Here is a 48,703-nt window from a genome sequence, read left to right as displayed (position 1 = left end):
GAAGAAAAGGGCAAAAAATATTGACTGAAAGTTGCCACTTGATGTAAGAACAATTAACAGGTTGAATGATGCCTATGAAGTGGCAACTTTCGTCCGGAACAGGTGGCAACTTTCACCGGAATGCGCATCAGTCTGCATGAGGAATTTCAGCTTATGCAGGAATCAGGGTTAACACCATTTCAGGTATTGTTGACAACGACAGTAAAACCCGCAGAAATGCTTGGAATAGAAGAGCATGCTGGAACAATAGAAGTCGGCAAGAATGCAGACTTGGTGCTGTTAAATAAGAATCCTTTAATTGATATTCAGAATACCAGATACATAGAAGGTGTCATGACAAAAGGTATCTGGTTATCAAAGATGAAAATTCAGGAAATGCTAGATGAAGTTGAATCTGCGTATAGGGTGAGTGAATGATTTTTTTAAAATTGATATTCAATATAAATACTTAACACTCCTCCCAAAAACCACTGCCGATAACCGGCCTTCTGTCTACTGACACTTAAGAAGTTTTACTCGATCTTCAATATCTTTAATATTCTCTTCTTTTGTAAATGTTTCATCTATACACCAGGAATATCTTTGACATGGAAGTTCTGAGCAAGGTGAACATGTTCTCTCTTTAAATTTTGTCATAGCACATTTGTAGATTGGACACATACCTTCTTCAAAAGAAGTGGGAGGTGAAGGTCTATGAGTATAGCAGCCTCCACAATCTACTTTATATGTTTTACATAAAATACAATCTCTGCCACAAGCATTTATCATTTTTCCATAATAGCAATATAAGTCTGAGAGAACAATAAATATATTCAGATGATCATTATTTGTTCTTATGTTACGATACTGCTGATAAACCAATTTCTGTCGACCAATAGCAATAATAAAGGACTTACAATGAATATATGGGCATCAAATATCTGGTGGATACTATTGATAATAGCAATCTTCGGGGAATTTGTTATTTCTTACTTCTTAGGTTTCTTTTATCCAGGGTACAACCATAAACAAGATGTTATGAGTCTTCTAGGAAATCCAAATAGCCCTGTATCATTTCTTTATAATATCTGGTTGGTTATTTTAGGAATTATCATATGCTCATCATCAATAAAAATATATTTTGAGTATTTTGTAGTCTCAAAATCTCTCGCTATCACAACACTAACGATAATGATGGTTTTTGGAATAGGTGCAGGAATTCTATCGGGAATTTTTAGTGTCTCTGAAACCAAAGATATTGAAAATTTAGCATCAAAGATACATGGAATTGGAGCTGGAGTAGGATTTATTCTTTTCACTTTTGTTCCTCTCCTCATTGGACTACTATCTTTGAAAATCGACAATTACATGATTGGAATAGTTTCTATTATCCTTTTTTTCATAAGCATTATATTTTTTATATTATTTATCCTCTCAGAGAAAGAGAGGTTTCAATATTCAGTAATCGGATTAAGTGGTCTTTGGCAAAGACTATTATTAGGAACAATGTACCTACCGTTGCTTTTAGTAGCGTTTAAGCAAATATCTGTAGCTAAAAGCAGCTGATAATTCCCCATCGACTTGCACAGAATCTTAATGAATTATTCACATTCATCAGTTATTATGAAATTATCTAAACATGAGTATAATTGAGTTAGATGTAATCTTGTATATTGATAGGATGGGCGAAAACTAAGTGTACAATAATGAAAAAAATGAAAGACTATCCGTCAAAAAATTCGTTGATTTGACAAACGGTCGATTCCATATGCAGAATGAAACCACTTAACACCCATACTGAAATCTACCGATAAACCAATTTCTGTCTATTAAGCTGATTTCCCCTGGAGATTTTGATAAATTATTCACAGATCCAATCTATAATTTCAGTCCCAGGTACAGTATTGCATCTTCTCAGGGCTGGGTATAACATAATCACTCGATTTAATATAAGCCTGTATACTATTTAACATCAAAGAGGTAATGTATGAGGGATTGGTTTACAATAGATAGAATTGATCAAGATAGTTTTATTATTAGTGAATATCGTCATTGGGAAGAAACACATTGTTACTTACTTAATGGCTCTGAGCAAAGCCTGCTAATCGATACAGGGCTTGGAATATGCAATATTTATGATGAAGTTGTCAAATTAACAGATAAGCCAATTACTGCAGTGGCAACGCATATTCATTGGGATCATATCGGCGGGCATGAACACTTCTCTGATTTTTATGCCCATAAAGATGAATTGAATTGGCTCAATGGTGAATTCCCTCTGACGATGAGCCAAATCAAAGAGATGGTTATTGATCGTTGCGATCTTCCAGAAAATTATAATGTAAATGAATATAACTTCTTTCAGGGCAATCCTACACGTATCTTGAATGATAATGACATAATAGATATTGGAGACCGATGTATTCAGGTCCTTCATACCCCTGGCCATTCACCCGGACATATGTGTTTCTGGGAAGAATCCAGGGGACATCTTTTTACTGGAGATTTAGTATATAAGGACACTCTGTTTGCTTATTATCCTTCTACAGACCCGGTCGCATACCTTAAATCTTTGGAGCGGATATCAGAACTACCTGTGAAAAAAGTATTCCCAGCCCATCATTCTCTGGACATTCATCCTGAGATATTAGTCCGGATGCGAGAAGCGTTTCGTCAATTAAAGTGCGATGGAAAACTGCATCATGGTAGTGGAACATTTGATTTTGGTGATTGGTCTGTCTGGTTGTAATTGGAGTTAGCTGTGATCGCGCAGCTAACAGAGTATCTGCGCGTTGTATGGGAGGTGAACCCGGATAAACTCCTGGTAGCCCCTGAGATATCATTCCTGGTCTAACCCGTTAGACTATGAGAATCTCCACATCATCCTCTACGATCTGTATAAAGAATGACTACTTAACACGGCAGTGGAAAACCACTGCCGATAACACACTATTCCGTCTACAGCAATACAAAAGCATACTTAACATTGAACTCAAAACAAGGTTAATAGAACTATAAATAGAAAACACTCAGATGTAATTGATAATCACATCCTTGAAATAAACCTTCTTCAGAGTCTCCGCTATATTCTTAATGAGATTCCTTCGAATCTCCAGTTCAACAGGCATATTGGGGTCCTGATGAGCCTCGTTGATTCTGGTTCCCACAAGAAACTGGATGATATCGGAGTCCAGCATATCTTCCATAATTCTCTCTGCCGGGTCCAGACCGGTGGCAGGAATATGGTGATCCGTCTTCAGATATTCAGAGATCTTACTCATGGTGATAATACCTTCCGAGACAAAATCAATTCCCTTCATTCTGGATGAGGGAGGAATATTATTACTTTGGCTGCTCAGATCAACCTCAATATCCACCGCCAGTTCCCTGGCAACAATATTGGCTGTAGTTCCTCCGGAGACAATGGTTTTTCCATCAAAGCCCTTGAGCATACCGACAAGACTCTTATCCCTCTCTTTATCATAGGGAGGTCCGGTTGCGATCATCAGTTTTCTGGGTTTTCTGAAATACAGAGAGCCGCAGGTTATATCATCCCTGGGAGAATAGGCATCATGCCGAAGACTCTCACGGACAAGGGCACTGGCAAGCTGTGTTGAGGACTGTTCGGGATTCTTATCAAGGGTCTTCAGAATAAAGGCTCTGGCCCCTTCATCCCCCCATCCAAGGGGAGTGGTTTTCATCCCCAATCCTGACTGGGTTACACCATCAGAAAAGAAAACCAGCCTGTCTCCGCTCTGTGCCTGAAAGCGTGAGGAGTGGATTATATTTCTTTTGGTATTAACCGTCTTAAAACTGAACTTTTCATACTCGGGCTCTTCGATCCGTCCGTCACGAACAAGTACAAAACGGGGATTATCATATTCGGCTATCTGCACCATTCCCCTCTCATCCACATCTACGATGGTGAAGGTTGAGTAACTGATTTTACGGATACTGCAGACAGGGAGTGTTCTTGAGATAAGTTCGGCTGTTTTACGGGGAGAAAGATTATTCTCTATAGAGCGGATGGCCATTGTGGCTGTGAGTGAAGAGAGCACATTGGCCCGGATTCCGCTTCCCAGGCCGTCCGAAAGTACCGAAATGACCCGCTGTCTTCCCTCCGCCTTCCTGGTCAGAAAAGCATCCCCCGGGGCGGACTCACCCTTCTTCATGACCTGGTAATATCCAACATCAAAAAATGAATTATTCATCGTGTTCGGCTTCCCTTTCAGGATCAAAGGAGGTAACTATGGAGTTAAGCATTATTTCACTCTGAGCCGCATTCTCCCCAAGAAGAAAGGCAATTTGCTGCACCGTGGAAATACTGTTCTCCATAACCTTCTGAGCCTGTTTGATAACCTGGTCTTTCTGAACCCAGGGAAGGGTTACATCCTGAAAGATTCCCCCGGCAGCCTGATTCTTCTCGATAGTAAAAATAGAACCGGTAAACACCTTATTCTCCAGATGGAAGGTCTGATCGGTGAGTACAGCTTCTTCGGAAAGGACACCCTGAAAAACAGATGCAAAGGGAATTATCTTTTCAAGAGAGGCACCTTTCAGTCCGGGTTTTACTTCATAAGCCGCTTTAGCTTCATCATTGATGAGAGTGGCAAAGGCCCTGTTGCACTCTATGATCTTCATATCGGAATCTACAATCACAACTCCCGAAGGCATGGCCTTGATCAGAGCATCTGCTTTCTTCTCCGAAAGGGTCTTGAGATAACTTACACACATATCCGGCTCGGCACGATTATTCAGACATGCTTCTGCATACTCACGACAGGTTGAATAGCCACAGGCTCCGCAGTTCTTTTCATCGGCACTCTCATATTTTCCAATTCGGCGGAGAGCATTCCCTATCTCATTTTCATCAAAGGAAACCGAGACTGATTCCTCAATGTTCCGTATAAAGTCAATATTGATGCAGGGCTTATATTCAGGGATTACAAGTTTTCTGCTGTCCGCATAATCGGCTAGCTGTTTTTTCTTGACCGCCGTACCGGCTTTACTGATGCAGGAAGGTCCGTTGATACAACCCCCTTCACAGGCAAGTAATTCAAGAAAGACCGGAGAGTCCTGACCCAGAAGTTCAAGATCACCCAAGACTGAATCCATGTTATGAATATTGGAAAAGCTCAGCATCTGTCTGTCTTCTATGGGAACCTGCTGCTTCCTCAGGCTTTGAAGCATTCCACCCTCTATGGGATAGCTGGCACCATCATAGGAAGAGTGGGGAACAAAGCTGTCATCAACATCAGGAGTAAGGGATTCAAGATCTATCCCCTCCTGTTTAAACCAGATCCTTAAATCGTCAAAACTGATTGCTGTATGGAGAAGATCCTCCCTCAGGTCGGCTTCCCGTTTTTTCGAGATACAGGGCCCGGCAAAAATGATGGAACAGTCTTCACCGTACAGATCCTTGAGCATACTGCAGTGAGTCAGTAAAGGAGATAGATGATCATTCACATGATGAGAGTATTCAGCCTTATACTTCCGTATATACTCAACCATAGTGGGACAGGCGGATGAGATAAAAATTCCCTTATCTGCAGATCCAAGAACCTGGGTTGTATGCCTGGTTACTTCCTGTGCTCCAAGCGCTGTTTCAGAAACAGCGCTGAATCCCAGCATCTTTGCAGCATGTATCATTTTTTGAGGGGTAATTCCAGGCATCTCACCCACAAAAGAGGGCGCTATGGAGAGAATAACATTATCACTCTCCTTAACAGCTTTCTGAGCTCTGGGCAGATCGTTACGGATCTTCTTGGCACCTACGGGACAGGCCAGGTAACAGCTTCCACAGAGAATACAGTCCTCTTCCATGATTTTTGCATGTCCGTCTTCAACTTTAATTGATTTAACAGGACAGTGGCGGATGCATTTATAACAATCCTGACATTCGGTTATTTCGGTATATATGGGATTGAGCTTCATCAGGTTTCAGCCCCCTCACAATTATTGATATAGCTGTTCAGCAGATCCGGCAGATGATCCGGGTCAACAGAGCTGTGTAGAGTGTCACCAAGATAGAGGACCGGTCCCTGACTGCATTTTTCCTGACAGAGAGCACCTTTAAGGAGAACATCTACTGAGTCGTTCTCCTTAAGATAGTCCTGAATAATTTTAAGATTGTCCTTATTACCCCTTGAGAAACAGGAGCTGCCCATGCAGATAGTGATTTTCTTTTTTTCCATAGTCGGCCTCTTATTTGAAATCAAATTTATATTAGCAAAATAAGAGGGTTTTGTCTATAATCTTTTATCGATATATAATTATCCTTTAGACATATCTATATGTTTTACTTCAATATTATGGTTCCCCCTCTGAATAGTAACGACAGTTCCACCCTGAAGGTCTTTATCACTATAACTGGCAGGACCTGTTTTCAGGGCATAGGTCATCCTGATTCCTTCCCAGTCAACAGAGAGGCTATTAACATGATCATGTCCGTTAAAGATGTGGGTAGTGCTTCCAAGCTCCTTCATTGAGTCAAAAAGTCCGGAATTTACGGGGGGACAGAAGACTCCCTCACGAACTCCTCCAAAGCTTCCCTCATCAAGACTCCCCTCGTTAAAGGCTTCTACAGCTAGACCGAATTCGGGCAGGGGGATATGAAAGAAGGCTATACAGGGAACGGGATTTCCCTGTGATTTCTCAACACCATTTACCATCCATTCATACCACTGGATCTGATCAAAATAGATAAAATCATAATCTTTCCCATCAGGATATTCCCTATAGCGGTTTGAATCCATCATAAGGAGTGAATAGATAATATCTCCATCAGGACTTTTAATATTTACACCGTAATTACCAACTCCATGGATATTGGATGGTCCTGATTTAAAAAGAGAGTTATCAGCTTCTTCATAGCGGTTTCCATGCCATGCTCTGTCGCCACGTCCTTCTCCATCATGATTTCCAAGAACAACACCCCAGGGGATACCAAAACTGCTGAGAGTCTTAATAACCAATTTAGCTCTGTTATCACTGAAGATTGATGTTGTGTTATCCCCTACAGTCATGATGAAATCCGGTTCAGTTTTTTCAACCATATCCCTTATCAGCTTCAGGGCCTGTCTGTCTTTTACAGGATTTGACTCCAGCTGAATATCCGCCATCACAAGGATCTTGAAATCCTCACCCTCTTCCATGGAAAGAGATGCTATATCACCGGGATTATAGGCTTCCTTATGATTCCAAAGCTCCGTAGATGTGACTCCCTTACGGGGAATAATGAGATAGATTCCAAGTGCCAGAGCAATGACAAGAAGCCCACCAAGAAAATAGGCTATACCTTTCAAAAATTTATGCATTATTTTATCTCCCGACTCAGACCGTAACTAAAGCAGGTAAGAGTTCTTCATCCAGATACTGATCAACTCTATCCTGCTGATACCCTCTAAAAGCAAAATAACCCAGGAGTGTAAAAACAAAGGCGATTACAGCTGTGAGACGAACTCCCAGGGGATTATCAATACTTCTTCCCAGAAGAAGAATAGAGGGAAAGATCAGATTGGTAACAGACATTGCCAGTTTGATGGCAAAGCTGTTGGCCCCAAAAAAGATTGCCTCATTGTGACTCCCCGTTCGATTTCCATCAGATTTAGCGATATCAGCTAATAATGCCGTAGGAACAATACCGAATATGGCCACAGGAATACTCTCAAGGAGAATAATGGTCCATCCCCATACAGCAGAGGAAACACCCGGTACCAGGCCTGAAAAGGGGATCAGGGCAAACACAAGCGCATGTACAGCAAAGCCGAAATTCAGGAGCTTCTTCTTACCGATCCTGCCTGTGGTCTTAACAACCATTGGATAGTAGGCAAAGCTCAGAATAAACATCGCAGCCATAAGGGTAAAAGCCTGCTCTTCGGGAAGTTTCATCAGTATGGTCACATAGTAAATAATCCCGATCTCCAGAAAGACATTACCAAGCTGATAGAAAAACTGACAGCCCAGAAGTGATCTGAAATCAATATTTTGTAATGAGGTTAAGAGAGCTTTCACAGCACCATCGTTGGATCTGTTTTTCCTGCAGTAGCGATCCTCATCAATAAAGATGATGGGCATCAGCATGGCAATGAATCCTATAACAGAGAACATGGCAACAACAATCCTGAAAGATGTTACAGGAGAATAACCCATCCCTTCAAAGACACCTTTCAATACATAAACAGAATTCCCGATAAAGAATCCCATGGCCCAGGCCACCGAGGTGATTGTACTGAGGAGCATCCGCTCCTTTGATGTATGGCCGATTTCAGGAATCAATGCACCATAGGGGATTACATACATAGTCATAAACAGATAAAAAAGAATAATTACTGTAAAAACCCAAACTGAATTCAGAGCTGATTCATGAGGAACCGGCGGAGTGAATACCAGATACGACAGGAAGGATAGAGGGAGAATAGCAATAGCCATAAAGGTTCTCCGTCTACCGAATTTGAAGCGGGAACGATCCGACATATTGGCAATAAGAGGGTCTGTTACAGCATCAAAAATTCTTCCTGCAAAATTAGATAAACCGATAACTGTAAGAAAAAGGATAACCGCACCCTGATTGATAAGGGCAGGAAAAACATCACCCCCTGTTTCCGGGGGCATATAAAAATAGTTGATGAGGGCTCCTACAGAGAAGCCTCCAAGGGACCAGCCCATCTGGCCCATACCGAACATGATCATCTTCCATGTGGGCAGCTTTTCAATTGTCTGACTCATAGTCTTTTTTCTCCAGGGGCCTGCAATCCGTCCTCTGCGTTCTGACAGGCAATGATTTTGTTTTCATTTTGAAAATTGAGTATGAAACGGTAGAGGCTGTCCTCTTCATACCACATGGGAAAATTAGTTCCCCATACATTGTTATGCAAATTAAAATGGACTCCCTTTGCCGGGTCTGGAATTCTGTTATGAAAATCCAGCAGCGAGGGTTTGTCAAAGGCTGTCAATGCGGCATCAAGAGTCTCCAGATTCAGAGAGTATTCTTTCCCTCTGAACTCCACTCCACGGCAAACCCCGTGAAGCCCCCGTCCTCCTCGTGACACAACATCAAGAGGAGAGAGAGAAGAACCCATTTTGTCCATCAGCCAGCCCAGGGCTTCTGTATTATCAAAGGAAAATGAGAACCATGAAGCCTCGGGAAGGCGGCAGGCTCTCTTATCAAGGCAATGAAGAGTAATCCCGATGGAAGGATCTGCTTTCAAAAAGTCATACCTGAGCCAGAGCTCTTTCGGGGCTCCATAGCCGAGAACAGCCGCATCAGACATGGAAAGCTGCAGCAGAAATGAATCTTCCCTTCTCAGGATTCTCTGAAGGCGGGGATGTTCTTTAATCTTCTTTGGCCCTGCCAAAAACATGCCGGGTTTAGTAAAATCCGGAATAGCCCAGATCCAGTGTTTTTTCAGATTTTTCAGGTACTGTCTTAAAAAGCGGCGGTAATCCGAAGAGTTGAAAGTTTCATAACAGAAAAGCCCCAGTCTTTTCTCCTTACTGCAATATACCCGCCCGGTTTCTTTATCCTTTAGAAATGAGATTGCGCCGCTTTGTTTGTCAAAATCCAGATCAAAAAGCTCTGTACTCAGGGATTGATGCTTACAGTCCAGGTATCCTTCGAGATTTGGACGTTCAGGTTTGAGAGCATTCAGATCCTGAGTGAGTAATTCTGCAAGGGCCGGAGTAGCAGCATTCACTGCATTTTCCAGATAGGAGCGCTGTTCCTTCCAGGAATTCTCAAGGCGACGGCACTTTGAACTGCGTCTTAAGGAGATCAGCGCTTTCGGACTGTAGTGAAAGTAGTCTGCAAGAGCAGCTTTCTCATCAAGCCCCCAGGTATGTTCAGGGATACAGAGAAGCTCATCCATCACAGTATCAGGTACAACTCTCTTATCCACCATCTTCCCCACAGTTCTTGAGAATGCCCTGAAGGCCGAGAGTTTATATGGATCGCTTCCAGCACCATGAATCCAGCTGTCACCGATCTCCTGTTCAACCACCGGCAGCTCATCCTTCAGCAGAAGAGCTGCAGAAGCCATATTATTAAGATCCGCGGCCTTCACATCACAGCCATATATTGAGGCAGCTCTACGCCACGCTCTCTGAACGCCCCTGAAGGAACTGGGACCAAGGTTATCATGGGTATGAATAAACTTGAAAAGCTGATCACCCAGCAATATATCACCACCGTAATCATCCTTGTCATAAAGAACAATGATTTCAGAACCATCTCTATGACGCCAGATAAAGCGGGATGGGACATCCGGTGGGGAGGATGCGGCATTCACTCCGACATGGAGCATCCTGATCCCTGACTCGGCGAGGAGCGGGACCATTGCGATGCTGTGACCCGGGACATCTGTCATCTTGGCGGCAATGGTTTTTCTACCGAAGCGCCTATCAAGGTCTCTGCTGATACTGAGTCCGTAGCGGAACAGATTCTCATCCATCAGTTCTGAGTGTGTTGTAAAAGGCAGAGCATGCCAGGAGATATCTCCCTCCAGAACGGCCTGCTCCATCAGGCGTCTCCCTGCAGAGTCTGACTGCTCCAGATACTGCTTTATCAGCCAGGACCCGGTAGTCCAGATCATCCGCTGGGGCCCACCGGATGATCTCAGTCGATGGGAGGTCTCTACCGCCCGGGGAATAAAATGCATCATATACTGGTCCAGCACCTTTGAAGCGGAAGCCGTAAAACCAAGATCAAGATGTGTCTTGAACAGCAGATTTACGGATGCAGGTTTATCAGGCATCAGAGAGAGTCCTTCTTCAGTCCTGCCAGCATTGTCCTGGCAAAAACCATTACCATATCCTCGGGGGATTCCAGGTTAAACTCAAAAGTCATCTCTTCCTTACGGGAGGCGATCCGCTGACCCAGGCTGATTATAGTCTGGTCGATAGTATAGGCTGTGAGCCTCAGGTTCAGCCCCGGTTGCAGACTTCCATCATCCATGCCCTCCTGGAGTGCAGACTTCAAAAACTCCACTGTGGGATCATCCTGAAATATGGTCTTCATTTTCCGGGCTACATCTTCGGGTCTCTGTCTGTAATTGAAATAGTGATCCATGGCGCCGGAGAGTTTGAAAATTTCAGGATGCATCTCTATAATCCCTATAAAGGTCATAAGGTAGTTTTCAATTTTTTCATATCCGTTTCCTGAAAAGCTCAGAATCCCGGGACTGAATTTCGGAACCAGAACATCCAGATACAGATGATGTTCGATGGCAAGAGCAAGATCTTCCTTGGAAGAATAGTAGCGGTAAAGGGTTGCCCGGCTTACAGCGGCCTTCCTGGCAACATCCTTCATATTTACCTCTGCCAGTCCCTGTTCCAGGAAAAGGTCCATCCCTGCCATCAGAATTATATTTTGGCGTTTATCTTTGTTTTCTTCTCTTTCCTTTTCCCTGAACTCAATGGTACTCATGTCTTTTCCTGATACAGATGTCTTATAGTGAGACATATGTCTCACTATATCCATATAACCCCCTGAAATGCGATCTGTCAAGGAATATTGCGAGTAACTACTCGCAATTCAAAATAAAGAACTTAAGATCTGCCTATTTTATTCGGGAATAGGCATCTTTCAAAAAATGAAAAGCCCTCTTCGGCTTCCTTTCTTTTGAAGTAATACCCTTGAGATTGTAATTGGGAACTGGATTTTCAGGAAACCATGTATTATAAAAATCTGAAAGTACCCAGGGAGAGAGCCCCCTGACAAAAGGTCTCTCTATGATCTGTTTCAGATAAGATTCAATAAGCTCTCCCTGATATTCTTCAGAGTAAGTCTTACCCCAGGCAACACGGTCAGCCTTCCAGACTCCATCAGCCTCACTGCGTCCCGGAGCAGCAGCTGCACCGAACTCAGACATGATAATGGGCTTATCAGGAAACAATGAGTGGAGTTTGTCCAGATGGCTGCCTATATCTGTATGCTTTCCATAGTACCAGCCGTAATAGGCATTGATGGAGATGATATCCATATGGTCGCCGGTCCTTCTGTTATTATCAAAGAAGGGAATATCATAGGTCAGTTCGGCCATGGAAACAGGTCTTGAAGGATCAAAGGCCTTAGCCACGGAACGTAACCAGCCGAAGACCCGTCCACCATTTTTAAAGAGAGTGTAGCACTCATTCCCTGCACTCCAGAAAAGAATGGCCGGGTTATTGATATCCCGCTCTATCATCTCGATAAGCTGCTTTTGTGCGTTCTGCAGAAGGGGACGATAATTCATCTGATGCATACCGAAAACTTTTGCCGGAAAACGGAGGATGGACTGTTTTTCTTCAAACCATGCTGTAAAACCTGTCCCTGTCTGATACATGGGAATCTCTTCACTGCAGAGCAATCCCCTATCCCGTATACTGAGCATTTCCCTTACATCATGGGGATAATGGGCGGTTCTTATATAGTTGGCCCCAAGCTCTTCTACAAGTCCCAGATCACGATTGAGACTCTCTTCGGTCTGGCTGCTTCCCAGTTCAGGATCATCTTCATGCTTGCTGATGCCTTTTAAAAAAAGTGACTCACCATTAAACAGTATCTTCTCATTTTCGATCTCAATAGATTTAAGTCCTGTTTTAAATGAAACCCTGTCAGAATGACCAGCGCTGGCAGTCTCTATAAGCACTGTGTACAGGGCCGGGTCTCCCGGATTCCAGAATAGGGGATTGTCCAGAATAAGGTCACAATGTCCCCCTCGAACAGCTCCTCCTGAAGATAACTTACCCTGATCGATACTATCTAATTCAGCATTTAAGAGAGTTCCCCCGCAGCTGTTTCCTTCAGGATCTATAAGACTTACATCAATACGGCAGGTAGAGTCGGGAGCATGCACCAGGACATCCAGCCCCAATACAGTTTTATCTCCATCACTTAAAGTACGGGCAACAGCCTTGAAGATATAGTTTTCCGGAACAGTCTCAAAGTAGACATCACGATAAATTCCGCCATACATATGCCAGCCTGGATTATGCTCCTTTCTGGCCAGAGGGGGAATGGATTCCCAGTTTGAACGGTTATCTACCCGGAGAACCAGTACATTGTCCTCATCAACCTTCAGATGATCAGAAGCATTCAGAAAGAAGGGAGTATATCCCCCTTCCCTCTCGCATAGTTTATGTCCATTCAAATAGACTTCCGAGCGAAGAAGAACTCCCTCAAAACAGAGCCGGGACCAAAAGCCTTCAGGAACGGAGTCTCTTTTAAATATTTTCCTATACCAGCAGAAACCTGCATAGCTGGTTCTCTCTCCAGAAGCCGCATTAAATACAGAAGGAACAGCAGTCTGCTCCCAGTCTGATGATTCGCCATCAGGCTTCTCGGATGTGAACCAGCACTCCTTAAGCCCCCTGTTTTCCGGATCAGTTCGAAACATCCACTCTCCAGCCAGAGACTGTCTGGCTCTCCTGCTCTCTTCAAAATGTGTGGAATATGGAAGGTTGTTTGTAAGCAGATATGGTATTCCGTTTAAACTTCTTACTTCAAACTGATCTCCCTGAGCACCCTTGGCCACGGGCATTTTAGAATAATTCAAGTGTGGATAAAACAGAAAAATGGAAGCAAAAAACAGGATTAGAAGCGCAGGAATGAACAGCAGAATCAAGACAGGCATGGAGGAACTCCCAGATATCATTTAATAATGTACCTCTATTCAATCATGGATTCAGGGATTCTTCCAGAAAAAGTTAAAAACAGACTGCATAAACTAATTTGCAGAATATTGACTTGTCATGTTACTATCATAACTGATAGCATATCTATCACTAATTACAAATGACAATAAGGATATCTTTATGAACCCTGTAACCAAAAATAAAATATGGCTGGGATTATCCGCCTTTTCAACCCTCTATTTCGCAGCCTTTCTGGCTCTGCTCTTCCTGATAAGGCCTTTCTGGTCAGATACAAATAGTTTTCTGACATGGGCTCTTGGAATTGAATTCAACTGGGTGATCATCGTTATCATCATGAGTTCGGCACTTATGCTGTTTCATTTCAGCTCTTTCAGTAAAACCATGAAGAACAGAGGAAATGAAGAGAAGACTCTGAAACTTGCAACTCGTATAACGATTCCCCTGACCCTGATTATCTGGATTGGAATGACAACTCTTCTTCTCTCCGAACTAGGCCGTGAACAGTCGATCATATTGATAAACTTCCTCAATAATCTCCCTGAAATTATAGCTGGTCTTTATCTGCTTCTTGTTATTCTGCTCCTCCCCCGCTTCTCCTTCTGGCAAAATCAAAAAATCAGAAAAACAGTGCTGGCAGCCACAGTTCTTTTAGTACTGATAATTGCATCAAAACCGGGTTCAATAAAAATAACTGCCGGCCCCTACCTGCAGATTCCCTCTGAAAACTCCATCACGGTTATGTGGACAACAAACCATCAGGCAATATCCTGGGTTGAATACGGTGATGACTTTGAATATAAAGCCTACCCTCAGCATGATGGTCTCATTGATATGAATGAGAAGATCCAGAAGGTGGAACTCACTGGATTGGAATCGGGGAAGGAATATCCCTACAGAGTTGTCTCAAAAGAAATTAAGAAGTTTTTTCCTTACAGTGTTCTCTTTGGAAAGACTGTTGTCAGTGAAGACTTTAAATTCCGGACTCTCAACAGGAGAGCAGAGAACATATCATTCCTTGTTATCAATGACCTTCATGAACGTCATGAATACTGGGGGGATATAGCTGAGGAGCTCAAGACTGATCCTGTCGATTTTGTAGTACTCAATGGTGATTACTTCAACGATCTCAATGGAGAAAGACAGCTGATAAACAGCCTGATAAAGCCTGTAAGCAAACACTTTGCCTCAGAAACTCCTTTTATCTTTATACGTGGAAACCATGAAACAAGAGGGATTCTGGCAAGAAGCTTAAGAGACTACATTGCCCTGCCTGAGGATAAATACTACTTCTCATTTGCCCATGGCCCGGTCGCGATGCTGGCCATTGATTCGGGAGAGGATAAGGAAGACCATCATAAAGAGTACAGCGGCATGGTGGCCTTTGATGAGTACAGAAAAGAGGAGACCCTCTGGCTTAAAGAGACAGTACAGAGAAAAGAGTGGCAGGATGCCTCCTGGAGAATTGCGTTCTCCCATATCCCGCTGAATCAGTTTGCTCTGGATGAGGAAGAAGGTGAATACAAAGCTGAGAATCTCGGGTACCAGAATACCTGGACGTCAATACTGAGTGATGGAAATCTGGATCTCATGCTCAGCGGCCACACTCATCGCTGGAAGATACATGAACCAAATGATGAAGTTTCCTTTTCCTTAATAATCGGGGGTGGTCATATTGAGGGGACTGAAAATTTTGTGGTGGTACGGGTAGATGCTGATGCAGCCTCCCTCAAAGTTGATCTGCGTGATCAGCATGGAAAATCATTTCAGGAATTTCTGGTAGAAAAATGAACAAGAAACCCAACATTGTCTTCTTTTTTGTAGACCAGCAGCGCTGGGATACATGCGGCTGTTACGGTCAGAAAGATCCCATAACACCTCATCTGGATCAAATGGCATCAGAGGGGGTTCTTTTTGAAAATGCCTTTACATGCCAGCCTGTATGCGGCCCTGCCAGAGCCTGCCTTCAGACAGGAAAATGGGCCACAGAACTGGGATGCTACCGCAATGGTATCCGACTTCCCTCAAATGAAAAAACGATTGCCCACCACTTCAGTGAAGAAGGGTATAACACAGCTTATATCGGAAAGTGGCATTTGGCTTCAGATGATAAAGAAGGGCTGCACTATGAAAAAAAGGCTGTCCCCCCTGAACTCCGGGGAGGCTGGGACCAGCACTGGATAGCTTCGGATGTGCTGGAATTCACCTCAAGGGGATATGGCGGACATATGTTTGATACTCAGGGAAATAAAAAGATATTTCCAAAGGGCCGATACAGGGTCGATACACAGACTGACTGGGCTCTGGAATATCTGGACAGCCAAAAGAATGAAGAGAATCCCTTTATACTGTTTCTCTCCTATATTGAGCCCCATCACCAGAATGACAGATTCTCCTATGAGGGACCAAAGGGTTCAAAAAAACGATTTAAGGACTTCAATATTCCAGATGATCTGGCTGGAAAAAGAGGAAACTGGAAACGCTCCTACCCCGACTACCTGGGATGCATCAACAGTCTGGATGAAAACCTTGGAAGAATCAGATCAAGACTCAATGAACTGGGAATGTCAGAGGACACTCTTATTGTGTATACCAGTGATCACGGCTCCCATTTTAAAACCAGAAATAGTGAATACAAACGCTCATGCCATGATGCCAGCATCCATATCCCTTTAGTAATTATGGGGCCCGGATTTAAGGGTGGGAAAAGGATGGATGAACTTGTCAGCCTTATTGATCTGCCCCCTACCCTGCTGAATGCAGCAGGCCGGAAAGTCCCTGGTCATATGGCAGGGCGTCCTCTCTCTGAACTGACAAACAGTGCAAAATCAGAAAAGCCATGGCCGGAAGAAGTATTTTATCAGATCAGTGAATCCCAGGTCGGACGGGGAATCAGAACCTCGAAATGGAAATACTCTGTAAAAGCTCCAAAGAAGAACGGGTGGAAGCTGAGTTCCTCAGAGTCATATGAATCAGATTTTCTTTATGACCTGGAGAAAGACCCTCATGAACTGAATAATCTTGCAGACTCTACAGAACACAAGGGTGTCAGAGAGGAGCTTTCTGAGATTTTAATCCGAAGGATGGTTGATGCCGGGGAGAATGCTCCCCGGATTGATGTATAGAGTTCTATTTCAGATAAAGATTATCAGCAGCCTTATACTCAAAATCACTATCCAGGGGAAAGATCGGTCTGGGAACCAGTTTATAGGGCAGTCCGTTCAGATCTTCATTGCTGCTCCCCTCGGACAGGGCCATAATGGAACGCTTTGAAACAGTCCGCTGTGCCGCCGTCAGATAACCCAGCTTACACACAACAATCTGTGCATTTGCGGGATCATCACCAAGATCACGGAACATCGCGGGATCTACAAATCCGATATGTTTTGATGTAAGGACAATATCTACACCACCCGTTGAAAACAGTGCAAGATCACTCTTGTAGACACCCCATTCGTTAATAAATGACTTAACCTTTCCACTGAGTTTAAGGGGTGAAGTGGTTACCGTATCAAAGGCGGCACCTACATTCAGTTCAATTGTCATGCCTACCATCTTTCTACACTTTTCAACAGAATCAGGATCAAAAAAACCGCCATATATTATGGGATGATCCAGGAGCCCTGTTTTCTTATTAGAAGTGATCAGCTTAAGGAAATTCGTGCAATCCCCTGAAGAACCGGCGGTTGGATTGTCCCCGGAATCAGATATATAGATAGGAGTCGGCCCCTCGTCCACAGCTTTAAACGCTGTTACCAGGGACTCCTCCATGGAGTATGTCTCTGTATGAAAACTGAATTCATCTCTATAAGACCAGAAAAGATCTGCCAGTCTTGCTGCCTCTTTTTTTGCCAGGCTCTTATCATTATCTGTAATAACCAGAACTGAAACACCGCTGTCCGCGCTGTCCGCCCAGGGGAATCCCATCAGATAGTTTGCGGCCAGAACCTTCTCCTTCTTCTCACTCTCCCGGAGAGCGGAGATCAGGGTCTTCATAGGTTCAGTGGTGGTTTCGGATTTTTCACCTGCCACCAGAAAAGGAATCTTTACCCAGGCGGAAGATGTTTTAACACCCTCCTCAAGAGCAGCGATTGTCAGGCGCGCTGCATGTTCTCCTGTCTCATAACAGTCTATATGGGGGGCACATTTATAACCTACATAGCCATCGGCACAGTCATGCATTCTTTTTGAAAAGGTTGTATGCATATCAAGAGAGGAGAAAAGAGGCTGATCCGGAAAGATCTCTCTGAGAGCCTCCAGAAGATCACCTTCGGCCTCACCTATCTCTTCAATTCTCATTGATCCATGAAGAGAGAGACAAAGAGCATCAATGGGAGCTTCCGCAACAGCGGCACGGGCTCTCTTCAGTATTTCCTCTTTCAGTTCCAGATAGAGATCCTTTGATACGACTCCATTGGGTACGGCCCTGGCACAGACAGTTGGAACCATCTCGTATCCCGCATTCTGAAGAGTATGGACGACTCCGCTTATACTGTCATCATCATTGAGGACTGAGAAAAGTTCCGATCCGTATTGAATGGAAAAATCTTCCCGTCCTGTAATTATCGGATTAAAGGTGTTGGACTCATGGTGCAGGCTGGCTGTTAAAATTCGTTTCATTCTGATTTCCTTCTATTCTGCTAAAGTGAATACTATCACTCTGATGTTTTACCCTTTATGGCTGAAAGGCTTAAGGGTTTACTTCAACTACATTGCTTAAAAGTGTATTCCATTTTTTCTTGTCCTGCTGGCCGTTTCCGACCTGAGGTATGGCATAGAGTTCACTGAGCATGCAGGCTGCAGCACCCCTGGCAGGATCATAAACCCCATCATTCACGACCTTCATAGTACAGTTCTTTTTCTCAAGAGCATATAGATTTTCACTAAATTCGCTTCGGAGGATATTCCAGATTTCTTCACTGTTGCTGGCAAGATCTCCTCCAATATACAAAGCCCTTGGATTCAGGATTTTGAGAATCAGAGTCATATTCCCCATCAGCTCTTCCAGAATATCTTTCTGAACATCACTGTCTACAAGTGCACGGTCCATCTCTTCTTCCGAAAGAGAGAGCTGCCATTTCAGCTGACGCTCCTTTGTATACAGAATACTCTGATACTCTCCGGCTTCATCTGAGACACCATTATAGAGTTCTCCATTCAGTACCAGTCCAAGACCGACACCTATTGAAGGAAGATTCTCAGGAACCATATTTCTCTGATGAAAACGGGAAAGAAGATAGATGAATGAATCCGACTCATTGTCCGGATGATTCCATAGAATATTCTGTGCACAGCAGTTGGCATCATTTTCTATAACAACGGGAAAGGGAAAAGTCTCATCCAGAAACTCCAGCAGACTGCTGTTCTTCAAATTATGAGTCCAGCTGTCCTTCACAAAGGATGTCTGCCTGTTGACAACACCCGGAATAGCCAGCCCCATTCCCAGAACCGGGATATGGGGATCAAGAGTTTTCCGGACATCCTCAACGGACTGAATAAGCAGACTCTTAAAATCATGCTTTCCGCTAATATACTCTTTTTTACTGGATTTCAAAACCCGCCCTGAAACATCACAGACGACGGTACAGTAATAGTCGACCTGGAGGTCCAGGCCGATAACATAACCGAATTCTGGAATCAGCTGAACCTGTATAGGCCTTCTCCCGCTCCCCTTTGTCTTAGGAACAGGAGCCTTTATCTCTTCAACCAGTTTCGCCTTTATAAGGCGATTAACAATGTAGCTGACCGTTGAAGGCTGAAGACCAAGCTTCTCTGCCATCTGTTGCCTTGAACATGAAGTATGGGTCCGCAGATAATTCAGAATAAGTGCCGAATTTGCTGCTTTCTGGAAAAGGCTGTTCCCGACGATCTTCAAAGGATTCTCCTGTTACTGCCTAAGTCTTATTATTTATGCAGGGTTGAGAGAACAGTAGCGATGCGGGAAGAGCTGCTGTAACTGTTCATAAACTCAGGTTTTCTGAGGAGACCGCCCATATAAACATAATCCGGGCAATGTTTCATTACACTCTCTTTTTCCATATCCAGATAGATATGAAATTCTGAGGCGCCCGTCTCTTTTATGACTTTCTGCAATTTTCGTTCTGTGATATCACCGCCGGGCATAATGATGATACGCTCACCGGCTTTTTTTATTATATCACGAATAAGGTCGGATCCCTCAAGAACTGAAGCTTCCTGCCCTGAGGTAAGAATACGGTGACATCCCAGCTCGATAATATCTTCCAGTGCCTGGTAAGGATCTGATGTTACATCAAAGGCACGATGAAAGGTGATACTCATGGTTCCGGCTTCTTTGATAAGGGCGGCATTCCGCTCTTTATCGACAGTTCCGTCTTCATTAAGGACACCGATAACCACACCGTCAACGCCCTGTTCACGGCAGTATCTGACATCTTCAAGCATTACCTTAAACTCTGTATCCGTATAACAGAAATCACCGGAACGGGGACGGATTATGACATGGAGTCCCAGTCCTACAGCTTCTCTTGTTATCTTTATGGTTCCTGCACTGGGTGTAGTACCCCCGCCGAAAAGGTTTTCACACAGTTCGACTCTATCGGCTCCCGCCTTATCTGCAATGACAGCAGATTCTGCTGAGTCAAGACAGACTTCAAGTTTATAATTCATAAATTACTCCTTAAGGGCTCCCTCGCCGAAACCTTTAATTATCATATTGTGTGCTCCGATATAGAACATAATCATGGGAAGAGTGCCGATTGTCAGAGCGGCAAACTGCATTCCGTAATCCTGATTAAGACGTCCGGCAAAGGAATTGATGGAAACCGGAAGGCTCCTCATATGATCACCGGATGTCAGAATAAAGACTAATACAAACTCATTCCAGTTTCTCAAAAAAGAGAGAATGGCAATGGTGGCTACTACGGGTGTAGAAAGTACAAGTATGATGCGCCAGAATATCTGAAGATAGTTGGCCCCGTCGATAATGGCCGCCTCGATCAGTGAATCGGGAATCCCCTTGATATAAGAACTGGCCAGCAGAATAGCCATAGGCAGTCCGAAGGTAATGTAGGGAAGTATAACCCCGATCCTGGTATTATACAGACCGATTCTTGTCTCCATAATAAAAAGGGGTGCTATAACAGAATTGACAGTAACCAACAGCCCCAGAGTAAAGATGGAAAAATAAACTTTCGAACTTTTATACCCGAACTTTGTCAGGGAAAAAGAGGCCGCAACAGCCAGAAAGACTGTCAGTGCCGTTGAGATGCCGGCATAGATGACAGAGTTGATAAAAGAGCTACCCATATGTCCTATGTTCCAGGCCTTCAGATAATTCTGCACTGTAGGCTCTTTTGGTAGAGACATGGGGTAGAGCATTATTTCTCCCTGTAGCTTGAAGGATGAATAAAGCATCCAGACAAGAGGAAGAAGGGTCATCATTGTAAAGAGAATCAGAAAAACCTGAGCAAAGATTTTCCATCCCCTGGGGATTTCATTAAGTGTATCCATTACTTCAGGCTCCTAATCAAATTTCTTTTGAAATTGACCGTATAAGGCACGGCCCAGACTTATAAGTCCGACACTGAGAATTACAATTACCAGAGAAACAGCAGAACCATATCCGTAATTGTTGTAGGTAAAAGTATGTTTGTAGAGGTAGATGGACATCACATTTGTATAATCCACCGGACCTCCTCCTGTCATGGCAAAGACAAGGTCAAAGCTCTTCAGACTTCCTGAAATAGCAAAGATTGAACTTGTGAAAATAACATTGGCTAGAGCAGGAAGAACAATTCGCCAGAGAATTACAGACTCGCTGGCACCATCCATTTTCGCCGCCTCCAGTGATGACTTCGGAATACGCTGCATATTGGCCAGAAACATGACCATATAGAGGCTTGTGTGCATCCACAGAAGAACAAAAAGGAGGGGAACCATGGCAAAATAGGGACTCTCGGAAATCCTCATGACATAGTCCGGATTTCCTGTCAGCCATTTCACAAAGTAGGTGTAAATACCTACAGGAGAAAAAATGCGGTTCCACAATAGGGCAACCACAACCGATGAAATGGTGATGGGCATAAAGATCATCATCTCATAAAACTTAAAACCCTTTACGAATTTTCTGTAAAGGACATAAGCCAGAATAATGCCCAGGGGAATCTGCCCCAAAACGGAGATCAGCATGATCTGGACATTGTTCCATAGAGCCCGGAGGAATCCGGGATCGGCAAACAATTTTACATAATTCCCCAATCCTATGAATCCCACCATCTGGAAGTTCTTCCACTTTGTCAGTGAAAGAACCGAGCTCATTCCGATAGGAAAGAGAATGATAGAAAGATAGAGAATCAAAGCCGGTAATAGTAACAAATAGTAACTGAATCTTTTATAGGAACTTTCTACCATTATCTCAATACCCTTATTTCATTCGGTTAGAATCGTTTTCTACAACCCATGCTTCGTAGCGTTCTGCAACTTCAGCGGGAGTAATATTACCGAACATCATGGCCTGAATATCAGGATTAAGAAGACCCATGCCCTCTCCGTCCATTTTGGAATCAATAACATAACCCATGGGATGATCCTGCTGGAACTGGGCGTATTTCATCTGAAGACCGGGCAGATCCATACCGGAGTAATCCAGTTTGAATGTGGGAATTTCGCCGGTGCTCAGTCTGATTTCAGAACCCTCTTTACCGGTGTAGTAAGCGATAAAGTCAAAGGCTGCCTGACCTTCTGGAGTACCGGAAAGTTTAGAGTTGATACCGAAACCTTCAGACAGTACAGCTGCACTTGAATTGGGTGATACTTCTCCGGGGAGTGCGGGGAATACGATCATTTCGATAGCATCCTGCTGTTCCTGAGGAAGAGATGTAACCATTGCGGAAGTTCTCCATCCGGCATCAATCAGGTATACAGATTTCTGCTGATAGAATTCCTGGTCCGCTTCGGTGTTGGACATCTGGTTAACACCGGGGGAGAAAACATTTTTCTCTACCATTTCGCTGACAAATCCAAGAGATTTTACAAAGGGAGGTTCTGTGAAACTTGCATCACCAACCATGGCTTTGCTGAACCACTCTTTTCCGCCCATTCTGTCTACAAAGGCACTTAAGAGCCAGGAGTTTACGACCCACTGATCTTTGTTACCCATGGAAACGGGGTAGTAACCGGCTGCACGGATTGGTTCTACCTGAGCTAGAAGTTCTTCATAAGTTTCAGGTATATCCAGTCCGAGTTCGTCAAGGAGAGTTGTGTTCACATACATTGAGTGACAAACTGCCATTGAAGGAGCAATTGTATAGATCTCACCATTGGGGCCCTGTGCTTCCCAGGTAGCGGCACTGAACTGATTTTTAAAATCATCAGTCAGATACTCATTCAGATCCATTGCATTTCCTGTCTCGGTTACATAGGCTGTTCTCTTTCCGATATATGTGGTGAAAACATCGGGTAGTTCACGGGAAGCAACCATAGCCTGAAATTTCTGGTGAAAGGCTTCACCTGTTGCATATTCATGCTGGAAGGTGATATCGGGTCTGCTTGCTTCAAAGGCGGCCTGCATTTCTACATACCCAGCCTGCTGTGGGTTGGCAGGATCGATCTGCAGATAAGTTGAAAGTACAATACCTTCATCCGCGGTTTCCTGAGCTCCTGAAGCAAAAACAGAAGTTCCGAAAGCAAGCAAAAAAACTGCTGTTAAAAGAACAGCTTTTGACAGTGATTTGATCATTGAGATTCTCCTTAAAATCTATCGACACCCTGAGAGTGTCGATGACAGTTTGATAAGACCCTAGGGTCTTAAGATTACGAATTTCCAGATAGAGATTCCCCTCAAGAGGGTCTCTTCTTTAATTCATTCATTGAATTTAATAATTACAGTGAATGGGAAAATTGTCAACTGATTATTGAAAAGAAGAGTAATTAACTATAATAGAATAGTTTAAACAAAAACACATTTGGCATCAAGAACTTTCCAGTCCTCTCCATTCCACACAATCGGGTTGATATCCAGTTGTGCACCGTCCTCTGCTGCCGCAGAAGCAAGATCTGAAAATTTAACAATTATATCTTTCAAAGATTCCCGGTCCATATTGCTTCCACGAAAACCGGAAAGAACCGGTGCTATGGTGAGCTCTGAAATAATATGTTCTGCATCCTTAAGTGTACAGGGAGCGAGGCAGAAAGAGACATCCTTATAGAGCTCGGTCATAACACCTCCTGCACCGATCATCACGGCTGGACCGAATGAGGGATCATTAAGGGCTCCCAGGATAAACTCAATCCCCCTTATGGCCTCCATATGATAGATCAGAAAATTCTCTCCCGGAAACTTATTCCGCATTTCTCTGAGGACCGATACAAGATCATTACGCCCGACTCCCAGCTTCACACCCCCCACATCGGACTTGTGAAGAACATCAGGAGAACAAAGTTTCACCGCAAAGGGCTCCTTCAGATCTGATGGAAGAAAAGAGAGAGATTCCAGAGCCTTATCCTCTACATTTTTTTTAAACAGATATTGAGGCGGTACCGGAAGTCCTGCAGATCTGAAAAGCTCCTTGGTTTCCCATTCATCCGCCTTGTTCTCTATCCGGAGATTACTGCGCCAGCTGCTGAAAAGTTCTTTCATATTCATCTATTTATCCTCAAGATCCTTGAGTACACGCTGCCTTTCAACAAGAAAACGGGCAGCCCGGATGACTCTATTAATAGAAGGATAGCCGGCAACTCCCTCTCTGTAGAAGCGTCTCAGATATTCATCTGTAAATGGACCGTACTGGGTGAACACCAGAACAGGCTTTGGTGCTTCTCTGATTAGTGCAGACATTGCGGGGAGAAGATTCTCAGAAATGGTAGGTGGTGCAAAAAAAGCCACACAGATAATAATATCCACACCTTCATCATCCATAAGAGCCTTAAGTGTTTCAAGAAACATCTCATCCGTAGCACCTGCTGTAAGATCAACCGGGTTATGACAGGAGGCATATGGAAAAGTTTTCTCTTTAATCCTCTTCTGAGTTATTTCAGAGATTTCCGCCATACAGAGCGAGGCACGTCTGTCAGGGCTGTCTATATAATCACTGCACATAACGCCAAATCCCCCGGCGGGAGTTATAACTGCAACCCGATTTCCCTGTGCAGGTCTCACCATGGAGAGTACTTTTGAAGCATCACAGAGTTCTTCATCATCCATGGCACGCTGAACACCGTACTGCCTGAGAGCACCGCTGACAACCTTGTCTGATCCGGCCAGGCGTCCCGTATGAGAACTGACCGCCGAAGCCCCTGCCTGGGTACGACCGGCCTTGAGAAGTACCACAGGTTTACTGCGAGCCACATCTCTTGCATCCTCCAGAAAACTCCTGCCCCTTTCTATACTCTCCACATAGAGAGCAATACAGTCAGTATCCGGATCATTTCCGAACCAGGGGAGAAAATCGGCTTCACTCAGATCCACTTTATTCCCGATTCCCACAAAGGCCCTCATTCCAAAACCGCTGTTGCTTGCCAGCCCCAGAGACTCGACTCCAACCGAACCGCTCTGAGTGATGAAAGCGACACCTCCACCCTCAGAGAGAGCCTGATCTCCATGTTCAACAAAGATAGTATCAAGATTACTGGAAGGGACAAAGACGCCAAGGGAGTTGGGACCCAGGATTCTACAGCCGTATTTCTCAGGCAGAACCCGGAGTCTGGTTTCCAGAGCCTTACCCTCATCTCCTGTCTCGGCGAATCCTCCGGCAATAATAACGATATTGGCGCAGCCTTTCAGGGCACAGGCCTCGGCAGCTTCCACGGCCGCCGCGGCATTGATAGTCACAATGGCCAGATCCAGATTCCCGGGAAGTTCAGAGGGAGAATTGAGAGCCCTGTGAGTACCTACCCGCTCCTGTTTAGTATTAACAGGATAGAGGACGGCTGAAGAGCTCAACAGAGTTTTATAAATGATATGACCGATGCGTCCCGGAGTATCACTGGCTCCAATAATCGCAATATGCCGGGGATTCAAAAGTCTCTGAATCGAATCCTCGGGATTGATATCCCTCTCCATGTCGGCTCCTTAGGGATTAAATGAAGTGTGAAGCTCCAGAGCTCCTCCGGCAACTGTCCCTGTCGTGGGATAATCAGCTGAAAAGAGAGGTGAGTAAAAAGCCTTTATACCGGGCATCCAGTTTACTTTATCCCCGGCTATCTGCCATCCAGCTGAAATACTGAATAATGGTCCCATGGCAAAGAAAGACTCCCCTGGATTATTTTTATCTGATTCAAAATCCGGTCCATAGTGAAAGGAGAGACCCATTCCCGCCCCTACAACTGCATGAGAATCGCCGGCAGATCCAAAGTGCCGTTCGTATGTGATCTGTGGTTCAAACTGGAGCATCTTGAATGCGGCTCCGAATAGTATAGGACGGGCCACCGGAATATTCAGGGCCAGCTGATCCCGATCTCCCATAGGAAAACGGACATCAAAATAGATATCCATAATGGGACCGCCCTTCACACCCGCAGGCGATCCGACACACATCCTCATATCGTCATAACGTCCCCCCATCACCAGATGGAGACCGTAGCTAACAGGTCTGTCCTGGGCAGAAACAGATGCAATTACAAGTAGAATCATACATAATAATAAAACAGACTTCTTCATTTTCCGAACCTCTTTAATCCTTTATATCTGAAGTATAGTACATTGATACAGCAGCTATCACATACTGATTTATTATTGGATCTGATTCAGGATTTTAAAGTTCTTCTTATTGTTTTTATATAGCCGCTTGAAGACCAGAAAGTTACGGTCGTGGACTGCTCTGGTTTCAGCATCAGGAGTATATACGGCTTTTACAGGAATGAAGTTTTTGACCGAATCAAAGTCTTTAATATTTCCTAAACCGATACCACAGCAGACTGCCGCTCCAAAAGATCCAACATTCTGAGGAGCCTCAACGGTCTCTATCTGATGACCTGTTATATCGGCCATAATCTGGCAGGTCAGTGATGAAAGGGCTCCCCCTCCTACAAAGCGGACAGCATCAGAAACCGGATTTTTCTTTTCAGAGGCCTCGAGCATCCAGCGGGTATGATAGGCAATCCCCTCAAGCACTGCACGGATCAATTTCCGTTTCCCTGTATCCAGGCTTATATTAAAAAACATTCCACGGGCATTAGAGTCCTCAAAAGGACAGCGGTTTCCATGGAGCCAGGGTGTGAAGAGAACTCCCCCCGAACCTGCAGGACTGTCTTTTATACTTTCACACATATGGTCATAGAGACTCTGACTCACAGCTTCGGGACCATCGGTTACTTTTTGCTTATTCATGTAGATGTTGATTGCATCCAGAGCCAGATGGTTCTTCACCCACTCCAGACACTTCCCTGATGTTTCAAGCTCACCGAAATAGTTAAAGTGTCCCTCTACGGCACCCGTAACTGAGGCAATCATATGATTAATATCAATAACTCTCTTATCAACAACAGTAGAAACCCAACCGGATGTTCCCGAATATATATGTGTATCACCTTTGCTCACAGATCCGGAACCGACACCGATCAATGAGGCATCTCCCCCGCCTCCGAAGACCTGACAATCAACACTGAGCCCCAGCTCTCCGGCAGCCGAAGCGCTCAGAGTTCCCACAAGATCTGTAGATCTGATAACCTCGGGCATATGAGTGATATCCACACCGTAAGTTCGGCAAAGAGAAGGACTCCAGCATTTTTTTCCTTTTCTGGAGTCATAGAGGAATGTTGCAAAGGCTGAATCTTCGGTCATGATAAAACGGTCTGTGCTGCGGGCAATCAGATATTCCTTTACATCCAGCCATTTATGAGTCTTTGCAAAGATTTCAGGCTCATTTTTCTGAACCCATTTATATTTCCAGAGGGGATCTTTAACACTGGCGGCAACAGCGCCTGTAATATATAGAGATTTAAAAAGTTTTCTAAGGTTAATCCCCTGAATCTGAATTCCATGCCCCACAGAGTCTGCTTTTTCTTCAGAAGCTCTCTGGTCCATATAACTCATTGCGGGGCGAATGGCATCAGCCTTCTCATCCACCAGTACAAGGCCCTGCATCTGGGAGCAGAATGAAATACCTTTTATATTATCTGCAGTGATTCGGGATTTATTCAGCACATCCCTTGTAGTATTGATAAGGCCCTGCCACCACTCTTCGGGATTCTGCTCGACTCCCCCGTTTTCAAGGATTGTAAGCTTATATTCCACCATTGAGCTCTCTATCAATCTGATGTTGTCAGAGATCTCAAAGAGACAGGTTTTATTTCCTGTTGTACCTATATCATAGGTAATAACATATGCTTTAGCTGGCATCATGACCTTCCTGAATATGAAACAGACTTCACGAGTGAGTAATCACTCATTTATTTAGTATTCTAACAGATATCACATGCTTTGCAAGCTAAAAAATAAAGGATGTCAGGATTTGACGGAGAAGGCTCGAGAGATGAATTTCATCATTTCCTGAATGATAAGCTCATCATTATCAAATACATCTTCACCGACGTAAATCTTCATACGCTCTTTGTAATATTCGCTGGCGTAAGAGAATTGAAGAGACATGAAAAGGTTATCCAAAGCAAAGGCAAATACTCTTACATCTATATCATCTGCAATTTTTCCGGCAATTTTTGCCTGGGAAATAACATGAGTATATGCTTCTGCTGAAACAGTTTCCATATCTGATGAAAGACGCTTGATCAATTCTGAATTACCTTCAGAAGTCATCTCATTATAGAGTTTCACTATATTTTCATTGCTTCTTGTATGACTGAGAATTGTACGGAGTATGGTCTCCAGTTTTGTTTCAAGACTCTCATCCGAGGCAACCACAGACCCCAGTACGGTCTCAAGCTGAGAGACACCGTAGTTTATCACTGTCAGGAAAAAATTTTCCTTATTTTCAAAATATTTGAATAGAGATCCTACCGAGATTCCCGCTTTTTCTGCAATCACATTAGTATTGGCATTACTGAATCCTTTAGTGGCAAATTCATCAAGAGCCACTGATATAATGCGGTCTTTTTTCTCCTGAGAGATTCTATCATAACTATCATTGTGGTATTTCATCGGCATCATTTTATATTACTCCATTGCGCTTGATCGGGCAAGTTATGTCCTGGACTGATATTGGAACCCAACTTTTTTATATTTACTTATTATGAATTCTTTTTTTTAACTTGTCTGTATCAGAATATATGCTATAATCCAGAAAGTGAGTAGCCGCTCACCATGCTTTTTTAACAAAGATAATTACCTGAAGGAGACACAATATGAGTAATGGATTTGCAATATCCGAATATCACGATGCAGAAGCAGTTATTAAGGATTTGAATGCACTGATTTCACAGCCCATCAGAACCCTCAAGAAAGAAGCACTGGAAAAATATCTGGAGTATTTTGAAAATAATTGTCAGAAATCCAAGGCCATGCTTGAAGAAGCTAAAGAAGTTATCAAGGGTGGCGTACAGCACAATCTAGCCTTCAACTATCCCTTTCCCCTGGCATTTGAAAAAGCTGAAGGCGCTACACTTACAGACATTGACGGAAACGAGTATATCGACTTCCTTCAGGCAGGAGGCCCCACAGTTCTCGGCAGCAACCCTGAAGTCATAAGAAACAAGGTTATTGAAGTTCTTAATACATGCGGACCAGTCACAGGACTATTCCACGAATATGAAATGAAACTGGCAAAAATGATTGTAAAACACTACCCCGGTGTTGATAAATTCAGAATGCTCGGTTCGGGAACAGAAGCCTGTATGGCGTCTATTCGCGTAGCGAGACTGGCCACTAAAAAGAAAAATATTGTCAAAATGGGCGGCGCTTATCACGGATGGAGCGATCAACTTTCCTATGGAAACAGAATCCCCGGTGTCGGTGGTCTGGAATCTCATGGTATCCCCGCTAACTGCTATAAATACACACAGGAAGCCTACCCCGGCGATATCAAGGCTCTTAAAAGAGTACTGATACGTAACCAGCTGAGAGGTGGAACAGCCTGTGTCATTCTCGAACCCATCGGTCCCGAGAGCGGAACACGTCCTCTTCCCAAAGAGTACCCCGCACAGGTAAGAAAACTCTGTGACAAGTTCGGTGCACTCCTGATTTTTGATGAAGTTGTAACAGGATTCCGACTTGGAATGAGCGGAGCTCAGGGATACTTCGGTGTAACTCCCGACCTCACGATATTCGGAAAGGTTGTTGCCGGAGGTTACCCCTCTGCCGGCGGACTTGGTGGAAAAGATGAATACATTGAATTCCTCGCCGGAGGAGTCGGCGGTAAAAAAGGTAAGAAAGCCCATGTTGGTGGAACAATGGCAGCTAACCCCATAAGTTCTGCAGCCGGATACTACACTCTTTTGGAAATGGAAAAAACCAACGCTCCTGAAGTAGCAGGAAAAGCCGGAGACAGACTGACCAAAGGTCTGCAGGAACTGATTAAAAAATATGACCTCCCCTTTGTTGCCTACAACCAGGGTTCCATCTGCCATCTTGAAACAGTGGGAACCATGCTTTTTGACATTAATCTTATGCGTTTCTGGGAGATTCCAGCCAAGCTGAAGGAAATCCACAAACGAAAAGACGTTATGACCCATATGGGTGCAGCCTACATGGCAGAAGGAATTGTGACTCTGGCAGGAAGCCGTATGTACACATCAGCGGTCTGTACTGACAAAGTCATTGATGACGCCCTTGTCCGTTTTGAACGCGTATTCAAGAATATTGAAGGCGTTTCGGCGTAACAGGAGATTATTATGACATTACAGAAAGCAAGAGAGATCGTATGCGACGCTGGTCTCAAACTTGTAAAAGAGGGTCTAGTGGCCCGAACCTGGGGTAATATCAGCTGCCGGGTGGATGACAACAGTTTTGTAATTACCCCCAGCGGACGGAGCTATGATGAACTGACACCCGACGATATTGTTCAGGTCCAGATTCATGACCTGAAATGGTCAGGTTCCATCAAGCCTTCATCAGAAAAAGGACTTCATGCAGAGGTCTACATATTGAATCCTGACAGTACTGCTGTTATCCACACCCATCAGCAAAATGCTTCGGTTGTGGCAGCAGCAAGAAAAGAGATTCCTCTGATCAGTGATGAGATGGGACAGATCATCGGAGCCCGTATACCCTGTGCAGGCTATGGTCTTCCCGGAACCAAAAAACTGAAAACTGCATCCGCCGCTGCTCTCAGGGAGAGCGGAAGCAAGGCGGCTCTCATGGCTAACCATGGTGCAGTCTGCTGGGGAACAGATATGGATGATGCCTTTCTGGTAGCCACTACCCTTGAAAAAGTGTGTGCCCAGTTTGTTGAACAGGAATACAAAAAGCTCTCTGGTGAAAAAGAATTTTCCCAGGAGAAAATGCATGACTATTATTTGAGTAAAATTGCAAAAGGAGCCGCCCGATGATAAATGTTAAAGCTAAAAGTCTAATCTGCAGTACAGCTCTCATACTTCTCAAAGAGGGCTTTATAGCCAAAGACGGCTGCCTCAGCATCAGAGAAGGCATGACCCTCTATATAACCCCCGAGGCAGCGGACCTTTCCTCTCTCAAAATAGAAAATATCGTTGAAATAAACATAGAAAGCGGAAAGACAAAGAACGGTAAAAAAGCAAATAAAGGGATGCCCCGACACCTCAGCCTTTACAGAAACAGGGAAGATATCAATGCGGTTATTAACTGTACATCTCCTTCAGTACTCTGTTTATCAAAAGCGGGTGAAGTGATACGCCCCCTTCTGGATGATATGGCCCAGATAGTAGGAACATCACTGCGAACGGCTCCTGATTCTCTGAATACTGCAGGCTTAATGAAGGTTGTGAAAGCCATCAAAGGCAGGAACAGTGTTCTTATATACGGACGGGGAGCTCTATGCTGCAGCGGATCTATGGACGATGCTCATGCGATCTGTCAGGTAAGTGAAAAAGCATGTAAATCATGGATTGAATCTGCATTCCTCGGAGGCGGACATAAAATCAATTTTGTGGAATCTGCACTGATGCGATTTGTATATCTCAAAAAGTATTCCAAACAGGCAGTTAATAATACCCTTAAGCCTTAAAGATTAAGTCACTGAGGTTTTAAATGGACCTAGGTGATTTCTGACATAGACCTGAGGATTTTACTCACCCTGGTAGAACAGGAGCGGAAGCAAAGCCCGAAACAGCAAAATCCCCTGAGGGATTTTGCCAAAAAAATCCGGCAGCCTACTGGAGGAAGGCCACCGGAAATATCAGTACTTTAAAAATCTTTCTTTTTAAATATTTTTTTTAGTACGACAGAGATGTACCAAAGTTGAAATCTATAAATCCGGAAGAAAAGTCATATCCTAATCTTGCCTTAAGATCGATAGAACCTATCATAAAAACAAATTCCGAACCTGCTCCGAATCGAAGAATGTCAGCAAAATTACCCACATCACGATAATCAAATGCAAAACCCACATCACCGAAAGGGTGAATTTGGAAGTTAAAACCTCCAGGTCTTTCACGGAAGGGCTGGATGGCAAGAGTATTCTGCCAGAAGAAACCTGCATTACCGCTCATTGAGGAGTTTTTAACACCCCTTAAGCTATCACCGAGGTCTTTATAAATATCATTGAAGGCTATCAGAGCCGAAGCTTTTGTATAATAGTTCAGACGCTTCCAGAAATGTTTATAGTATGCGGCACTTCCCTCAATATCTGTAATAAAGAAAATAGAATTATCTGCAGTCATAGCAGGTCGGGAAAGGTTAATAAAGTTATGGTTACCAAGAGAAAATAAATAACCATTTCTATAAGGACCATTCCAGTCCACTCTTCCATAATTGATATAGTGGTCAAGAGTAGTACTGAAAAAGTCTTCACGATTTTTATAGTTTCCACTCTCATCAGTAGCCAGATTATTTCCGTCTTCCAGGATCTGCCAGTCATACCCGTAATTAAAACCGAAGGCAGGTGTGAACTCATAGCTCCAGTCACCCTCAAGATCAAGGGTAGTAGCTAAGGAAAGGTAACTTGAGTTTTTAGTATATAGCTGGTAGTAATCACCAACTACTTCCGGATTTTCTTTTTTATTAGTTGAATAAACCTGTTCATAGGCAATATCGAAGGACCAGTTTCCTCGATCGATATTTCTAATCTCGGGATTCAGTTTCCATTTTTTAAGTTTGGTTTCTTCACCAAAGGCGATGTCGACAAATCCGTCTAAATAAAAGTCATACATGGAACCGAAAGCATTATCGTAGGTAATTTCTGCTCCAAATTCCCAACCGTTTTTACCGATCTGTGAGTCGGGAATGGGGTAGGGAATGGGAACCAGAGTCCAACCATCGGTTGTTGTTACTGTAACAACAACAGGAACATTCTCGTGTACAGCTTCAAGATCTTCAACTGTTATTTCTACTTCTGAAAAATATCTGGTATTTTTCAGATCCTTAATCTGAGTGTCCACGGCGATAGTCAGTTCTTCAGGAGTTGTGAATACCTGACCGACTTCAAAATCCAGAAACCGTCGTAGAGCTCCTTCATTTGTACGAACAGGTTCATTCTGAACTATGATGATTTCACTGATGCTTCTAAGCTGTACGTCCTCGGCAAAGACACTTGATCCGATAAAAAACAGGGCTAAAAATGCAATTATAAACTTTCTCATGCCGGAGATTGTACCACAGTGTGACAAATAGCACCAGAAAAATGTGAGCACTCACTCGCAGTTTTTTTCAAAGACTCTTTCACCATAAATCGAATCCCGAAGTAAAACAGTTTGTTGCATAGTTAAACATTTGTAAAACAAAAGCTTTCTTCTCCATAAACCCTATGTTAATCTGATCTGAATCCGGAAAATCCATAGCACACAGCTAAGGTGAAATTGATGCTGAATGTATAAAATGACTAAGGAGAATGCATTATGAAGAATAAAATAAACATAGTCCCCCTACCCCGTATCATTGAAGAGCTGCAGGGCAGCTTCATAATTGAAAATAAGACAGTAGTAAACATTTCCCCTGAAGTTTCAGCACTGCTGATGATTCCCGCCGCCGAAGAGATGGGTAGAGAGGAGGGTTCTGAAATAATACTGAAAGAGGGCTGTTCCTCTCTTGCGGATCTGATAGAAGGCTGGATAGAACCCCTGCGTTTAAAAGTCGACAAGCTCCTCCCGATTGCTGTCAAAAAAAGTAAAGAAAATATCATCATCCTGGAAATGACATCTTCTTCTGATTCAAACAATTCCCCCGAGTCATATGAAATGAAAGTGGAAAAGGAGAGGATCGTAATATCTGCTTCAAGAGCTGCCGGCTTCTTCTACGCAATACAGTCATTGATTCAAGGCATAGATGACTCAGGAGAAATAGAAGCCTGCAGGATAAAAGACAAGCCCCGTTTTCCATGGAGGGGACTCCATCTGGACTGCGGCCGTTTTTTTCAGCCCCTGGATGAAATAAAGTTATTTCTGGATTATATGGCCCTTCATAAAATGAATATTTTCCACTGGCATCTGACAGAAGATCAGGGATGGCGGCTTGAGATAAAGCAATATCCCCTGCTCACAGAGATAGGGAGTCAAAGAAAAGAAACTGTCTGGGGCCATGTCACCCTGGGCGGTAAAGAAGATGATAAAGTTCCCCACGGAGGATTCTACAGTCATGAAGATGTCAGAGGAATCGTCAGCTATGCCAGAAACAGGGGCATAATGGTTGTACCGGAAATTGATCTGCCGGGTCATAGCAGAGCAGCTATTGCGGCCTACCCCGAGCTGGGAGTTTTCGGTAGAAAAATGGATGTTTTTACCAAATGGGGAGTCTGTAAAGATATCTATAGTCCCGAGGAGAGCACCATCTCTTTTCTTGAAAATGTAATGAAAGAGGTTCTTGAATTATTCCCCTCCCCCTGGATTCATATCGGCGGCGATGAGGCTGTTAAAGATCAATGGAAACAAAGCGGCAGAGTCAGAGAGCTTCTGAAGGAACGTGGGCTCAAAGATAACCACGAAATGCAAAGCTGGTTTATTAAAAAAATAGCATCCATTCTAAAAGACAAGGGAAGAAAGATAATAGGCTGGGATGAAATAATGGAGGGCGGAGCTCCTGAAGATGCAGTTATTATGGCCTGGCGCCACGAAAAACAGGGAATCGCCGCAGCCGGCCAGGGACTGCCCGTACTGATGTGCCCCTGTCAGTGGACCTATCTCGATTACAGAGAAAAGAGGAGTCCCTTTGAACCACTTACTATAAGTACAGTGAATGAACCATTTAAAGAAGCGAATCTTAAGCACTTTTATTCCTGGAATCCCCTCCCTCCGGTACTGAATGAAGAAGAGAAAAAACTGATCATGGGCGGACAGGGACAGATATGGACAGAATATATGCCGGGATCGTCTATGCTGCAGTATATGACATGGCCCCGGGCTTCGGCACTGGCGGAAGTACTATGGAGCCCTGCTGAGAAAAGAGACTTTACTGATTTCACAAAAAGACTATCTCCCGTTCTCAGCCTGATGGACCGCAGGGGCCTGGTTTACCATTTTCAGGGAGAGCTTATTGAGGGCGGAACCCTGGATCCAGTCGAAAACGAGTGGCAGGAGCAGAGCTTTTCTATAAACCAGGAAGGGAAAACCGGACGGCTTCAGATCCTGTTGAAACGAAAAGGGTTCAGTAATTACTCTCAGATATCAGAGATCTGCCTTGAAACTGCAGAAGGCAGACTGTTTAAGGATGTACATGAAGGATATACCGGCAAATTCAACCGACTGAATGTCTACACTCTGGGGAACGGTACAGCCTTTGATTTAAAGGGTTGTCGCCTTACCATACGCAGCAGAGCCTGCTCCCAGATACCTGGAAAAGACGGTAGTAAAATCAAGACATCCAGGCTGCAGTGGTCTTTCCGGAAGAGCTGAGACATCATCCGGGGGGCTGAGAATTTTGACATTAAGCTCGTCCACGATCATAATAACAATTATTACAACTCAAAGGAACTAATTGACACATAGTGTGACATTTAATATAATGATGTCTGTATCAGTCACTCCGAGGAATAAATATGGGCAGAATCAAGGACATTCAGAGAAAAAATATCATCACTCAGGCAACACTGGTCTTTAAGGAACGGGGAATGTTCGAAACGGTAATGAATGAAATTGCCGAAAAAGCAGGCATAACCCGTAGAACAATCTACCGCCACTTTGAAACAAAAGAAGATCTGGCCTATGAAGTAATGGCGCAGATGATGGAGCAGTGGAACGAATTCCAGATTGAAATATTTAATGAGCTCCAGGGCCTTGGAATTGAGAAACTGGAGTCCTTCCTCTACCAGCTTATCCGCTATATGGAAGAGAGAAAAGACTTTATCTCCTTTGCCGGAGAGTTTGACTTCTATTTTAAAGGGAACCCGCCCCGGGATCTGAATAGCGAAATAAAAGAACACTATATTGCTATAATCCATAATTCAGAAGATCTGCTGATGAAGATTGTTAAAGAGGGACAAGCCGACGGAAGCATCCACCTGGAAGATGATCTGGAATTAACAGTCTTTACAATCAGCAACGTTCTCTGGGCCTTCGCCCAGAGAATTGGAATTATGGGTGAAGGTCTGAGGCTGGAATTCGGAATTGATCCAATTGAAATGATTTTCTGTCAACTAAAAATGTATACCCGGGTTCTTAGTACTCGTAATTCAAGTGAAGAAAACAAAGGATAATTATGTTTGATAAAATAATTAGAAAATATGTCTCCGATATAATGAACGGAGAAAATCACTCATCCTTTGCCATGTCGGCGATCACACTGGAAGACTGCAGCATTATGCCGGTATTTAAAGAAGATCTGAGTATTCCTGAAAAAGTTGAAAGTCTTCTGTCACAGATGACTCTGGAAGAAAAGATAGGGATACTCGGAGGCAGGGACAACCTGGGAATTAATGGTGTGGAACGTCTGAAGATTCCGGATATATGGTGTACCGATGCCTCCGCAGGAGTCCGCTGTTACAACAGGTCCACAGCATTTCCGGTTCCCCTTGCCATGGCGGCGACATGGTCAAAAGAGCTGAACCGCAAAACAGGTGAAGCCATCGGGGAGGAGTGCCGGGGTAAAGGAGTTTCTGTCCTTTTAGGTCCCGGGATCAATATTTACAGAGTCCCCACAAACGGTCGGAATTTCGAATATATGGGAGAAGATCCCTTTCTGGCCTCCGAACTTGTAGTTCCCTATATTCAGGGTGTTCAGAGCCGGGGTGTTATCACAACAGTCAAACATTTTGCCTGTAACAATTCGGACTATGACCGACATAGAATGAATTCCGAAGTAGATGAGCGCACTCTTCAGGAGATATATTTTCCAGCATTCAAAGCGGCTGTTCAGAAAGGGGGCAGCAAATCTGTTATGTGCTCCTATAATCCGGTGAATGGTGTTTATGCCAGTGAAAACAAAGATCTTCTGACAGGAGTCCTCAGGGAAGACTGGGGCTTTGAGGGTTTTGTTATTTCAGACTGGAACTGTGTCTACAGCTCGGAGGGTCCAGTCAAAGCAGGACTTGATCTGGAAATGCCCTACGGCAAATACATGAACAGTAAAAAACTCATTCCCCTGCTTCAGAAAGGCAGGATTACTGAAGAGATGATAGATAGTAAAATCCGGAACCTGATGAAGGCATTCTTTGAAATTGGAGCCTACAGCCGTGAACGGAAAGATCCATCATACAATGAATACGAGGCTGCCCACTCAGAGATTTCTCTACAGGGAGCTAGAGAAGCCATTGTACTCTTAAAAAACAGAGGCAATATTCTTCCTCTGAATAAAATGAAACAAAATAAAATTGTGCTTATGGGATTCAATGCCGGGGAGACAACAACATGCGGGGGCGGCTCCTGCTGTGTGAAAAGTTATGACAAGGTGAATATTTCAGATGGTATCAGATCCATGGTATCCGACTCTGTTCAGATAAACAGCATCGCTACTGAGAAGAAAAGCTACAAACTCACAGATGAGGACAGAATGCTTATATCAGATGCGGATGTGGTTCTTGTATCAGCCGGTTTCAGCAATGTGGAAGAGAGTGAATGCTGGGACAGAAGCTGGGAACTCCCCTTCCAACAGGACAGACTCATCAAGGAAGCAGCACAATTAAACTCTTCAACCATTGTTCTCCTTACAGCCGGTGGCGGTGTAGAAACTGAATCATGGATAGAGGATACGGCTGCACTGCTCCACACCTTTTATCTGGGACAGAATACTGGAACAGCAATAGCCGAAGTCCTCTTTGGAGATGTGAACCCCTCAGGAAAACTTCCTTTTACAATGGCAAAAAAATGGAATGATTTTGAGTCTACCAAGTACTATGTGAAAAAGCCGGAAGCCATATCATTCCTGCGGGTTGTAGGGCCTCAGGGTTCCAATGCCATAAGAAAACCATGGACTCTCAAATACTCAGAAAAAATGATGGTGGGATACCGGCACTTTGATACTGCCGGAGTGGAGCCGCAATTTCCCTTTGGATATGGTCTTTCCTACACAGATTTCGCCATAAGCGAAGCAATACTGTCCAAAGACTCAATCAAAAAAGGAGAGGCCTGCGAAATTTCCTTCATTGTAGAAAACAAGGGGAAAAGAGAGGGAGCCGAAGTCGTACAGCTCTATATTCACGACAGGGAAGCAAGCCTGATTCGCCCTGAAAAAGAATTAAAAGGATTTGAAAAGGTTTTTCTGGAACCAGGCGAATCCAAAAAGATTATCCTCCCTATTTTGCCAGAATATCTTGAGTTTTATAACAATGGAGCATGGAGCTCAGAAAGCGGTCAATTTACAATTCTCATTGGAAACAGCAGCAGGCAGATCGCCGCCTCTCTGGAACTGGAGCTGACTGACTGACAGTCAGTGTCCACCGGAGCAGCCGCCGCTGCTTCCGCCATAAATTCTCTTAGGATCTCTGCCTGCCTCTTCATAAAGGGTATTAACCATACCCTCAATTTCTGCAGGATCAATACCTATTTCAGAGAAGCTCATATAAAACTGCTCGTCATTTTCGATGTTCAGTTCCTGTACAAAATAAGAGGGATGTATCTGATAGACCTGAATAATATCGACGAGGCTGTTATCTTCACGGATCTTCTGAGGTCCCCAGAGAAGACGTTCGACCCTCTTTTCCAGGCCGGATTCGGCTTTCCAGGTAAACTGCTTAGTTACCGTTGTGACTGCAAGAACCATAGTAAAGATCAGCACTGTTCCACCGAGAATAATCCAGGCAGACATTTTTTTCCCGGAGGGACGTGAGTAATATAGTGTATCTTCAACTGGGCAGACATTCACACATTCCGAGCAGCTGATACACTCGGCAGATTTCATTACATCCACAGAAGCTACATCGAGTCCCATAGGACATGCCTTATTGCATTTCATGCAGTTAATACAACTTGAATCATCCCTCTTAATTCTGGAGAAACCAATCTTTGAAGGTATCGCCAGAAAGGCTCCCATAGGGCAGAGATAGCGGCAGAACGGTCTGTCCTGCAGCAGAGAGCCAAGCAATGAAAGGATAAGAATAATTGTTCCAATCAGATATTCAGAGAACAGCTCATCCGAACCCAGATGATGATAGGCAACCCAGGGATCAAAGGGGCGTATAGCCAGGGCCAGAGTCTTCCCGGCCAGAGCTATAAAAGAAAAAAGGACTATATATTTGAAGAACCTCAGGATACGGGTAAGTCGAAGACCGAACTCAAATCTTCTTTTGAATACTCCCCTTCCCGCCTGGCCGAAGAGTTCCTGCAGGAATCCCAGAGGACAGATATTACCGCAGAATGATCTACGGAATATAAGACCCGTTGCGATAGAAGAAAAAAGTAGAATAAAACTGCTCAATCCTATGCGTTTGAGAAAACTCTGATAACGGATAAGTGCCCAGGCGGATTCAAGAGTACCGAAAGGACAGAAGGCATCGATAGAAGGATACAGTTTTATAATCTGATGGAGTCTTCCCATCACAGTGATAAATACAAGTATTGATAATAATATGGTCCAGCGGAGGACCCTGAGTGTTATAGATTTTTTCATATGTATGGATATTACTATGAGTTTCAGAAATTGCATAGTACTTTACTAATCATTTATTCATTATACATTACTGATTTTATATTATATAAATAAAGAGATGATTCCCTAAAAAAGAGATCTGGAAAAAACCTTTTATACCCCCCGGATCAGGTCTGACTGGGATTATTGAGTTTCAAAAAAACTGGACTCCTGCTATGGTGAAGATATGATAAATACAATTCTCAGCATTCTCCCTGTCCTCCTTTTTTTCATCCTGGGTTTTATACTCAAGCAGAAAAACTTCCTGAAGGCAGGCAGCAGTGCCGACATCAAGAAGATCGTATCAAACCTGGCTCTCCCTGCCCTCCTTTTCCAGGCTTTTGCCTCCATTGAACTTGAATACCGTTTTCTATTTCTTATTATTCTCATTTTTTTACTATGCACAGCCATGCTCTTTATTGGTCGGCTCAGTGCCGGAATACTGAACATAAAAAGTCCCTACTGGACCTATATGATGGGCGGCTTTGAAATGGGAATGATGGGTTATGCCCTCTTTCTCTCCATCTACGGATCTGAACATCTGTCAAAGATTGCGTTGATGGATCTGGGGCAGGTTCTCTTTGTTTTTTTTGTACTGATGGCTCTTCTGATCAGGGAACGGGAGGGCAGCAGTTCTGCCGCCGAACTTCTTAAATCCTTTATATCCTCCCCCGTAATCCTTGCGATCTTTGCCGGTTTATTAACATCTTTTCTAAAGACTGTTATCACTCCAAATGCACTGACAGACAGCCTTGGAGAGTTCCTGAAACTGCTGGGAAACCTGACAGTCCCCCTGATCTCACTGATGATCGGTTACGAACTGAGATTTAAAAAGAAAGGGATGGCCCTGGCACTTAAGACAATAGCCGTCCGCAAGTTTTTCCTTTTGATCCTTGCCCTATTGATGAACCGCTTTTTTATCAGAGGATTTCTGAATCTGGATAAGATTTATGAAATGGCCCTGCTCACCATGTTCATGCTGCCCCCACCCTTTGTGATCTCCATCTATATGAAGCAGGAAGACAGAGAAAACCTGGATTATGTAAACAATACTCTTTCCCTCAGCACAGTGGTTTCAGTAGTGATAATCATCGGACTTGCTGTGGTTAATGCTTGAGAACTCGTAATATCATCTTAATTGAGATATTTATAAGTATACGTTTCCAGATTAGATGGGTTAGAATGATATCAATGACGTCAATGCATTCATTGATGTCACATGAAGGAGATTATGTTGGCATCCATGACAATTAGAAATATCGATGAACAACTCAAACACTCCCTGCGTATACAGGCCGCCGCACATGGATGGTCCATGGAAGAAGAGGTACGGCAGATTCTACATAAAGCCATAACAACAAAGGAAAAAGCTGAAGAGCCTCTTGGAACAAGAATCCATAAATTATTCATGGAAGCCGGAGGCCTTGATCTTGGAACAATTTCCAGAACTGATATGCCCCGTATAGTTGAACTGCCTGATGGTCATTCTTGATACCAATGTTCTGTCAGAACTGATGAAAAACAATCCGGAAGGGAATGTTATTCGATGGATGGACGAAAAGAATATTGAAGATGTCTATATCAGTTCTATCACGGTTGCTGAAATTCTCTTTGGAATAGGATCACTGCCTTCAGGCAGAAGAAAAACAATGCTGACGGAGTCAGCTGCTAGACTGTTCGATGAAATATTCCTGCATAGGATTCTATCTTTTGATTCCATTTCTGCAATATACTATGCAAAAATTCTTATTCTGAGAAATACCATGGGATCACCCATACAAATGGCAGATGCTGAAATTGCAGCTATATGTCTGGCCAACAGTGCTGCATTAGCAACAAGGAATACTAAAGATTTTATTGACACAGGAGTAATGCTGATCAATCCCTGGAATAGTCCTGAGTGAAGGACAGAGAATGAACCATAAAGAACTGGACATACTGACCCTCAAAAGTCTTTTTGGTATTTACTGCAGAAAAAACCATGGCCCTGAAAAGGGAGTGCTCTGCAGCGCCTGCCAATCTGAACTGGAATATGCTGTACATAAGACCAAAATCTGCCCGGAAAAAGATAGGGGTATGACCTGTTCAGAGTGCAGGGTACACTGTTTTGAGCCCGAACACAGGGAGAGGATCAGGGAAATCATGCGCTTTGCCGGTCCCAGACTGATTTGGTCCCGTCCATTGCTGTCTATGCGTTATGTTTATATAAAGCTCCATTCCCGAAGGATAATTAAGAATCTGACTTGACCTCCCGGTAAAATGAAGAAATAATAAAAGCTATTCCAGACCAGAGGTGAAAGATGAGAAGAATCTAGAGTAGAGACCAACAGCCAAAAGCGGTGGAGCACCCTCTATCTCAACGATTTTTCTGCTCCGGATATTATTATCTGGAGGTCCCATGACCCAAATAAACCTTAATAATCTTAATGTATTCTACTCCCAGACGCTTATAGAAAATTTGACTCTCACATTTCCCGGGGGATGGACTGGTATCAGCGGTCCCAATGGTTGTGGAAAGACAAGTCTGATTCACTGCCTCATTGCTGACTTAAGAGGGAGTGCGGAGACTTCTATGCCTCATCAGCTTCAATGGAACGGTACAATCACCGGCCCCTCCTCTCTCTGTTACCTGCCTCAACTCCCGGAACCGGATATGGAAGCCCTCAATGATTTCTTCTACAGTGGAGATAATGACCACGGTCGTATTTCATCCCTTCTGGAGCTCAAAGAAGAGTGGCTGTACAGGCCTGATGAAATAAGCCAGGGGCAGAAAAGACGACTGCAGCTTGCCCTGGCGCTTGCGGAAAACCCGGAAATACTGATTCTTGATGAACCGGAAAACCATCTGGACCAAGCGGGTCGGGAACTGGTAATCAATACACTGCGCCAATATGAAGGAATCGGAATCATCATCGGTCACAGCCGGAATATCATGAACAGCCTCTGTACATCCACCCTTCTGATCTATCAGAAACGATGGCATTTCTATCAGCACGGGCTCACAGAATCCCTGTCTCTTTACAAGGCCGAAGAGAAGAGTATCAGAAAGCAGAGGGAGATGTTGAAATTTGATATAAACAGACAGACAAAACAGCTCAATAATTATGTAAGACAATCTGCCAAAGCAGAAAGAGCCTTATCCAAGAAAGGTCTCGGCAGGCATGATCATGATAAAAAATCCGCCATAGACCTTGCCAGATTAAGCGGGGCCGACAAGGCCTCTTCCTCTAAGGTATCCCTCCAGAAAAAAGTAATCAGCTCAAGTACTGCAGTGCTGGGAGATCTTCAACAGGACAGGAGATGGAAGATGGGTCTTACCATTCTGGGAATAAAAAGCAGAAGAGACAGGCTTATCCATATTCCATCGGGAAACTATCCATTATATGAAAACTTTTCTCTGGATCTGCCTGAACTGTCAATTCTTGCTGATGATTTTATTGTACTGAGAGGAGCTAACGGAACAGGTAAAACGGGAATACTCAACCTGATTCATCAGCGGATTGATCCTGCAGTCCCCCTGGGATGGATTCCACAGGAACTGACCGGGGAAGAGAAAGAAGCACTTCTTAATAAATATCAGCAGTTGGATCAGAGAGAAAAAGCCGATGTGATGGCCTACTTCTCCCGAATGGGATCGGATCCGATACAATGGATTCAGCAGCAAAAAGGAAGCCCCGGAGAATACAGAAAGCTTCTTATGGCAATGATTTTTCTCTGTGAAACAGAACTGTTGATTCTTGATGAACCGGCAAATCATCTGGATATCTTCACCATTGAAGTAATAGAAGAGGCCTTGAAGACTTACAGGGGGGCTGTAATAATGGTCAGTCATGAAAAAGAGTTCTGCAGCTCCATGATTAACAGAGTGTGGAGTGTAAACTCAGGGCGGCTGTTTCTTTCAGAAACTTAACTCGTAAAAAAGGCTGTCCTCCATCGAAGACAGCCTGATTTATGTATCTGATAAAAATCAGATCTCTCTGACATCTACAATACGCTCGATTAAGGGCTGAACTGCTGAAATCACCTCTTTTTCACTCAGGTTCTTAACCTTTATAATTGCATAGCGATTTGTAGCATTCTCACCCAGCATATTTCCGAAAGAGACAATATCACCCCCTGCCTTGGCAATTGCTGTAGCCAGGTCCGCCAGTTCTCCACGTTTCTCAGGCATCAATGCCGTAAGTCGGATACCCTTCTCACGTGCTCCGAAAAGCTCTACAAAAACACGAAACAGATCAGATTCTGTAATAATCCCGATTAGAAGACCGTTTTCGATAATCGGAAGACCGCCGATATTATTATCAGCAAGAATACGTGCGGCATCTTCCAGGGGAGTATCAGGACCTATGGTGATAACATCTTTTGTCATTACTGAATGAACTTTCAGTTTGGACATAAGGTTATGGATCTCATAAACATCCAATGATGTAGCAGGAGACGGAGAGGCGTAAAGTATATCCTTCTCGGTAATAATCCCTATAAGGTGATCATTCTTATCAATAACAGGAAGCCTATGTATACTTTCCTTTTTCATTTTGTCTCTGGCTTCAGAAACAGGTGTATCCGGAGAGATTGTCACAGGATTCTTGGTCATTCTATTAGATACTTGCATTATTTTGCCTCCTCAGCAGCAAAGCATATCAGTCCCGTATTGGGGGCCTTCATAATTTGAATTTTAAGGGCAAAGCAGGTAGTTGGCAATTTATTTAAATAAAAAAACCGCAGACCCGGCGCGTATCGGATCTGCGGTATGAAAAAGGTAAATCCATCAAAGGGATTATTTCCAGTGTTTCTCCATTCTGGCACGGAGAGAAGCCTTGTAAGCTTCCCAGTCTGTAATGGGTTCGGCAGCAAGACCCTCATCACAGGCAGCCTTGGCAACTGCGACTGCTTCCCACTCTATTACACGGGGGTCGAAGGGTTTGGGAACCACATATTCTTTACCGAAAACAAAGTCCCGGCCATAGGCATCACGAACTTCCTGAGGAACAGGCTCTTTGGCAAGTGCAGCCAGTGCTTTGGCAGCCGCCATCTTCATTCCTTCGGAGATCATTTTAGATTTCACATCCATGGCTCCTCTGAAAATAAAGGGGAATCCAAGAACATTGTTAACCTGGTTTGGATAATCACTGCGCCCCGTACCGATGATAATATCATCCCTTGTGGCCAGAGCCAGTTCGGGTCTGATCTCAGGATTGGGGTTGGCCATAGCAAAGATAACAGGATCGTTGGCCATTGTCTTAAGCATATCGGCAGTCAGACAGTCGGCTACAGACAGACCGATAAATACATCGGCTCCATCAACAGCCTCGGCAAGGCTCCGTTTTTCTGTATCTGCAAGGAACTCTACTTTTTCAGGGGTGACTCTTTCGGTTCTTCCCTTATAAAGAACTCCCTTTGAATCAAGAAGAAGAAGATTTTCCCTCTTCACTCCTGCGGCGAGAAACATCCTGCTGCAGCTGATACCGGCTGCACCGGCTCCATTGACTACAACCTTCAGTTCACCCATTTTTTTACCCGTAATTTCGGCAGCATTCATCATACCTGCAGTAGCAATAATTGCAGTACCATGCTGGTCATCATGAAAGATAGGAATATCACACTCTTTAATCAGAGTCTGTTCAATTTCGAAACATTCCGGAGCACCGATATCTTCAAGGTTTATACCTCCGAAGGTGGGCTGCATCATTTTAACTGCTTCGATGATCTTCTTGGGGTCCTTGCAATCCAGCTCGATATCAAATACATCGATATCTGCAAATCTTTTAAAAAGAACACCCTTACCTTCCATTACAGGTTTGGAAGCCAGAGCACCTTTGTCACCGAGACCGAGAATGGCAGTACCGTTTGTAATAACCCCGACCAGGTTTCCCTTACCGGTGTATTTATAGGCATCCTTGGGATTAGCGGCAATCTCAAGTACAGGGTGAGCTACTCCGGGGGAGTATGCCAGTGTTAAATCATCTGCGGTAGCACAGGGTTTGGAAGCAATAACTTCCAGCTTTCCGGGCTGACCTCCCCGGGTATGGTATTCCAGGGCTCTTTTCTTCATATCATCCATAGTCTATATCATCCTTATTGAGTGTTATTGTGATTTAAGCCTCAGGCATCCCAGGCAAATTTAAAATCCATATTCCAGCGGTCTCTGAGTTCGCTCATCTGATTCTGAAGAACCTTGGGAACAGGACAGCCATGATCTTTTCTATATTCCCATGCCACCTGTTCTTTTTCACCGGCAGTATAGATTCTTTCCTGACCGGGAGCTTTCTTAGAAGCTCTTAGCCCTCTCATGATAGAACCGGCAATGGCTCTGAATACTGTCTCACCCATAAAGGCTTCTGTATTGATGGCAATAAAGAAATGTCCCAGTGGATAGGGAATCTTGTTTCCGTCGGCATCAAAACCGTTCAGGTCTTTCATAAACTTTCCATCCTGCAGTGCTGAGGAGAGAACTTCAACTACCGTTGCATATCCGAATCCCTTGAATCCGGCAGTCTCTTCACCGATTCCTCCCAGGGGTGCCAGAGCGGCTTTACCCTTGGTCAGGTCAATAAGAACCTGCTGTGTATCGGTTCTTGTTTCTCCGTTTTCATCAATAACCCATCCCGGAGGAAGGTCTTTCCCGGCCCGGCCGTATACTTCCAGCTTTCCTCTCTGAGAAACAGATGTGGCACAGTCCAGATTAAAGTCGAACTCTTCATCAGTAGGAAGACCGATGGTGAGGGGATTGGTTCCCAGCATATTTTCAACACCGAAGGTAGGAGCGATGGAAGGACGGGCATTGGTTCCGGTTATTCCGACCATACCGGCCTTTGTGGCCATGGAAGTATAGTATCCGGCTATTCCGTAATGAGTGGAGTTTCTTACAGCCACCATTCCCATACCGTGTTCTTTAGCCTTATCGATAGCCATCTGCATGGCCTGTTTGGAAACGACATGTCCCAGTCCGTTATTACCGTCTATGACAGCAGTGGTAGTCGTTTCTTTAACAACATCGACCTTGGTCAGAGGATTCATGATCCCCGCATCCAGGCGGTCAATATAGATAGGTTTCAGACGTCCGATTCCGTGGGAATCAATTCCCCTTTTATCAGATTCAATCAGTACATCAGAAATAACAGAAGCATCCTGCTCAGGAATACCGCTTTTCTGCAGAACCTGTTTCATAAAATCTTCGAGGACATTAAAGTCCATCCATTCACAATCTTTGTAGGCATCGCCGTATCCCATAATTCGCTCCTTCAATATAATTATTCAGTCGTATTTATGTCTTCAAAAGTTAATATATCGCCATAATAGATCGTTTTTGATCCATTTGTCAACTTTATAGATCGTTTTAACATACTTTTTACATTTATATGGCATTTATTTTAATTTTCAGTACTAATCGATCATATATGATCACATCAAATCATCTAAAACGATCAATTGAACACCTGCTGCAGAAAAATCCTCTTTCATAGAGGGGTCGGGCAAAGAGTCTGTAATTAAGAATGTAACAGATGAGATGGGGGCAATATGATGGAGAGACAGAGAACCGATCTTGCTTGAATCGGCCACAACGATAACCCTTCCAGCTGTTTGTTCTATCATCTTCCGGCTTACTGCAGCTTCATGGGGATTGTGGGATGTGAGACCGCGACGGAGAGAGATACCGTCTATTCCTATAATACTTGTTGTGGGATAGCTTTGACTCAGGCGATCAAGGGCACCCTCTCCCACAAGACAACCCGTACCAGCTCTTAATGAGCCGCCGGTGAGGATAAACTCACAATCAGAGGCTATTTCAAGATTATGAAGAGCGGCCACATTGTTACTGACAATGGTAAGCCTGGGGATCTGAACCAGTTCACGAAGGACAAGTGCTGTAGTGGAGCCACTGTTGATATAGACCGTTTCACCGGATTCAATCAAAGTGGCAGTCATCCTTGCAATATCTGTTTTAACAGAGACGTTCTGCTGACCCTTAACCAGATAGGAGGGCTCATTAACCTTAATATGAGACAGAATGGCTCCTCCGTGAGTTCGCTCAAGGAGACCTTCCGATTCCATGGCGGCCAGATCACGACGTACAGTGATGACCGAAACTTCCAGGTCCTGACTCAGTTCATCAACCCGTACAATTCCCTTCTCTTTTAGAAGATGCAGAATGCGTGCACGCCTCTCTGCTGGGATATCCATTTTCATTTTAGCCTTCTATACTCCCGAAAATGATTTACAGTCTCGGTATTTTTTTATAAAGGCCTAACCGCCTTTGATCTATGTTGAACCATAAACGATCAAAAAGCAAGCAATACAAATCATTTGCGATCAAAGAAGAATTGTCAGTCCCCACATCAGAAAGAAGCTGATAATCAGGGTTATATTCATGACAGCTCCGGCACTGTCCCGATCATATCCAAACTCCATAGAATAGGGCACTATGGCAAAACCTGTAGGAAGAATCAGACAGAGAAAGGCTATCTTGCGTATAAGAATATCAACAGGCAGGAAGAACCAGATTAAAAGACCCATGGAAATTCCAAGGGCATAACGAAGGATAACGAGAGGAATAAGCCCGCTCTTCATATGATGCCGCCAGTCAAAACTAAGCACCAATCCAAGGACAAGAAGAACCAGAAACTGGTTGGATCGTCCCATGATCCCCAGCCAGGATACCAGATGTACAGGAAGAGACCAGCCCGCCAGATTGATAAGAATACCTACCCCATAGCTCATAAGGGGAACGGATTTAACAAAGACCTTTAAAGTACCCGAAACGCCCCTTTTATGTCTGCTGCCGTCAGGAGAATAGCGGTCCCCCACCATATAGGCGATACCGAAGATAACAAAGGCATTACCAAGGTCTACCATTGCGGCGACCTGAACTCCCAGATTGTTCCCCGCCAGCTGACGTTTCCGGATTATTCACAAATTTGACAGGATGAAGTATTATTTGAAGACTTTATGAAGTTCCTGTCGTTGACAGAAAAAAAAAGAAGATGCTCTCTACGCCAATAGAACCCGAGCATCTTCTACAAAATAAAACTGAGAATATGGTAC

42 protein-coding genes are annotated in these 48,703 nt (G+C 43.9%); 16 read left to right on the top strand and 26 right to left on the bottom strand.

Going from position 1 to position 48,703, the window contains the following annotated elements; all coding sequences use genetic code 11:
* The first annotated feature begins 120 nt into the window (after positions 1–120).
* The 3 genes from DV872_RS20080 (at position 121) to DV872_RS20070 (ending at position 2,728) form a co-directional block, all read left to right on the top strand.
* Positions 121–417 carry an amidohydrolase family protein gene (locus DV872_RS20080; RefSeq protein ID WP_158547078.1) on the top strand — a complete coding sequence of 99 codons (297 nt, stop codon included), beginning with the start codon at positions 121–123 and terminating at the stop codon, positions 415–417.
* A gap of 480 nt (positions 418–897) precedes the next feature.
* Positions 898–1,545 carry a DUF998 domain-containing protein gene (locus tag DV872_RS20075; RefSeq protein ID WP_158547077.1) on the top strand — a complete coding sequence of 216 codons (648 nt, stop codon included), beginning with the start codon at positions 898–900 and terminating at the stop codon, positions 1,543–1,545.
* Between the two features lie 421 nt (positions 1,546–1,966).
* Complete coding sequence (locus tag DV872_RS20070) at positions 1,967–2,728, top strand: MBL fold metallo-hydrolase (RefSeq protein ID WP_114631751.1); 762 nt, start codon at positions 1,967–1,969, stop codon at positions 2,726–2,728.
* Positions 2,729–3,008: 280 nt separating this feature from the next.
* On the opposite strand, the gene DV872_RS20065 is transcribed toward DV872_RS20070, so the two are convergent.
* The 8 genes from DV872_RS20065 to DV872_RS20030 form a co-directional block, all read right to left on the bottom strand.
* Positions 3,009–4,190 (bottom strand): SpoIIE family protein phosphatase, encoded by a 1,182-nt coding sequence (locus DV872_RS20065; RefSeq protein ID WP_114631750.1) that lies wholly within the window; start codon positions 4,188–4,190, stop codon positions 3,009–3,011.
* Entirely contained in the window at positions 4,183–5,913 is a 1,731-nt protein-coding gene (locus tag DV872_RS20060) for a [Fe-Fe] hydrogenase large subunit C-terminal domain-containing protein (protein ID WP_114631749.1), read from the bottom strand. Before DV872_RS20060 ends, DV872_RS20065 begins: the two co-directional genes overlap by 8 nt.
* Positions 5,913–6,173 (bottom strand): NAD(P)H-dependent oxidoreductase subunit E, encoded by a 261-nt coding sequence (locus DV872_RS20055; protein WP_114631748.1) that lies wholly within the window; start codon positions 6,171–6,173, stop codon positions 5,913–5,915. Before DV872_RS20055 ends, DV872_RS20060 begins: the two co-directional genes overlap by 1 nt.
* Before the next feature lie 78 nt (positions 6,174–6,251).
* The gene (locus tag DV872_RS20050) at positions 6,252–7,295 is read right to left on the bottom strand and encodes a metallophosphoesterase (RefSeq protein ID WP_114631747.1); all 1,044 of its coding nucleotides are present in this window, start codon (positions 7,293–7,295) and stop codon (positions 6,252–6,254) included.
* A 16-nt stretch (positions 7,296–7,311) separates the two neighbouring features.
* On the bottom strand, positions 7,312–8,706 hold the full coding sequence (locus tag DV872_RS20045) for an MFS transporter (RefSeq protein WP_114631746.1): 1,395 nt from the start codon (positions 8,704–8,706) through the stop codon (positions 7,312–7,314).
* Positions 8,703–10,730, bottom strand: coding sequence for a DUF5054 domain-containing protein (locus DV872_RS20040; protein WP_114631745.1), 2,028 nt, complete (start codon positions 10,728–10,730; stop codon positions 8,703–8,705). Before DV872_RS20040 ends, DV872_RS20045 begins: the two co-directional genes overlap by 4 nt.
* Complete coding sequence (locus DV872_RS20035) at positions 10,730–11,455, bottom strand: TetR/AcrR family transcriptional regulator (protein WP_114631744.1); 726 nt, start codon at positions 11,453–11,455, stop codon at positions 10,730–10,732. Before DV872_RS20035 ends, DV872_RS20040 begins: the two co-directional genes overlap by 1 nt.
* Before the next feature lie 79 nt (positions 11,456–11,534).
* Complete coding sequence (locus DV872_RS20030) at positions 11,535–13,589, bottom strand: glycoside hydrolase family 2 protein (protein ID WP_158547076.1); 2,055 nt, start codon at positions 13,587–13,589, stop codon at positions 11,535–11,537.
* A 181-nt stretch (positions 13,590–13,770) separates the two neighbouring features.
* On the opposite strand from DV872_RS20030, the gene DV872_RS20025 reads away from it, so the two are divergent.
* Positions 13,771–15,399 (top strand): FN3 domain-containing metallophosphoesterase family protein, encoded by a 1,629-nt coding sequence (locus DV872_RS20025; RefSeq protein WP_114631742.1) that lies wholly within the window; start codon positions 13,771–13,773, stop codon positions 15,397–15,399.
* Positions 15,396–16,733 (top strand): sulfatase-like hydrolase/transferase, encoded by a 1,338-nt coding sequence (locus tag DV872_RS20020; protein WP_114631741.1) that lies wholly within the window; start codon positions 15,396–15,398, stop codon positions 16,731–16,733. The genes DV872_RS20025 and DV872_RS20020 overlap by 4 nt, the downstream gene beginning before the upstream one ends.
* A 4-nt stretch (positions 16,734–16,737) precedes the next feature.
* Here the strand turns inward: DV872_RS20020 and DV872_RS20015 are convergent, their stop codons facing one another.
* From DV872_RS20015 to DV872_RS19965, 11 genes are all read right to left on the bottom strand, one after another.
* Positions 16,738–18,228 carry a M81 family metallopeptidase gene (locus DV872_RS20015; protein WP_114631740.1) on the bottom strand — a complete coding sequence of 497 codons (1,491 nt, stop codon included), beginning with the start codon at positions 18,226–18,228 and terminating at the stop codon, positions 16,738–16,740.
* Between the two features lie 70 nt (positions 18,229–18,298).
* Entirely contained in the window at positions 18,299–19,483 is a 1,185-nt protein-coding gene (locus DV872_RS20010) for an ROK family transcriptional regulator (RefSeq protein WP_114631739.1), read from the bottom strand.
* A gap of 29 nt (positions 19,484–19,512) precedes the next feature.
* Positions 19,513–20,256: a copper homeostasis protein CutC gene (locus tag DV872_RS20005; RefSeq protein WP_114631738.1), complete on the bottom strand. Its 744-nt coding sequence runs from the start codon at positions 20,254–20,256 to the stop codon at positions 19,513–19,515.
* Positions 20,257–20,259: 3 nt separating this feature from the next.
* Positions 20,260–21,099 (bottom strand): carbohydrate ABC transporter permease, encoded by an 840-nt coding sequence (locus DV872_RS20000; RefSeq protein WP_114631737.1) that lies wholly within the window; start codon positions 21,097–21,099, stop codon positions 20,260–20,262.
* A gap of 12 nt (positions 21,100–21,111) precedes the next feature.
* Positions 21,112–21,999 carry a carbohydrate ABC transporter permease gene (locus tag DV872_RS19995; RefSeq protein WP_114631736.1) on the bottom strand — a complete coding sequence of 296 codons (888 nt, stop codon included), beginning with the start codon at positions 21,997–21,999 and terminating at the stop codon, positions 21,112–21,114.
* Positions 22,000–22,012: 13 nt separating this feature from the next.
* A complete protein-coding gene (locus DV872_RS19990) occupies positions 22,013–23,326 on the bottom strand; it encodes an ABC transporter substrate-binding protein (protein WP_114631735.1) in 1,314 nt (437 codons plus the stop codon).
* 210 nt (positions 23,327–23,536) lie between these two features.
* On the bottom strand, positions 23,537–24,232 hold the full coding sequence (locus DV872_RS19985) for an acetate--CoA ligase family protein (protein WP_114631734.1): 696 nt from the start codon (positions 24,230–24,232) through the stop codon (positions 23,537–23,539).
* Positions 24,233–25,648 (bottom strand): acetate--CoA ligase family protein, encoded by a 1,416-nt coding sequence (locus tag DV872_RS19980; protein ID WP_114631733.1) that lies wholly within the window; start codon positions 25,646–25,648, stop codon positions 24,233–24,235. It lies immediately after the preceding gene.
* Between the two features lie 9 nt (positions 25,649–25,657).
* The gene (locus DV872_RS19975; RefSeq protein WP_114631732.1) at positions 25,658–26,245 is read right to left on the bottom strand and encodes a hypothetical protein; all 588 of its coding nucleotides are present in this window, start codon (positions 26,243–26,245) and stop codon (positions 25,658–25,660) included.
* Positions 26,246–26,317: 72 nt separating this feature from the next.
* Positions 26,318–27,925, bottom strand: a complete 1,608-nt coding sequence (locus tag DV872_RS19970) for an FGGY-family carbohydrate kinase (protein WP_114631731.1) — start codon at positions 27,923–27,925, stop codon at positions 26,318–26,320.
* Between the two features lie 105 nt (positions 27,926–28,030).
* A complete protein-coding gene (locus DV872_RS19965; RefSeq protein WP_199563519.1) occupies positions 28,031–28,690 on the bottom strand; it encodes a TetR/AcrR family transcriptional regulator in 660 nt (219 codons plus the stop codon).
* Between the two features lie 194 nt (positions 28,691–28,884).
* Here DV872_RS19965 and DV872_RS19960 point away from each other — a divergent pair, with 194 nt between their 5' ends.
* Genes DV872_RS19960 through DV872_RS19950 form a run of 3 tightly spaced genes read left to right on the top strand, consistent with a single transcriptional unit; the run spans position 28,885 to position 31,679 of the window.
* Complete coding sequence (locus DV872_RS19960; protein WP_114631730.1) at positions 28,885–30,357, top strand: aspartate aminotransferase family protein; 1,473 nt, start codon at positions 28,885–28,887, stop codon at positions 30,355–30,357.
* A 12-nt stretch (positions 30,358–30,369) separates the two neighbouring features.
* A complete protein-coding gene (locus DV872_RS19955; protein ID WP_114631729.1) occupies positions 30,370–31,026 on the top strand; it encodes a class II aldolase/adducin family protein in 657 nt (218 codons plus the stop codon).
* Complete coding sequence (locus tag DV872_RS19950) at positions 31,023–31,679, top strand: class II aldolase/adducin family protein (protein ID WP_114631728.1); 657 nt, start codon at positions 31,023–31,025, stop codon at positions 31,677–31,679. Before DV872_RS19955 ends, DV872_RS19950 begins: the two co-directional genes overlap by 4 nt.
* A 208-nt stretch (positions 31,680–31,887) precedes the next feature.
* Here DV872_RS19950 and DV872_RS19945 read toward each other — a convergent pair whose 3' ends face one another.
* The gene (locus DV872_RS19945) at positions 31,888–33,252 is read right to left on the bottom strand and encodes a hypothetical protein (RefSeq protein WP_114631727.1); all 1,365 of its coding nucleotides are present in this window, start codon (positions 33,250–33,252) and stop codon (positions 31,888–31,890) included.
* A gap of 255 nt (positions 33,253–33,507) precedes the next feature.
* On the opposite strand from DV872_RS19945, the gene DV872_RS19940 reads away from it, so the two are divergent.
* From DV872_RS19940 to DV872_RS19930, 3 genes are all read left to right on the top strand, one after another.
* Complete coding sequence (locus DV872_RS19940) at positions 33,508–35,496, top strand: beta-N-acetylhexosaminidase (protein ID WP_114631726.1); 1,989 nt, start codon at positions 33,508–33,510, stop codon at positions 35,494–35,496.
* 143 nt (positions 35,497–35,639) lie between these two features.
* Positions 35,640–36,296, top strand: coding sequence for a TetR/AcrR family transcriptional regulator (locus DV872_RS19935; RefSeq protein WP_114631725.1), 657 nt, complete (start codon positions 35,640–35,642; stop codon positions 36,294–36,296).
* 2 nt (positions 36,297–36,298) lie between these two features.
* On the top strand, positions 36,299–38,461 hold the full coding sequence (locus DV872_RS19930) for a glycoside hydrolase family 3 protein (RefSeq protein ID WP_114631724.1): 2,163 nt from the start codon (positions 36,299–36,301) through the stop codon (positions 38,459–38,461).
* A 3-nt stretch (positions 38,462–38,464) separates the two neighbouring features.
* Here the strand turns inward: DV872_RS19930 and DV872_RS19925 are convergent, their stop codons facing one another.
* Complete coding sequence (locus DV872_RS19925; protein ID WP_158547075.1) at positions 38,465–39,643, bottom strand: 4Fe-4S binding protein; 1,179 nt, start codon at positions 39,641–39,643, stop codon at positions 38,465–38,467.
* Positions 39,644–39,848: 205 nt separating this feature from the next.
* Here DV872_RS19925 and DV872_RS19920 point away from each other — a divergent pair, with 205 nt between their 5' ends.
* From DV872_RS19920 to DV872_RS19900, 5 genes are all read left to right on the top strand, one after another.
* Positions 39,849–40,778 (top strand): AEC family transporter, encoded by a 930-nt coding sequence (locus tag DV872_RS19920; RefSeq protein ID WP_216664424.1) that lies wholly within the window; start codon positions 39,849–39,851, stop codon positions 40,776–40,778.
* A 126-nt stretch (positions 40,779–40,904) separates the two neighbouring features.
* The gene (locus DV872_RS19915; protein WP_230391620.1) at positions 40,905–41,153 is read left to right on the top strand and encodes a plasmid stabilization protein; all 249 of its coding nucleotides are present in this window, start codon (positions 40,905–40,907) and stop codon (positions 41,151–41,153) included.
* Positions 41,140–41,565 (top strand): type II toxin-antitoxin system VapC family toxin, encoded by a 426-nt coding sequence (locus tag DV872_RS19910; RefSeq protein WP_114631721.1) that lies wholly within the window; start codon positions 41,140–41,142, stop codon positions 41,563–41,565. Before DV872_RS19915 ends, DV872_RS19910 begins: the two co-directional genes overlap by 14 nt.
* 10 nt (positions 41,566–41,575) lie before the next feature.
* Positions 41,576–41,908 (top strand): nitrous oxide-stimulated promoter family protein, encoded by a 333-nt coding sequence (locus tag DV872_RS19905; protein WP_114631720.1) that lies wholly within the window; start codon positions 41,576–41,578, stop codon positions 41,906–41,908.
* A gap of 151 nt (positions 41,909–42,059) precedes the next feature.
* On the top strand, positions 42,060–43,571 hold the full coding sequence (locus DV872_RS19900) for an ATP-binding cassette domain-containing protein (protein WP_114631719.1): 1,512 nt from the start codon (positions 42,060–42,062) through the stop codon (positions 43,569–43,571).
* Between the two features lie 57 nt (positions 43,572–43,628).
* On the opposite strand, the gene DV872_RS19895 is transcribed toward DV872_RS19900, so the two are convergent.
* The 5 genes from DV872_RS19895 to DV872_RS19875 form a co-directional block, all read right to left on the bottom strand.
* A complete protein-coding gene (locus tag DV872_RS19895; protein ID WP_114631718.1) occupies positions 43,629–44,273 on the bottom strand; it encodes a CBS domain-containing protein in 645 nt (214 codons plus the stop codon).
* A 165-nt stretch (positions 44,274–44,438) separates the two neighbouring features.
* On the bottom strand, positions 44,439–45,722 hold the full coding sequence (locus DV872_RS19890) for a malic enzyme-like NAD(P)-binding protein (RefSeq protein ID WP_114631717.1): 1,284 nt from the start codon (positions 45,720–45,722) through the stop codon (positions 44,439–44,441).
* Between the two features lie 41 nt (positions 45,723–45,763).
* Positions 45,764–46,891, bottom strand: coding sequence for an Ldh family oxidoreductase (locus DV872_RS19885; RefSeq protein WP_114631716.1), 1,128 nt, complete (start codon positions 46,889–46,891; stop codon positions 45,764–45,766).
* A 171-nt stretch (positions 46,892–47,062) separates the two neighbouring features.
* Positions 47,063–47,848 (bottom strand): DeoR/GlpR family DNA-binding transcription regulator, encoded by a 786-nt coding sequence (locus DV872_RS19880; RefSeq protein WP_114631715.1) that lies wholly within the window; start codon positions 47,846–47,848, stop codon positions 47,063–47,065.
* Positions 47,849–47,971: 123 nt separating this feature from the next.
* The gene (locus tag DV872_RS19875) at positions 47,972–48,514 is read right to left on the bottom strand and encodes a hypothetical protein (protein ID WP_114631714.1); all 543 of its coding nucleotides are present in this window, start codon (positions 48,512–48,514) and stop codon (positions 47,972–47,974) included.
* Positions 48,515–48,703: the final 189 nt, after the last annotated feature.

Source organism: Oceanispirochaeta sp. M1 (assembly GCF_003346715.1).
Lineage (GTDB): Bacteria > Spirochaetota > Spirochaetia > DSM-2461 > DSM-2461 > Oceanispirochaeta.
Note: the sequence above shows the minus strand (reverse complement) of the source record. Positions and strands in the feature narration are given on the sequence as shown.

Coding starts and splice junctions, on each gene's coding strand:
- DV872_RS20080 (WP_158547078.1), top strand. CDS start 121: ATGCGCATCAGTCTGCATGAGGAATTTCAGCTTATGCAGGAATCAGGG.
- DV872_RS20075 (WP_158547077.1), top strand. CDS start 898: ATGAATATATGGGCATCAAATATCTGGTGGATACTATTGATAATAGCA.
- DV872_RS20070 (WP_114631751.1), top strand. CDS start 1,967: ATGAGGGATTGGTTTACAATAGATAGAATTGATCAAGATAGTTTTATT.
- DV872_RS20065 (WP_114631750.1), bottom strand. CDS start 4,190: ATGAATAATTCATTTTTTGATGTTGGATATTACCAGGTCATGAAGAAG.
- DV872_RS20060 (WP_114631749.1), bottom strand. CDS start 5,913: ATGAAGCTCAATCCCATATATACCGAAATAACCGAATGTCAGGATTGT.
- DV872_RS20055 (WP_114631748.1), bottom strand. CDS start 6,173: ATGGAAAAAAAGAAAATCACTATCTGCATGGGCAGCTCCTGTTTCTCA.
- DV872_RS20050 (WP_114631747.1), bottom strand. CDS start 7,295: ATGCATAAATTTTTGAAAGGTATAGCCTATTTTCTTGGTGGGCTTCTT.
- DV872_RS20045 (WP_114631746.1), bottom strand. CDS start 8,706: ATGAGTCAGACAATTGAAAAGCTGCCCACATGGAAGATGATCATGTTC.
- DV872_RS20040 (WP_114631745.1), bottom strand. CDS start 10,730: ATGCCTGATAAACCTGCATCCGTAAATCTGCTGTTCAAGACACATCTT.
- DV872_RS20035 (WP_114631744.1), bottom strand. CDS start 11,455: ATGGATATAGTGAGACATATGTCTCACTATAAGACATCTGTATCAGGA.
- DV872_RS20030 (WP_158547076.1), bottom strand. CDS start 13,589: ATGCCTGTCTTGATTCTGCTGTTCATTCCTGCGCTTCTAATCCTGTTT.
- DV872_RS20025 (WP_114631742.1), top strand. CDS start 13,771: ATGAACCCTGTAACCAAAAATAAAATATGGCTGGGATTATCCGCCTTT.
- DV872_RS20020 (WP_114631741.1), top strand. CDS start 15,396: ATGAACAAGAAACCCAACATTGTCTTCTTTTTTGTAGACCAGCAGCGC.
- DV872_RS20015 (WP_114631740.1), bottom strand. CDS start 18,228: ATGAAACGAATTTTAACAGCCAGCCTGCACCATGAGTCCAACACCTTT.
- DV872_RS20005 (WP_114631738.1), bottom strand. CDS start 20,256: ATGAATTATAAACTTGAAGTCTGTCTTGACTCAGCAGAATCTGCTGTC.
- DV872_RS20000 (WP_114631737.1), bottom strand. CDS start 21,099: ATGGATACACTTAATGAAATCCCCAGGGGATGGAAAATCTTTGCTCAG.
- DV872_RS19995 (WP_114631736.1), bottom strand. CDS start 21,999: ATGGTAGAAAGTTCCTATAAAAGATTCAGTTACTATTTGTTACTATTA.
- DV872_RS19990 (WP_114631735.1), bottom strand. CDS start 23,326: ATGATCAAATCACTGTCAAAAGCTGTTCTTTTAACAGCAGTTTTTTTG.
- DV872_RS19985 (WP_114631734.1), bottom strand. CDS start 24,232: ATGAATATGAAAGAACTTTTCAGCAGCTGGCGCAGTAATCTCCGGATA.
- DV872_RS19980 (WP_114631733.1), bottom strand. CDS start 25,648: ATGGAGAGGGATATCAATCCCGAGGATTCGATTCAGAGACTTTTGAAT.
- DV872_RS19975 (WP_114631732.1), bottom strand. CDS start 26,245: ATGAAGAAGTCTGTTTTATTATTATGTATGATTCTACTTGTAATTGCA.
- DV872_RS19970 (WP_114631731.1), bottom strand. CDS start 27,925: ATGCCAGCTAAAGCATATGTTATTACCTATGATATAGGTACAACAGGA.
- DV872_RS19965 (WP_199563519.1), bottom strand. CDS start 28,690: ATGATGCCGATGAAATACCACAATGATAGTTATGATAGAATCTCTCAG.
- DV872_RS19960 (WP_114631730.1), top strand. CDS start 28,885: ATGAGTAATGGATTTGCAATATCCGAATATCACGATGCAGAAGCAGTT.
- DV872_RS19955 (WP_114631729.1), top strand. CDS start 30,370: ATGACATTACAGAAAGCAAGAGAGATCGTATGCGACGCTGGTCTCAAA.
- DV872_RS19950 (WP_114631728.1), top strand. CDS start 31,023: ATGATAAATGTTAAAGCTAAAAGTCTAATCTGCAGTACAGCTCTCATA.
- DV872_RS19945 (WP_114631727.1), bottom strand. CDS start 33,252: ATGAGAAAGTTTATAATTGCATTTTTAGCCCTGTTTTTTATCGGATCA.
- DV872_RS19940 (WP_114631726.1), top strand. CDS start 33,508: ATGAAGAATAAAATAAACATAGTCCCCCTACCCCGTATCATTGAAGAG.
- DV872_RS19935 (WP_114631725.1), top strand. CDS start 35,640: ATGGGCAGAATCAAGGACATTCAGAGAAAAAATATCATCACTCAGGCA.
- DV872_RS19930 (WP_114631724.1), top strand. CDS start 36,299: ATGTTTGATAAAATAATTAGAAAATATGTCTCCGATATAATGAACGGA.
- DV872_RS19925 (WP_158547075.1), bottom strand. CDS start 39,643: ATGAAAAAATCTATAACACTCAGGGTCCTCCGCTGGACCATATTATTA.
- DV872_RS19920 (WP_216664424.1), top strand. CDS start 39,849: ATGATAAATACAATTCTCAGCATTCTCCCTGTCCTCCTTTTTTTCATC.
- DV872_RS19915 (WP_230391620.1), top strand. CDS start 40,905: ATGACAATTAGAAATATCGATGAACAACTCAAACACTCCCTGCGTATA.
- DV872_RS19910 (WP_114631721.1), top strand. CDS start 41,140: ATGGTCATTCTTGATACCAATGTTCTGTCAGAACTGATGAAAAACAAT.
- DV872_RS19905 (WP_114631720.1), top strand. CDS start 41,576: ATGAACCATAAAGAACTGGACATACTGACCCTCAAAAGTCTTTTTGGT.
- DV872_RS19900 (WP_114631719.1), top strand. CDS start 42,060: ATGACCCAAATAAACCTTAATAATCTTAATGTATTCTACTCCCAGACG.
- DV872_RS19895 (WP_114631718.1), bottom strand. CDS start 44,273: ATGCAAGTATCTAATAGAATGACCAAGAATCCTGTGACAATCTCTCCG.
- DV872_RS19890 (WP_114631717.1), bottom strand. CDS start 45,722: ATGGATGATATGAAGAAAAGAGCCCTGGAATACCATACCCGGGGAGGT.
- DV872_RS19885 (WP_114631716.1), bottom strand. CDS start 46,891: ATGGGATACGGCGATGCCTACAAAGATTGTGAATGGATGGACTTTAAT.
- DV872_RS19880 (WP_114631715.1), bottom strand. CDS start 47,848: ATGAAAATGGATATCCCAGCAGAGAGGCGTGCACGCATTCTGCATCTT.
- DV872_RS19875 (WP_114631714.1), bottom strand. CDS start 48,514: ATGGTAGACCTTGGTAATGCCTTTGTTATCTTCGGTATCGCCTATATG.